Annotated in this window: 60 protein-coding genes and 1 pseudogene (2 of these 61 running past the window's edge); 43 read left to right on the forward strand and 18 right to left on the reverse strand. The window is 67.7% G+C overall.

Translation table 11 applies throughout. The annotated features are described in order from the left end of the window. The 10 genes from J3A72_RS19490 to J3A72_RS19535 all read left to right on the forward strand — a co-directional run. On the forward strand, positions 1-1,377 hold the 3' portion of the coding sequence (locus tag J3A72_RS19490) for a TonB-dependent receptor (protein WP_075077027.1). It extends 918 nt beyond the left edge of the window; the window shows 1,377 of its 2,295 coding nt (coding positions 919-2,295); its start codon lies beyond the left edge, outside the window; it ends in the stop codon at positions 1,375-1,377. Between the two features lie 68 nt (positions 1,378-1,445). Continuing rightward, positions 1,446-2,165, forward strand: a complete 720-nt coding sequence (locus tag J3A72_RS19495) for a tetratricopeptide repeat protein (protein ID WP_014646262.1) — start codon at positions 1,446-1,448, stop codon at positions 2,163-2,165. 10 nt (positions 2,166-2,175) lie between these two features. Then, positions 2,176-2,853 carry a Fe2+-dependent dioxygenase gene (locus tag J3A72_RS19500; RefSeq protein ID WP_075077026.1) on the forward strand — a complete coding sequence of 226 codons (678 nt, stop codon included), beginning with the start codon at positions 2,176-2,178 and terminating at the stop codon, positions 2,851-2,853. Positions 2,854-3,016: 163 nt separating this feature from the next. Further along, positions 3,017-3,418 (forward strand): hypothetical protein, encoded by a 402-nt coding sequence (locus J3A72_RS19505; protein ID WP_075077025.1) that lies wholly within the window; start codon positions 3,017-3,019, stop codon positions 3,416-3,418. Positions 3,419-3,563: 145 nt separating this feature from the next. After that, on the forward strand, positions 3,564-5,984 hold the full coding sequence (locus J3A72_RS19510) for a TonB-dependent receptor (protein ID WP_075077024.1): 2,421 nt from the start codon (positions 3,564-3,566) through the stop codon (positions 5,982-5,984). 191 nt (positions 5,985-6,175) lie between these two features. Further along, positions 6,176-6,814 carry a PepSY-associated TM helix domain-containing protein gene (locus J3A72_RS19515; RefSeq protein ID WP_014646258.1) on the forward strand — a complete coding sequence of 213 codons (639 nt, stop codon included), beginning with the start codon at positions 6,176-6,178 and terminating at the stop codon, positions 6,812-6,814. A 26-nt stretch (positions 6,815-6,840) separates the two neighbouring features. Beyond that, entirely contained in the window at positions 6,841-7,359 is a 519-nt protein-coding gene (locus J3A72_RS19520) for a DUF2271 domain-containing protein (protein WP_005408420.1), read from the forward strand. Positions 7,360-7,473: 114 nt separating this feature from the next. Continuing rightward, positions 7,474-8,277 carry a DUF4198 domain-containing protein gene (locus J3A72_RS19525; protein ID WP_049405594.1) on the forward strand — a complete coding sequence of 268 codons (804 nt, stop codon included), beginning with the start codon at positions 7,474-7,476 and terminating at the stop codon, positions 8,275-8,277. Positions 8,278-8,329: 52 nt separating this feature from the next. Next, a complete protein-coding gene (locus J3A72_RS19530; protein WP_046429359.1) occupies positions 8,330-9,301 on the forward strand; it encodes an FAD:protein FMN transferase in 972 nt (323 codons plus the stop codon). Continuing rightward, positions 9,298-10,902 (forward strand): sulfite reductase subunit alpha, encoded by a 1,605-nt coding sequence (locus J3A72_RS19535; protein ID WP_075077023.1) that lies wholly within the window; start codon positions 9,298-9,300, stop codon positions 10,900-10,902. Before J3A72_RS19530 ends, J3A72_RS19535 begins: the two co-directional genes overlap by 4 nt. 147 nt (positions 10,903-11,049) lie before the next feature. On the opposite strand, the gene J3A72_RS19540 is transcribed toward J3A72_RS19535, so the two are convergent. The 4 genes from J3A72_RS19540 to J3A72_RS19555 form a co-directional block, all read right to left on the reverse strand. Further along, positions 11,050-11,658 (reverse strand): HutD family protein, encoded by a 609-nt coding sequence (locus J3A72_RS19540; RefSeq protein WP_049441065.1) that lies wholly within the window; start codon positions 11,656-11,658, stop codon positions 11,050-11,052. Positions 11,659-11,692: 34 nt separating this feature from the next. Continuing rightward, entirely contained in the window at positions 11,693-12,418 is a 726-nt protein-coding gene (locus J3A72_RS19545) for a murein L,D-transpeptidase catalytic domain family protein (RefSeq protein ID WP_032957373.1), read from the reverse strand. A 17-nt stretch (positions 12,419-12,435) separates the two neighbouring features. Continuing rightward, the gene (locus J3A72_RS19550) at positions 12,436-13,518 is read right to left on the reverse strand and encodes a L,D-transpeptidase (protein ID WP_041863141.1); all 1,083 of its coding nucleotides are present in this window, start codon (positions 13,516-13,518) and stop codon (positions 12,436-12,438) included. Between the two features lie 351 nt (positions 13,519-13,869). Then, on the reverse strand, positions 13,870-14,196 hold the full coding sequence (locus J3A72_RS19555) for a helix-hairpin-helix domain-containing protein (protein ID WP_014036262.1): 327 nt from the start codon (positions 14,194-14,196) through the stop codon (positions 13,870-13,872). Between the two features lie 199 nt (positions 14,197-14,395). On the opposite strand from J3A72_RS19555, the gene J3A72_RS19560 reads away from it, so the two are divergent. From J3A72_RS19560 to murU, 4 genes are all read left to right on the forward strand, one after another. Next, complete coding sequence (locus J3A72_RS19560; RefSeq protein WP_075077022.1) at positions 14,396-15,889, forward strand: M20 family metallopeptidase; 1,494 nt, start codon at positions 14,396-14,398, stop codon at positions 15,887-15,889. Positions 15,890-15,958: 69 nt separating this feature from the next. Continuing rightward, complete coding sequence (locus J3A72_RS19565) at positions 15,959-16,228, forward strand: GlsB/YeaQ/YmgE family stress response membrane protein (RefSeq protein ID WP_075077021.1); 270 nt, start codon at positions 15,959-15,961, stop codon at positions 16,226-16,228. Positions 16,229-16,292: 64 nt separating this feature from the next. Continuing rightward, the gene (locus J3A72_RS19570; RefSeq protein ID WP_014646249.1) at positions 16,293-17,318 is read left to right on the forward strand and encodes a phosphotransferase; all 1,026 of its coding nucleotides are present in this window, start codon (positions 16,293-16,295) and stop codon (positions 17,316-17,318) included. Further along, positions 17,315-18,025, forward strand: coding sequence for an N-acetylmuramate alpha-1-phosphate uridylyltransferase MurU (murU, locus tag J3A72_RS19575; RefSeq protein WP_075077020.1), 711 nt, complete (start codon positions 17,315-17,317; stop codon positions 18,023-18,025). The genes J3A72_RS19570 and murU overlap by 4 nt, the downstream gene beginning before the upstream one ends. A 528-nt stretch (positions 18,026-18,553) precedes the next feature. On the opposite strand, the gene hda is transcribed toward murU, so the two are convergent. Genes hda through J3A72_RS19590 form a run of 3 tightly spaced genes read right to left on the reverse strand, consistent with a single transcriptional unit; the run spans position 18,554 to position 21,566 of the window. Continuing rightward, positions 18,554-19,261, reverse strand: a complete 708-nt coding sequence (gene hda, locus J3A72_RS19580; RefSeq protein ID WP_014646247.1) for a DnaA regulatory inactivator Hda — start codon at positions 19,259-19,261, stop codon at positions 18,554-18,556. Next, positions 19,261-20,430, reverse strand: coding sequence for an AI-2E family transporter (locus tag J3A72_RS19585; RefSeq protein ID WP_053496371.1), 1,170 nt, complete (start codon positions 20,428-20,430; stop codon positions 19,261-19,263). Before J3A72_RS19585 ends, hda begins: the two co-directional genes overlap by 1 nt. Further along, on the reverse strand, positions 20,427-21,566 hold the full coding sequence (locus J3A72_RS19590; RefSeq protein ID WP_075076689.1) for a DUF2066 domain-containing protein: 1,140 nt from the start codon (positions 21,564-21,566) through the stop codon (positions 20,427-20,429). The genes J3A72_RS19585 and J3A72_RS19590 overlap by 4 nt, the downstream gene beginning before the upstream one ends. Positions 21,567-21,665: 99 nt before the next feature. Between J3A72_RS19590 and purM the strand changes: the two genes are divergently transcribed. The 7 genes from purM to J3A72_RS19625 all read left to right on the forward strand — a co-directional run bounded on the left by purM (position 21,666) and on the right by J3A72_RS19625 (position 26,601). Then, positions 21,666-22,724: a phosphoribosylformylglycinamidine cyclo-ligase gene (gene purM, locus J3A72_RS19595; protein WP_014646244.1), complete on the forward strand. Its 1,059-nt coding sequence runs from the start codon at positions 21,666-21,668 to the stop codon at positions 22,722-22,724. A gap of 21 nt (positions 22,725-22,745) precedes the next feature. After that, positions 22,746-23,234, forward strand: a complete 489-nt coding sequence (locus J3A72_RS19600) for a hypothetical protein (RefSeq protein ID WP_032957615.1) — start codon at positions 22,746-22,748, stop codon at positions 23,232-23,234. Beyond that, the gene (locus tag J3A72_RS19605) at positions 23,231-23,653 is read left to right on the forward strand and encodes a hypothetical protein (RefSeq protein WP_075076688.1); all 423 of its coding nucleotides are present in this window, start codon (positions 23,231-23,233) and stop codon (positions 23,651-23,653) included. The genes J3A72_RS19600 and J3A72_RS19605 overlap by 4 nt, the downstream gene beginning before the upstream one ends. A 41-nt stretch (positions 23,654-23,694) precedes the next feature. Then, positions 23,695-24,357 (forward strand): DUF2238 domain-containing protein, encoded by a 663-nt coding sequence (locus tag J3A72_RS19610; protein ID WP_075076687.1) that lies wholly within the window; start codon positions 23,695-23,697, stop codon positions 24,355-24,357. Next, positions 24,354-25,013: a phosphoribosylglycinamide formyltransferase gene (purN, locus tag J3A72_RS19615; protein WP_075076686.1), complete on the forward strand. Its 660-nt coding sequence runs from the start codon at positions 24,354-24,356 to the stop codon at positions 25,011-25,013. The genes J3A72_RS19610 and purN overlap by 4 nt, the downstream gene beginning before the upstream one ends. 68 nt (positions 25,014-25,081) lie before the next feature. Beyond that, complete coding sequence (locus J3A72_RS19620) at positions 25,082-25,915, forward strand: DUF3108 domain-containing protein (protein ID WP_075076685.1); 834 nt, start codon at positions 25,082-25,084, stop codon at positions 25,913-25,915. Between the two features lie 2 nt (positions 25,916-25,917). Further along, complete coding sequence (locus tag J3A72_RS19625) at positions 25,918-26,601, forward strand: DUF3108 domain-containing protein (RefSeq protein WP_014036249.1); 684 nt, start codon at positions 25,918-25,920, stop codon at positions 26,599-26,601. Positions 26,602-26,740: 139 nt separating this feature from the next. Here the strand turns inward: J3A72_RS19625 and J3A72_RS19630 are convergent, their stop codons facing one another. Genes J3A72_RS19630 through J3A72_RS19640 form a run of 3 tightly spaced genes read right to left on the reverse strand, consistent with a single transcriptional unit; the run spans position 26,741 to position 28,578 of the window. Continuing rightward, a complete protein-coding gene (locus J3A72_RS19630) occupies positions 26,741-27,058 on the reverse strand; it encodes a hypothetical protein (RefSeq protein ID WP_032957609.1) in 318 nt (105 codons plus the stop codon). Further along, positions 27,055-28,326, reverse strand: a complete 1,272-nt coding sequence (gene murA, locus J3A72_RS19635; protein WP_014646237.1) for a UDP-N-acetylglucosamine 1-carboxyvinyltransferase — start codon at positions 28,324-28,326, stop codon at positions 27,055-27,057. The genes J3A72_RS19630 and murA overlap by 4 nt, the downstream gene beginning before the upstream one ends. A gap of 21 nt (positions 28,327-28,347) precedes the next feature. Then, positions 28,348-28,578, reverse strand: coding sequence for a BolA family protein (locus J3A72_RS19640; RefSeq protein ID WP_005408396.1), 231 nt, complete (start codon positions 28,576-28,578; stop codon positions 28,348-28,350). A 54-nt stretch (positions 28,579-28,632) separates the two neighbouring features. Here J3A72_RS19640 and J3A72_RS19645 point away from each other — a divergent pair, with 54 nt between their 5' ends. From J3A72_RS19645 to J3A72_RS19725, 17 genes are all read left to right on the forward strand, one after another. After that, positions 28,633-29,634 carry a KpsF/GutQ family sugar-phosphate isomerase gene (locus J3A72_RS19645; protein WP_014646236.1) on the forward strand — a complete coding sequence of 334 codons (1,002 nt, stop codon included), beginning with the start codon at positions 28,633-28,635 and terminating at the stop codon, positions 29,632-29,634. Between the two features lie 67 nt (positions 29,635-29,701). After that, positions 29,702-30,250: an HAD hydrolase family protein gene (locus J3A72_RS19650; protein WP_075076684.1), complete on the forward strand. Its 549-nt coding sequence runs from the start codon at positions 29,702-29,704 to the stop codon at positions 30,248-30,250. Beyond that, positions 30,247-30,822 carry an LPS export ABC transporter periplasmic protein LptC gene (lptC, locus tag J3A72_RS19655; protein WP_075076683.1) on the forward strand — a complete coding sequence of 192 codons (576 nt, stop codon included), beginning with the start codon at positions 30,247-30,249 and terminating at the stop codon, positions 30,820-30,822. The genes J3A72_RS19650 and lptC overlap by 4 nt, the downstream gene beginning before the upstream one ends. 101 nt (positions 30,823-30,923) lie before the next feature. Beyond that, positions 30,924-31,490: a lipopolysaccharide transport periplasmic protein LptA gene (lptA, locus tag J3A72_RS19660; RefSeq protein ID WP_032959333.1), complete on the forward strand. Its 567-nt coding sequence runs from the start codon at positions 30,924-30,926 to the stop codon at positions 31,488-31,490. Continuing rightward, positions 31,490-32,209, forward strand: a complete 720-nt coding sequence (lptB, locus tag J3A72_RS19665) for an LPS export ABC transporter ATP-binding protein (RefSeq protein WP_005415558.1) — start codon at positions 31,490-31,492, stop codon at positions 32,207-32,209. The genes lptA and lptB overlap by 1 nt, the downstream gene beginning before the upstream one ends. A 40-nt stretch (positions 32,210-32,249) precedes the next feature. Next, positions 32,250-33,671 carry an RNA polymerase factor sigma-54 gene (locus tag J3A72_RS19670; protein WP_014646233.1) on the forward strand — a complete coding sequence of 474 codons (1,422 nt, stop codon included), beginning with the start codon at positions 32,250-32,252 and terminating at the stop codon, positions 33,669-33,671. A 58-nt stretch (positions 33,672-33,729) separates the two neighbouring features. After that, a complete protein-coding gene (gene raiA / locus J3A72_RS19675; protein WP_005415556.1) occupies positions 33,730-34,047 on the forward strand; it encodes a ribosome-associated translation inhibitor RaiA in 318 nt (105 codons plus the stop codon). Between the two features lie 21 nt (positions 34,048-34,068). Further along, positions 34,069-34,521, forward strand: coding sequence for a PTS sugar transporter subunit IIA (locus J3A72_RS19680; protein ID WP_032130191.1), 453 nt, complete (start codon positions 34,069-34,071; stop codon positions 34,519-34,521). Beyond that, positions 34,518-35,468, forward strand: a complete 951-nt coding sequence (gene hprK / locus J3A72_RS19685) for an HPr(Ser) kinase/phosphatase (RefSeq protein WP_005408388.1) — start codon at positions 34,518-34,520, stop codon at positions 35,466-35,468. Before J3A72_RS19680 ends, hprK begins: the two co-directional genes overlap by 4 nt. Positions 35,469-35,495: 27 nt before the next feature. Next, on the forward strand, positions 35,496-36,380 hold the full coding sequence (gene rapZ / locus J3A72_RS19690; protein WP_014646231.1) for an RNase adapter RapZ: 885 nt from the start codon (positions 35,496-35,498) through the stop codon (positions 36,378-36,380). Positions 36,381-36,878: 498 nt separating this feature from the next. Further along, on the forward strand, positions 36,879-37,271 hold the full coding sequence (locus J3A72_RS19695) for a PTS fructose IIA component family protein (protein ID WP_032958481.1): 393 nt from the start codon (positions 36,879-36,881) through the stop codon (positions 37,269-37,271). After that, entirely contained in the window at positions 37,264-37,533 is a 270-nt protein-coding gene (locus tag J3A72_RS19700; protein ID WP_005408385.1) for an HPr family phosphocarrier protein, read from the forward strand. The genes J3A72_RS19695 and J3A72_RS19700 overlap by 8 nt, the downstream gene beginning before the upstream one ends. A gap of 2 nt (positions 37,534-37,535) precedes the next feature. Beyond that, positions 37,536-39,305 (forward strand): phosphoenolpyruvate--protein phosphotransferase, encoded by a 1,770-nt coding sequence (gene ptsP, locus J3A72_RS19705; RefSeq protein WP_032958484.1) that lies wholly within the window; start codon positions 37,536-37,538, stop codon positions 39,303-39,305. 228 nt (positions 39,306-39,533) lie between these two features. Then, positions 39,534-40,895, forward strand: coding sequence for a magnesium transporter (gene mgtE, locus J3A72_RS19710; RefSeq protein ID WP_008266103.1), 1,362 nt, complete (start codon positions 39,534-39,536; stop codon positions 40,893-40,895). A 105-nt stretch (positions 40,896-41,000) separates the two neighbouring features. Continuing rightward, positions 41,001-41,267: a hypothetical protein gene (locus J3A72_RS19715; RefSeq protein ID WP_049405333.1), complete on the forward strand. Its 267-nt coding sequence runs from the start codon at positions 41,001-41,003 to the stop codon at positions 41,265-41,267. 71 nt (positions 41,268-41,338) lie between these two features. After that, a complete protein-coding gene (locus J3A72_RS19720) occupies positions 41,339-42,139 on the forward strand; it encodes a prolyl oligopeptidase family serine peptidase (RefSeq protein WP_080469254.1) in 801 nt (266 codons plus the stop codon). Positions 42,140-42,310: 171 nt separating this feature from the next. Beyond that, positions 42,311-42,802 (forward strand): transposase, encoded by a 492-nt coding sequence (locus J3A72_RS19725; RefSeq protein WP_069117530.1) that lies wholly within the window; start codon positions 42,311-42,313, stop codon positions 42,800-42,802. A 92-nt stretch (positions 42,803-42,894) separates the two neighbouring features. Here J3A72_RS19725 and J3A72_RS19730 read toward each other — a convergent pair whose 3' ends face one another. Genes J3A72_RS19730 through J3A72_RS19740 form a run of 3 tightly spaced genes read right to left on the reverse strand, consistent with a single transcriptional unit; the run spans position 42,895 to position 44,914 of the window. Beyond that, the gene (locus tag J3A72_RS19730) at positions 42,895-43,845 is read right to left on the reverse strand and encodes an aspartate carbamoyltransferase catalytic subunit (protein ID WP_014646226.1); all 951 of its coding nucleotides are present in this window, start codon (positions 43,843-43,845) and stop codon (positions 42,895-42,897) included. A gap of 15 nt (positions 43,846-43,860) precedes the next feature. Continuing rightward, the gene (gene ruvX / locus J3A72_RS19735) at positions 43,861-44,355 is read right to left on the reverse strand and encodes a Holliday junction resolvase RuvX (RefSeq protein WP_075075575.1); all 495 of its coding nucleotides are present in this window, start codon (positions 44,353-44,355) and stop codon (positions 43,861-43,863) included. Beyond that, entirely contained in the window at positions 44,348-44,914 is a 567-nt protein-coding gene (locus tag J3A72_RS19740; protein ID WP_014646224.1) for a YqgE/AlgH family protein, read from the reverse strand. Before J3A72_RS19740 ends, ruvX begins: the two co-directional genes overlap by 8 nt. Before the next feature lie 91 nt (positions 44,915-45,005). On the opposite strand from J3A72_RS19740, the gene J3A72_RS19745 reads away from it, so the two are divergent. Further along, complete coding sequence (locus tag J3A72_RS19745; RefSeq protein WP_075075574.1) at positions 45,006-46,793, forward strand: DUF4153 domain-containing protein; 1,788 nt, start codon at positions 45,006-45,008, stop codon at positions 46,791-46,793. Beyond that, on the forward strand, positions 46,790-47,335 hold the full coding sequence (locus J3A72_RS19750) for a DNA-3-methyladenine glycosylase I (RefSeq protein WP_069117534.1): 546 nt from the start codon (positions 46,790-46,792) through the stop codon (positions 47,333-47,335). Before J3A72_RS19745 ends, J3A72_RS19750 begins: the two co-directional genes overlap by 4 nt. A gap of 60 nt (positions 47,336-47,395) precedes the next feature. Here the strand turns inward: J3A72_RS19750 and J3A72_RS19755 are convergent. Both J3A72_RS19755 and J3A72_RS19760 read right to left on the reverse strand, forming a co-directional pair. Next, positions 47,396-48,101 (reverse strand): annotated as a pseudogene (locus tag J3A72_RS19755) (YitT family protein). Positions 48,102-48,211: 110 nt separating this feature from the next. Next, the gene (locus J3A72_RS19760) at positions 48,212-48,424 is read right to left on the reverse strand and encodes a DUF4287 domain-containing protein (protein ID WP_075075573.1); all 213 of its coding nucleotides are present in this window, start codon (positions 48,422-48,424) and stop codon (positions 48,212-48,214) included. A 298-nt stretch (positions 48,425-48,722) separates the two neighbouring features. Here J3A72_RS19760 and J3A72_RS19765 point away from each other — a divergent pair, with 298 nt between their 5' ends. Beyond that, positions 48,723-49,619 carry a LysR family transcriptional regulator gene (locus tag J3A72_RS19765; protein WP_014646219.1) on the forward strand — a complete coding sequence of 299 codons (897 nt, stop codon included), beginning with the start codon at positions 48,723-48,725 and terminating at the stop codon, positions 49,617-49,619. 62 nt (positions 49,620-49,681) lie between these two features. On the opposite strand, the gene J3A72_RS19770 is transcribed toward J3A72_RS19765, so the two are convergent. The 3 genes from J3A72_RS19770 to J3A72_RS19780 all read right to left on the reverse strand — a co-directional run bounded on the left by J3A72_RS19770 (position 49,682) and on the right by J3A72_RS19780 (position 53,066). Beyond that, positions 49,682-50,665, reverse strand: a complete 984-nt coding sequence (locus tag J3A72_RS19770) for an aldo/keto reductase (RefSeq protein WP_049405029.1) — start codon at positions 50,663-50,665, stop codon at positions 49,682-49,684. Positions 50,666-50,786: 121 nt separating this feature from the next. After that, positions 50,787-51,929 (reverse strand): PilT/PilU family type 4a pilus ATPase, encoded by a 1,143-nt coding sequence (locus J3A72_RS19775; protein ID WP_014036222.1) that lies wholly within the window; start codon positions 51,927-51,929, stop codon positions 50,787-50,789. 99 nt (positions 51,930-52,028) lie between these two features. Beyond that, positions 52,029-53,066, reverse strand: coding sequence for a type IV pilus twitching motility protein PilT (locus tag J3A72_RS19780; protein WP_004147099.1), 1,038 nt, complete (start codon positions 53,064-53,066; stop codon positions 52,029-52,031). A gap of 87 nt (positions 53,067-53,153) precedes the next feature. Between J3A72_RS19780 and J3A72_RS19785 the strand changes: the two genes are divergently transcribed. Then, positions 53,154-53,831, forward strand: coding sequence for a YggS family pyridoxal phosphate-dependent enzyme (locus J3A72_RS19785; protein ID WP_032958502.1), 678 nt, complete (start codon positions 53,154-53,156; stop codon positions 53,829-53,831). An 18-nt stretch (positions 53,832-53,849) separates the two neighbouring features. Continuing rightward, positions 53,850-54,669, forward strand: partial view of a pyrroline-5-carboxylate reductase gene (gene proC, locus J3A72_RS19790; RefSeq protein ID WP_014646216.1) — the 5' portion only. It continues 2 nt past the right edge of the window; the window shows 820 of its 822 coding nt (coding positions 1-820); its start codon is at positions 53,850-53,852; only part of the stop codon is in view: it crosses the right edge, with 1 base visible at position 54,669.

A 54,669-nucleotide genomic window follows, 5' to 3' on the forward strand; every position in this document is an offset into this window, starting at 1 on the left:
AGCACCCTGGATGCCAGCTACGACTTCGGCGGCCACAAGCTGCGCAACATCGCGCGCCTGGGCAACACCAGCAACGACTACCTGTGGACCCAGCCGGACGACAGCCAGGGCAACCCGAACAACTACGGCACCCTGTGGCGCCGGACCAACAGCCGTGCCGTCGACGTCAAGAGCTTCGCCGACCAGCTGGGCCTGACCGGTGCCTTCCAGACCGGTGCGCTCAAGCACAGCTACAGCGCGGGCGTGGAATACAGCGACGAGAAGATGACCCGCGGCAGCTATCTGATGACCCCGGGCACCAGCAACCCGCTCACCGGCAGCAGCAAGTGCCCGACCACCGGCGCGGCCACCGGCTACAACTGCACCGATTTCGCCAATCCGAACCCGCGCGATCCGTGGGCGGCCACCCATTCGGTGTACCGCAGCGACAAGGCACTGGACGTAGAGCAGCGCACCAGGACCACCTCGGCCTACGTGTTCGACACCATCGAGCTCAATGAGCAGTGGATGATCAACCTCGGCCTGCGCTACGACGACTTCCGCACCACCCTGACCACCCCGGTGGCCGGCAAGGCACCGACCCGCGTGCGCAACAGCAACGACTTCCTGAACTACCAGGCCGGCGTGGTGTTCAAGCCGGCCGCCAACGGCAGCATCTACCTGTCGTGGGGCACCTCCTCGACTCCGCCGGGCATGGACGGTGGTGATGGTTCGGACGGCCTGAGCGCCGCCGTGGCCGACCTCAAGCCGCAGGATACGAAGAACCTCGAGCTGGGCACCAAGTGGGACCTGTTCGACCAGCGCCTGAACCTCACCGCGGCGATCTTCCACACGGTGATGAACAACGCGCGCGTGACGGTCGACAACGGCACCAGCCGGAATGCCGGCAAGAAGGAAATCAACGGCTTCGAGCTGGGCTTCACCGGCCAGCTGACCGACGCCTGGAGCCTGTACGGCGGCTACACCTACCTGGACTCGGAACTGAAGGACAACGGCTTCGTCTGTGGTGCACCGGTCGGCCGCACCTGCCCGTCCAACGTCTACGTGCCCTCGCCGTACAACGGCAACGTATTCCCGAACACCGCCAAGCACAGCGCCAACCTGTGGACCACCTACCGCTTCCCCATCGGCCTGACCGTCGGTGCCGGTGCGTTCTACTCGGACAAGCAGTACGGTGACGTCGCCAACACCAAGTGGATCGCCAGCTACACCCGCTTCGACGCGATGGCCAGCTACGCGATCCAGGACAACATCAGCCTGCAGCTCAACGTGCAGAACCTGACCGACAAGACCTACTTCACCAAGGCCTATGCCTCGCACTACGCGAGCATCGCCCCGGGTCGCTCGACCACCCTGGCACTGAACGTGAAGTTCTGATGTAGCTTCGCTCCACCACGGCGGCAGGCTCTCCTGCCGCCGTTTTTGTTTCCGGCGATACTCACCCCATGGCAACCCGTACCCCCATCGACAGCGACGCCCTGGCCGAACTGCTGCAGCACGATCCGCAGGCCGCGTTCGCACGCGTGCGCGACGCTGCGCAGGCTGGGCAGGTCGATGCACAACTGCTGCTCGCGCAGATGCACATGGAAGGCAAAGGCACCGCGCAGGACGCCTCGGCGGCGCTGCTCTGGTACGAAACCGCCGCCAACAACGGCGCGCCGATGGCGATGAACATGCTCGGCCGCTGCCATGAGCTGGGCCACGGCACGGCGGTCAACCTGGCGCTGGCGGCGGTGTGGTACCGGCGCGCGGCCGACACCGGCCTGGACTGGGGCCTGTACAACCTGGCCAACCTGCTGGCCACCGGCCGCGGCATTGCGCAGGACCGCGCGCAGGCACTGGCCCTGTACACCCGTGCCGCGCACCTGGGCCACGCCAAATCGATGAACCTGCTGGCCCGCCACCTCGAAGACGGGCTGGATACCGCACCCGATCCGCAGGCGGCGCTGGCCTGGTACCAGCGCGCGGCCGAGGCCGGTGATTTCCGCGGCCAGGCCAACTACGCCTCGATCCTGCTGCAGGCCGGCCAGGTCGAGCAGGCCGTGCACTGGCTGCGGCTCGCACTGGCGCACGGCAGCCCGGCATTCATGGCGCACATCGTGCCGGAGCTGGCCGCGTCACCGCATCCACAGGTGCGCGCCCTGGTCGCACCGCCGTCCCTCTGAGGAGTCCCGCATGCTGCTGCACATCCCCGACATTCTCAGCGCCGACCAGGTCGCCGACTTCCGCCGCCGCCTCGACGCCGCCGACTGGACCGATGGCCGCGAAACCGTGGGGCATCTGGGCGCACAGGCCAAGCACAACCAGCAGCTGCCCGAGGCTTCGCCGCTGCGCCGCGAACTGGGCGAGATCATCCTCGGCGCGCTGGCCCGGCACCCGCTGTTCTTCAGTGCCGCGCTGCCGCTGAAGTACCTGCCACCACGCTTCAACCGCTACAGCGGTGGCGGCACCTATGGCTACCACGTCGATGGCGCGGTGATGAACCTGGCCAATGGCGAACAGCTGCGTTCGGACATCTCCTGCACCCTGTTCCTGTCGGCGCCGGACGAATACGAAGGCGGCGAGCTGATCATCAGCGATACCTACGGCGAGCACGAAGTGAAGCTGCCGGCCGGCGACCTGGTCGTGTATCCGTCCAGCAGCCTGCACCAGGTGCGGCCGGTCACCCGCGGCGCGCGCGTGGCCTCGTTCTTCTGGGTGCAGAGCATGATCCGCGACGATGTGCAGCGCCGCCTGCTGTGGGAAATGGATGGCGCGATCGAGCGCCTGCGGCAGACCGGCGGCGACGCCGAGGCGGTCCTGCAGCTGACCGGCGTGTACCACAACCTGTTGCGGCGCTGGAGCGAAGTCTGAGCCTTGCCGGGCCGGCCTGCGACATTTTGGCAATCATTCTCATTTGCAACAGCTAACAGCTCTCATTACAATCACGCCCCGTTGATGCCGGCCGCTGCCGGCAGCCCCAGGGAACCCCCGCTTGCTGCGCCCGCTTCGCCCTCGCCCACTCATCCATCGCAAGATGGGCACCGCCATGCGCGGCCAGCGTCCTGCGCTGGCCAGCCTGCTGGCGTGGGTGGCAATGCTGGCGTTGCTGCTGGGCACCCTGCCGCTGCTGCCACAGGCCCAGGCCGGAATGGCCGTGCAGATGCCACTGGAAGAACGTGGCGGCGAAACACCCCTGCAGGAAGAGGCGCCGGCCAAGCTGCGCCGCTGCGCCTCCGCTCCGGTGAAGGCGGCCGAGAAGGCACGCCCGCCGTTGCTGCTGGCCAGCCACTGGCTGCGCACTGAGCTCGACCTCGTACCCGCCATGCCGGCCATGCCCGGCGTGCGCCCGGACTGGCCGCTGGCCGCTCCGGACACGCCCTGGGCCGATGCGCCCGGGCGCCGTCAGCAACGCGGCCAGGCGCCGCCGCTCGCCTGATCCACGGCCCGACGTGACCGCCTGCGCGGTCGCGCCTGCACGCCGCTGCCTGCTTCATCCCTGCCGCCCCTGGCCGGCCCTTCCGTGCCTGCCGCGCCCTTCGCGCACGGCACCGCGCCACCCTGCATCCTTCGAGGTAACTGCCATGGCCCAGCGCCATCGTGTCCGTTCGTCCCTGTCCCGTACCCTGCTGACCAGCGCCGTGCTGGCGGCTTTCGCCAGCCCCGCCTTCGCCCACGGTGACGCCGCAGGCGCGCCGCAGACGCTGGACAAGGTGGTGGTCACCGCCGCCGGCTTCGAGCAGAAGGTGATCGATGCCCCGGCCAGCATCAGCGTGGTCAGCCGCGAGGAACTGAGCAAGCGCCCGTACACCAGCCTGGTCGATGCGCTGCGCGACGTCGAAGGCATCGACGTCGGCCTGGAAGCGACCGACAAGAACGGCCGCGCCACCGTGTCGCTGCGCGGCCTGCCGTCCGAGTACACCCTGGTGCTGATCGACGGCCGCCGCCAGAGCAATGTCGGCCAGATCTATCCGAACAACTTCGGTGGCGGCCAGTTCGCCTACCTGCCCCCGCTGGACGCGATCGAACGCATCGAGGTCGTGCGCGGGCCGATGTCCACGCTGTACGGTTCGGACGCGATGGGCGGTGTCATCAACATCATCACCCGCCGCAACCAGGACAGCTGGCACGGTTCGGTCAGCCAGGGCTTCACCGTGCAGCAGGACGACCAGTTCGGCGATGCACGCACCACCGACCTCTACCTCAGCGGCCCTTTGCTGAAGGAGCGCCTCAGCCTGGCAGTACGCGGCAGCTACTACGACGCGAAGGCTTCCAACCCGGAATGGGATGCGTTGTCCCTGCCCGACGGCACCCTGTGGGAGCGCAGCATCGGCTTCGGCGGTGGTGGCAAGTCGGTGGCCAACACCAACTGGAACAGCGGCGTGCGGTTGGACGTCCGCATCAACGACGATCACGATCTGTGGCTGGACTACGACGTGTCGCGGCAGAAGTTCGACAACAGCGAAGGCCAGACCGGCACCCTCGACAGCCTGGCCAGCCTGTGGCGCGTCGGCAATGCCGTCATTCCCAACCCGAACGGCAGCGGTACCGTCACCCGTCGCGTGGTGCAGCCGCGCGTGGGCTACACCGCCTACCAGCGCTACGAACGCGACCAGTTGTCGCTGACCCATCAGGGCCGCTACAGCTTCGGTACCTGGCAGACCTCGCTGACCCACAGCAAGAGCAGCAACCTGGGCCGTTCGCTGCCGCTGACCCTGGAAGAGCGCGCCAACCTGCAGACGCTTTGGAATGACGTCTGCCGCCGCACCGGTGCTGCCAACAACTGTGCGGCCGGCCGCGGCAACGCCCTGGTTGCCCTCAACCCGAGCGAGATGGCGCGCCTGCAGGCGTTCCTGCCGCGCCCGCTGCGCACCATGGAACTGGAAGGCTACGTGCTCGACACGATGCTCGACCTGGACTTCGGCGCGCACACGCTGACCGTGGGCGGCCAGTACAACGACACTGACATGGTCGACGGTGTGTTCGGCATGGATGGCGCCGGCTACCGCAGCAACGTCAAGCAGACGCACCGCATGTGGGCGCTGTTCGCCGAGGACAACTGGGCGCTGACCGACACCCTCACCGCCACCTTCGGCCTGCGCTACGACGACCACAACGTATTCGGCAGCCATGTCAGTCCGCGTGGCTACCTGGTGTGGAATGCCAGCGATGCGTGGACCTTCAAGGGCGGCGTCAGCACCGGCTACAAGACCCCGCGTCCGGACCAGCTGTTCCCGGGCATCACCGGCTTCGGTGGCCAGGGCGTGCTGCCACTGGTCGGTTCGCCGAACCTCAAGCCGGAAACCAGCACCAACTACGAGCTGGCCGCTTACTACGAAGGCCAGCGCTGGGGCTTCAACGTCACCGGCTTCTTCAACACGTTCGAAGACAAGATCGCCAGCGGCGGCACCTTTGCGAACTGCGAAGTGGCCCGCGCCGGCAGCGGCTACTGCGTGGACATCGGCCCGGGCTGGGCGGCACTGGGCTACAGCACGTTCACCCAGAGCGTGAACATCGACAAGGCCGAGACCCGCGGTGCCGAACTGGCCGCGCATGTCGACCTGCTCGACACCCTGCAGCTGCGCGGCAACTACACCTGGACCAGGAGCGAGCAGACCAGCGGCGCGCAGAAGGGCCTGCCGATCAGCGGCACGATGCCGGCCAGGCACATGGCCAATGCAAGCCTCAACTGGCAGGTCAACGAAGCGATCAGCCTGTCGCTGATCGGCGAAGGCCGCTACGACCGCTACCGCGACACGTTGCTGGACGCCAACGGCGCCAGCCACACCCGCTACTACGAGGACTACACCATCTTCCATCTCGGTGGCAGCTGGAAGGCCACGCCATGGCTGACGGTGAACGCGCGGGTCAACAACCTGTTCGACAAGGACTTCGTTTCGCAGTCGTGCCTGCTGATCAGCCAGAGCGAGTTCAACTGCGTGGACGACTACGCGACCAAGGACCAGCGCCGCAGCTACTGGATCTCGTTGAACGCGAAGTTCTGATCGCCGCGCCCGGCCCCGGTGGGTGCCGACCTTGGTCGGCACCGCTTCATCCACGCGTGGCGTGGATCTACCGATCGGTAGTGCCGGCCGCTGGCCGGCAATCGCCCTCCAGCGATACAGAACGACACGCAATTGCGAGCTATTCTCATCAATGATGTAATGGGCAGTCCCCGTCCGCCTCGAACCGTGCCGTGAGCCGTCCTGCCTCTTCCACCGTGGCGCAGCAACAGAACCGTGGCTTCTGGCTGCGGACGCTGCACCAGTGGCACTGGATCAGCTCGGCGGTGTGCCTGATCGGCATGCTGCTGTTCGCGGTGACCGGCCTGACCCTCAACCACGCCGCGAAGATCGAAGCCAAACCCCAGGTGCAGAACCAGCATCTGGAACTGCCGGCCGATCTGCTCGGCCAGCTCGGCACGCGCGAAAACGGCAATGCACCGATCCCGCGCCCGGCCCGGCACTGGCTGGACACGCAGCTGGGCATCGCCATCGGCGGGCGCCCGGCAGAGTGGTCGGCCGAGGAGATCTACCTGTCGCTGCCGCGCCCCGGCGGCGACGCCTGGCTGAGCATCGATCGCGGGACCGGCGCGGTGGAGTACGAATCAACCTCGCGCGGCGCGGTGTCCTACCTCAACGACCTGCACAAGGGCCGCAACGCGGGCCCGGCGTGGGGCTGGTTCCTGGACCTGTTCGCCGTGGCCTGCCTGGTGTTCTGCATCACCGGCCTGTTCCTGCTGCACCTGCATGCACGCCAGCGGCGCATGACCTGGCCGCTGGTCGGCCTCGGCCTGATGATTCCGCTGCTGATCGCCCTGCTGCTGATCCACTGACTTTCCTTCGTTTCCGGAGCCGCCCCATGCGCGTCACCCTGACCATCGCCCTCAGCGGCCTGCTGGCCACCTCGCCGGCGTACGCCACCACCCTCGACATCAACGTCGAAGTGCCCAAGCTCAACGTGGCCGAGTACCACCGCCCGTACGTGGCGGTGTGGCTGGAAGGCGCCGACCAGAAGGTCGCGGCCAACCTGTCGGTCTGGTACCAGCAGACCAGCAACAGCGAAGGCCACGGCACCAAGTGGCTGCCCGACCTGCGCCAGTGGTGGCGCAAGAGCGGCCGCACCCTGCAGGTGCCGGTGGACGGCGTGACCGGCCCGACCCGCCCGGCCGGCAAGCACGCGCTGTCGTTCAACGACAGGCAGCCGGCACTGAAGCAACTGGCCCCGGGCAACTACACCCTGGTGGTGGAAGCGGTGCGCGAAGTCGGTGGCCGCGAACTGCTGAAGATCCCCTTCACCTGGCCGGCCACCGCCGCGCAGAACGGCAAGGCGCAGGGCGCCACCGAACTGGGCCAGGTCACCCTCGCCGTCAAACCCTGACCGCTCATCCGGGTCAGAGCCCTTCCTGCGGAAGGGATCCGACCCCGGGGTCGGATCCCTTTCCCGCGGAAAGGGCTCTGACCCCACCCATCCGCATCCACTGGAGTCTTCCGCATGAAGCGCACGCTCGTCCTCGCCGCCGCCCTGGCCGCTGCCCTTCCCTTCTCCGCCCTGGCCCACAAGGCCTGGCTGCTGCCCTCGCAGACCGTGATCGCCGGCAACGCGCCGTGGATCACCGTCGACGGTGCGGTCTCCAACGATCTGTTCTACTTCAACCACGTGCCGCTGCGCCTGGAATCGCTGGTGATCACCGCGCCGGACGGCAGCACCGTGCAGCCGCAGAACGCGTCGACCGGCAAGTACCGCAGCGTGTTCGACATCGAACTGAAGCAGTCGGGCACTTACCGCATCGCGTCGGTCAATGACGGCCTGTTCGCCACGTACGAGCAGAACGGCGAGCGCAAGCGCTGGCGCGGCAGCGTGGCTACCTTCGGTGAACTGCCGAAGGATGCGAAGAAGCTGGAAGTGAGCCAGTCGATCGGCCGCGTGGAGACCTTTGTCACCAACGGTGCGCCGAACGACACCGCGCTGAAGCCGACCAACCGTGGCATCGAGCTGGTCGCCGTCGGCCACCCGAATGACCTGTTCGCCGGCGAGGAAGCCACCTTCCGCGTGCTGGTCGATGGCAAGCCGACCGCCGGCCTGCAGTTCGAGATCGTGCGTGGCGCCACCCGCTACCGCAACGCGCAGGACGAGCTGAAGCTGACCAGCGATGCCAAGGGTGAGATCAAGGTGACCTGGCCGGAAGCCGGCATGTACTGGCTGGAGACCGGCACCGAGGACAACAAGACGTCGGTGAAGCAGGCCGCCAAGCGCCGCCTGAGCTACGTCGCCACGCTGGAAGTGCTGCCGCAGTAATGTGGACCGCGATGCCGGGCATTCCCCGGCATCGCCACCGCAACGCATCACCATGACCGATTCCCATCTCGACATCGCCCGCCTCGGTGGCACCACCATGGGCACCACCTGGAGCGTGTCGCTGGTCGCGTCGCGCCAGCGCGACCTGCACCCGCTGCACGCCGGCATCCAGGCGCGGTTGGACGACGTGGTCGCGCAGATGAGCACCTGGGAGCCCGGCTCGGATCTGAGCCGCTACAACCGCGCCGACGCTGGCCAATGGTGCGTGCTGCCGGCGGAGACCCGCCACGTTGTGACCTGCGCACAGGCCATCGCTGCCGCCAGTGACGGCGCCTTCGATCCCACCATCGGTCCGCTGGTTGCACTGTGGGGCTTCGGTGCACATGCCGGTGAACGCCGCCAGCCCGACGCCGCTACCCTGCAGGCCACCCGTGAGCGTTGCGGTTGGCAGCGCCTGCAGTGGCAGGATGATGCGCTGCTGCAACCGGGCCGGCTGGAACTGGATCTCTCTGCGATCGCCAAGGGCTTCGGCGTCGACCACGTCGCCGCCTGGCTGCGTAGGCAAGGGATTGCGGCGGCGCTGATCGAAGTGGGTGGCGAACTGGCCGGCTACGGCAGAAAACCGGACGGCCAACCGTGGCGCGTGCTGGTGGAATCCGCACCGGAAGAGGATGTGCACACCGAAACCCCGCCACGGGTGCTGGCGCTGGACGGCAAGGCGGTGGCCACTTCGGGCGATCGCTGGCACCAGTACCAGGCCGATGGCGAGGCCTACAGCCACAGCCTCGACCCGCGTACGGGCAGGCCGGTGCAGCAGGTCGCCGCAGCGGTCACCGTCGTGGCCGACGACGCCATGCACGCCGATGCCTGGGCTACCGCACTGACCGTGCTGGGTCGCGAACAGGGCATGGCGCTGGCCGAGCGCGAAGGACTGGCCGCGCGCTACCTGCAACGCACCGCAGACGCCCCGCAGGAATTTCTCAGCAGCGCCTTCCAGCGCCTGCTCGACGGGCAGGACGCATGAGCACTCGGCCATCGCGTGCGTGGCTCGGCAACACACTTGTACTGATCGTACTGGCGCTGATCGCCTGGGCGCTGCTGCGCCTGCACCTCGGCGACGCCTGGTGGCAGGGCGCACCGCCGGCACGGCAATCGCAGATCGCCATCATCGCCACCGCGCTGTACGCGCTGGCCTGCGCAGCCCTGTGGTGGCGCACTCGTCCGCGCGATGATGCGGCGTCCGCCGATACCGCGCCGCTCCTGCTGGTCTGGTCCAGCCAGACCGGCTTTGCCCGCGAACTGGCCGAACGCAGTGCCGAGGCCCTGCGTGGTGCCGGCGTGCCGGTGCGTGTGCGCGGATTGCACCAGGTGGATGCAGCGTTGCTGGCCGACAGCCAGCGCGCGCTGTTCATTGCCAGCACCACCGGCGAAGGCGATCCGCCCGACCACGCCCTGCCGTTCCTGCGCGGGGTGATGGCCACGCCGCCTCCGTTGCAGCATCTGCAGTACGGCGTGCTCGCGCTGGGCGACCGCAGCTATGGCCACTTCTGCGGATTCGGCCACCAGCTGGACCAGTGGCTGCGCCAGCATGGCGCGCACCCGCTGTTCGATGCGATCGAGGTCGACAATGCCGATCCGGCGGCGCTGCGACATTGGCAGCAGTTGCTGGGACAACTTGGCGGAGGCGCCACTGAACTGCCTGACTGGAGCCCGGCCGAGTATCAGCCGTGGACGTTGCTGCAACGCCAGCATCTGAATCCGGGCAGCCCCGGCGGCCCGGTGTACCGGGTGCGCCTGCAGCCACCGCCTGGCGTCGATGTGCAGTGGCAGGCCGGCGACATCGCCGAGATCGGCCCGCAGCACCCACGCCACAGCGCGCGCGCCTGGCTCGATGCACAGGGCTTCAATGCAGACACCATGCTGGATGACGGGCAGGCGTTGCTGGCCCGTATCGAGCGCTCACATCTGCCATCGCTGGTTCCCCCGGGTGATCTGCCCGCACTGCTGGCAACCCTGCAACCGCTGCCGCATCGCGAGTACTCGATCGCCTCGGTGATGGCCGACGGCGCGGTGGAGCTGCTGGTGCGCCGCCAACTGCGCGCCGACGGTACACCCGGCATCGGCAGCGGCTGGCTGTGCGACCACGCGCCCATCGGCGAACCGGTGCAACTGCGGCTGCGCCGCAACGACAATTTCCATGGCGTGCCCGCCGATGTACCGCTGCTGCTGATCGGCAACGGCACCGGCATCGCCGGCCTGCGCGCGCACCTGCACGAACGTGCCCAGCGTGGCGCGCGCCGCACCTGGCTGCTGTTCGGCGAGCGCACCGCCGCGCACGACTTCCATTTCGGCGAAGAACTGCAGGCGATGCTGGCCAGCGGCACGCTGGCACGGCTGGATGCAGTGTTCAGCCGCGACGGCGGCGCGCATCGCTATGTGCAGGACCGGCTGCAGGCCGAAGCGGCGACGCTGCGGCAGTGGGTCGATGAAGGCGCGACGATCCTGGTCTGCGGCAGCCTGCAGGGCATGGCCCCGGGCGTGGATGCAGTGATCGAGCGGGTGCTGGGTACCGCAGGCAAGGAAGCGATGCTGCTGGCCGGTCGTTACCGGCGCGATGTGTATTGAACGAACCGTCGGGGTCGGTTCCCTTTCCGCAGGAAAGGGCTCTGACCCCAACCACAGCCGCACCATGACGGCGTGCCCAGGCATGGTGGCAACCGCACGGCAGTAGATCCACGCCATGCGTGGATGGCGCCCACCGGCGCCCAGGAATCATGCTCCCGCCGCGCTCACCCGTATCGCCAACAACTCGCCACCACCGCTGAGCGCATGCCGTTGCCTCTCGCCCGCCGCCAACCACGCGGTGTCTCCCGCCTGCAGCGCCGGCAGGCCACTATCGGCACCGAACTGCGCCTGTCCGGCCAGCAGATGCAGCGCCCACGCAACGCCCGGTTCGCAGAAGAAGAACATCGATCCCACCAGCGGCCGGTGCAGCAGTTCGGCCTGCAGCAGCTCGCGCTTCCACATCAGGTTGAAGTCGTGGGTGGTGCCATCGACCAGTTCACCGTGCAGCGCTTCTTCACCGGCAAAGCGCACCCGCCCGTGCGGCGGCAGCACCTGGGCCACGCGGCCATCCTCGAAACGCAGGCGCACGCCATTGCCCTGCAGCAGCACCAGTTCTCGCTCCACGCCGGGGAAGGTGGAGAACGCAGCGTCCTGCTCGATCTCGGCCACCGACAGGCGCAGCGCCCAGTCATCACCCTGTGCGGGCAGGCGCAGGATCTCGCGGGTCCAGCCAAGTCCATTCCGCCAGCGTTCGCGACGATAGTCCAGGCTGGAAATGACCTGGCTCGGAGTGTGCAACAGGGAGTCGACGTTCATCGGCGCATTGCATCACGCCACGCGCCATCATGCATCACCGCGTAGCGAGCGTGCCCTGGCCACCGCATCCGCCGGCCAGCAGCTGCGAGTGCTTCAGCCAATCCTGGTCAGGGTAGTAAGCAAACACCATCGTGCCGCCACGCAACGCATCGATCAGCGGCTTGGCCACCGAAAGGCGCACCGCCGGGCAACCCAGGCTGCGACCCAAGCGCCCCTGTAGCTGCGCGGTGGCCGGGTTCACGTACGGCGCACCGTGGATGACGATCGCGCGTTCGCGCGCACGGTCGTTGAAGCCCGGCTCCAGCCCGGCCAGGCGCAGCGAATATCCATTACCGCCCATGTAGGTCTCCTGCGCGGTAAACGCGCCGAGGCTGGACATGAAACTCCCATCGCGGTTGGAGAAGTGCTGGGTGCGGTTCTCGCCGCTGTTGCGGCCATGCGCCACCCATTCCTCGAACAGCAGGCGCTGGTGGGCCAGGTCGAACACCCACAGGCGCGGCTCGGTGGACGGCCGCGAATAATCGATCACGCTGAGACGATCACCGTTGATGCCCAGCTCCGGCCGCTGCAACGCACAGCGCATGGCGTGCGCCGCCAGCTGCAACACGTGGCGGTCGGCCTTGGGCGCACTGCGCGACAGCAAGGCAGCCAGATCATCAGCGCTGGTGGCAAGGGCGGGCGTCTGTGCCAGCGCCGGGGCGCTGGCCGAGGTCGCCAGCAGGCCGAACGCGGCCAGCCGGCACAGGCGGGATGCAGTCATGGGCACAACGAGGGGACTCAGTTGCCCTTGAGGGTGGACCCTGGCGGCTCGGATTCCAAGACCGGCTGCATTCCGGATTCAGCCGGGCTTGGGCGGACCGCCGGCAACGAGGTCACCAGCAGGGTCGTGCCCGGCACCAGCACCTGGTACAGCTGGCGGGCAAAATCGGCCGGCAGCGCCATTGGCAACGAGGGCGTGGCCAGCAGGTCCGGGGTGGCCTGGGCACGATCCTGGCCCAGCAGCGGATAGGCCGTCCACTGGTGCAGGCGCTGGTTCACGTCCAGCGGGCTGGGCGTATCGCTGTAGCCCTGCCCCATCACGAACAGCGTGGTGCCCTGGAATGCGGGCAGGGCGTCGGCCTTCAGCGGCGACTCGCCGATCATCACGCCATCGCGCAGCACGTACAGGCGCTGGTCATGCAGGCTGACCAGGATGCCGACCTGCCCGGCCGGGGCTGCGCTGTCGTCCCACCAGGCCTGCGCCGGGGCCCCGCCCTCGGTTTCCGGCAAAGCCTGGCCGCGCGCGTTGACCGGGGCCAGCACCGAAGGATAGGCCAGGGTCATCGGCGAACTCTTGGCGTCGGCCACCACCACCGTATCGCCGCGCTGGGTTTCGCTGAACAGCTTCTGCGCGAACGCCTGCGGCAGGCGCACGCAGCCATGCGAGGCCGGATGCCCGGGCAGGCTGCCGCCATGCAGGGCGATGCCATCCCAGGTCAGCCGCTGCATGTAGGGCATCGGCGCGCTGTTGTAGAGGTTGGACCTGTGGTCCTTGTCCTTCTGCAGGATGGTGAATACGCCGGTCGGCGTCTCGTGCCCGGCCTTGCCCGAGCTGATCGTGGTCAGGCCGATGGCGATGCCGTTGCGGTAAACGTAGGCACGCTGCTCATCGAGGCTGACCACCAGCACGATCGGGCCGGTCGGCGAGATTTCCGGATGCCACAGGTACTCGCCCGGTTTCAGGTCGGTCGGCCCGCGCACGTCGGCGGTGCTGGCTTCGGCCGCAGGCTTGGCTGTCGGCGTCGGCGCAGCGGCATGGGCCAGCAGTGGCAGGGTCAGTGCCAGGGCGAGCATCAGGGTCGTGGGGCGGTGCACAAGCATCCAGCGGGGTCCTTTCCATGCGGAGCGGCCACCGTACACCATCGGCCCGTGGTGGCCGCGGCAAAACCAGGCGCCGGAAATGAAATTGCCCGGCGACACAGCCATGTGTCGTACCGGGCAATCGTTACGTCCTTGTCGGCCTGCTGCCGCCCCCTCGCATCCTGCGCTGTGGGGGTAGCGTTGCATCCTGCACGCGGCCGCGTCTGTCCTGTTTGTATCTCAGCCCCTTCCACAGGTCTGTGATGCCACCATCCTGGTGATTGGTGCCGCGTCCTGCGGCGGTCGGTGGTCACGGCCTTCCTGTCCGTGACCGGTGAACCAGCCTCCTGCCGGTTCCGACGATTCCTGCTGTCAGCGCCTGGGTACGGTCCGCACCGGTACCGATCCGGGTACCGGATCCGCCGGCAACAACCTGTTGCCTACGGTGATCCGCTGTCGATTCCGTTCGACGATCGCTTTCCCTATTCCCTTCACCTGCGTCAGGTCCTCGACGCGATGAAACGGGCCGTGTCTGCGCCGGTGCTCGACGATCGCCTCGGCCTTGGCGGCTCCGACCATCGTCAATCCCTGCTGCAGCGCCTGGGCATCGGCGCGGTTGATGTCGATCGGTTCGGCGGCATGCGCCCCAGCGATCCCCACTACCAGCACCAGCGCCCTCAACACGACAAACCAAGGCACGACGTGTATCTCCCTGTGATTCTGGCCGCCCCGACCGGCAATCCCGTCGGCAGGAACAGTGTCCGTCACCACATGTGCACAGCCTATCGGTTTCCCGGATTTCCGTAAGCCAGCCAAATACCCGACGTGATGTAGGAAAAACCCTACCCGCGGCACAGGCGTAGAATGGCCGGATCAGCCCATGCAACCGGAGTTTCAGATGGACAGCGCCAAGCTCGGCCAATTCGTCAATGACAAGTGGGACAGCGAAATCGTCCCGCAGTTGGTCGACTACATCCGCATTCCCAACAAGTCGCCGATGTTCGACGCCAATTGGGTGCAGAACGGCTACATGGAACAGGCGGTCACCCTGATGGAGAACTGGGCCAAGGCCCAGCAGCTGCCCGGCCTGAAGGTTGAAGTGGTGCGCCTGGAAGGCCGTACCCCGCTGATCTTCCTGGAAATTCCGGCTACCGGCGCCGAAACCGGCGACGACACCATCCTGCTCTATGGCCACCTGGACAAGCAGCCGGAAATGACCGGCTGGGACGACGACCTCGGCCCGTGGACCCCGGTCCTGCGCGGCGACAAGCTGTATGGCCGCGGCGGTGCGGACGACGGCTACGCGATCTTCGGCTCGCTGGCTGCGGTACTGGCACTGCAGGCCCAGGGCCTGCCGCACGCCCGCTGCGTGGTGCTGATCGAAGCGTGTGAAGAGTCCGGCAGCTATGACCTGCCGGCCTACGTCGACCACCTGGCCGACCGCATCGGCAAGCCGTCGCTGGTGGTCTGCCTGGATTCGGGCTGCGCCAACTACGACCAGCTGTGGTGCACCACCTCGCTGCGCGGCCTGACCGGCGGCAATTTCACCGTGAAGGTGCTCAACGAAGGCGTGCATTCCGGCGATGCCTCCGGCGTGATCCCGTCCAGCTTCCGCCTGCTGCGCCAGATCCTTTCGCGCATCGAGGACCAGGACACCGGCCGCATCCTGATCGACGGCATGAACGTGGAGATCCCGGCCGAGCGCCTGGAACAGGCCAAGCGTGCCGCCGAAGTGGTGGATACCGAGATCTTCGAGAAGTTCCCGATGGTCGACGGCCTGCGCCCCATGAACGAGGACCTGGCCGAGCTGGTGCTCAACCGCACCTGGCGCCCGGCGCTGTCGGTCACCGGCGTCGGTGGCATGCCGCCGCTGGAATCGGCCGGCAACGTGCTGCGTCCGCAGACCTCGGTGAAGCTGTCGCTGCGCCTGCCGCCGACCGCCGATGGCAAGACCTGCGGCGAGCTGCTGAAGGAAGCACTGCTGCGCGACCCGCCGAACGGCGCGCAGGTCACCCTGGACCTGGAAAAGGCCTCCACCGGCTGGAATGCCCCGGCGATGGCGCCGTGGCTGACCCAGGCCATCGACGACGCCAGCCAGGCCTTCTTCGGCAAGCCGGCGATGTACATGGGCGAGGGCGGCTCGATCCCGTTCATGGGCATGCTGGGCGAGAAGTTCCCGGGCGCGCAGTTCATGATCACCGGCGTGCTCGGCCCGCACTCCAATGCGCATGGCCCGAACGAGTTCCTGCACATCCCGATGGGCAAGAAGGTCACCGCCTGCGTGTCCAAGGTGATCAGCGAGCACTACGCCGCCAGCCTGCGCGGCGAGACCAGCGGCTCGCCGGTGGCTGCCGACAGCGGCACCCGCCACGGCGACCACGGCTGCTGCTGATCCGGCACTCGTGACGGACGCAGCCTGGCCTTGCTAGGCTGCGTCCACACTCAAGCGGAATCCGCGCGCATGAATGGTCTGTTCGGCAGCAGCAGCTGGCTGTACATCCTGCTGGTCGGCTTCTTCGTCGGCCTGCTCGGGCGTTTCTTCATGCCCGGCAACAACCGCATGGGCTGCCTGCTGACCATCGTGCTGGGCATCCTTGGTGCCCTGCTGGCCGGTTGGTTCGGCCAGTACATGGGCTGGTACGCCCCCGGCGAACCGGCCGGTTTCCTCGGCGCGGCGGTGGGCGCGGTGGCCGTGCTGGCCGTCCTGCGCCTGTTCAGCGGTCGCCGCTGACGCCGCTCCCCCTTCCCTTCCTGTTGCCGACGTTGGCGCGCCCGGCGCGCCCGGATATGCCCGCATGACCGAACCCGCCTCCGATCCCCAGCGCAGCGCGCAGCGCCTGCAGTGGGCCCGTACCCAGCTCGATGATGCCAATGCGGTGGTCGAACGCGCTTCGGTTGACGCCGGCATGCGCAGCTACTGGCGCACCACCAGCACGCGCGGCAGCCACATCGTGATGGACGCCCCGCCGGGGCTGGAAGATCCGCGGCCGTGGCTGCGCATGCGCGGCCTGCTGCACGACAACGGTCTGCGCGTGCCCATGCTGCTCGCGCAGGACCTGGATGCCGGCTTCCTGCTGCTGGAAGATCTCGGCGGCCCGACCCTGGCCAGGATCCTCGACGAGCGCAACGCTGACGAATGGTTCGGTCGTTCGATCGAGCAGCTGCTGCGCCTGCAGGCGATCCCGGTGCCGGCCGACTTCGGCCAGTTCGGCGAAGCACTGCTGCAGCGCGATGCCGGCCTGTTCGACGAATGGTTCCTGCAGCGCCACCTGAACCTTGAACTGGACTGCGGCGAGATCGAAGGCCTGCAGCTGGTGCATCGCCGCCTGATGGACAACGCGCTGGGCCAGGCCCAGCTGATGACCCACCGCGACTACATGCCGCGCAACCTGATGCCGGTCGACGACGGCCCCGCGGTCCTGGATTTCCAGGACCTGGTGCGCGGCCCGATCGCCTACGATGCGGTGAGCCTGTTCAAGGACGCCTTCCTGAGCTGGCCACTGCAACGCGTGGACGAATGGCTGGCGCAGTATCACGAGCGCGCCCGCGACACCGGCCTGCCGGTGCCCGACCGCGCCACCTTCCTGCGCGATGCCGACTGGATGGGCATCCAGCGCCACGTGAAGATCCTGGGCCTGTTCTGCCGGCTGCGTTACCGCGACAACAAGGGCCATTACCTCGACGACGCACCGCGCTTCATCACCTATCTGGATGAAGTGCTGCCGCGCTACCGCGAGCTGGCACCGCTGCAGCAGCTGCTGGACGACCGCATCAAGCCGGCGCTGGCCGAGCTGGGCGCGCCGATGCGCGTGGCCCGATGAAGGCGCTGGTCTTTGCCGCCGGCCTCGGCGAGCGCATGCGCCCGCTGACCCTGCACACGCCCAAGCCGCTGCTGGAAGTGGCTGGCAAGCCGTTGATCGTCTGGCACCTGGAACGCCTGGCCGCACTCGGCGTGCGCGAGGTGGTGGTCAACACCGCATGGCTGGCCGAACAGTTCCCGGCGACGCTTGGCGATGGCAGCCAGTGGGGCCTGCGCCTGCATTTCCTGTACGAAGGGCAGACCCCGCTGGAAACCGGCGGCGGCATCCTCAACGCCCTGCCGGTGCTGGGCGATGCCCCGTTCCTGGTAGTGAACGGCGACATCTGGACCGATTTCGATTTCGCCACGCTGCCGCGCGAGCCGCAGGGCCAGGCGCACCTGGTGCTGGTCGACAATCCGGTTCAGCACCCGAATGGTGACTACCGCCTGGATGCACAGGGGTTCCTGCACCACGACCGCGAAGGACCATGCCTGACCTATGCCGGCATCGGCGTGTACCGTCCTTCGATCGTGGCCGACTGGCGCGCGGTGATCGGCGATGCGCCGGGCAGCGAGCGGCTGCCACCGAAGTTCTCGGTGGTGCCGCTGCAGAAGCACTTCATGGCGCAGGGGTTGATGACCGGGCAGCACCATCGCGGACGCTGGACCGACGTCGGCACCGTGGATCGCCTGCGCGCGCTGGATGCGGAGTTGGCGGCGAACGACTGAGCCCCTCGTGGTTGGTCGCGTAGAGTCGACTGTTAGTCGACTGGCATTGTGAGCTGGCCGGGCGGGGTGGATTCGCGGGGGACGCCGTGAACCCGTCCCTGGGGGCTTGGCCGCGGCATCCATGCCGCGGACACCCCCGCGAATCCACCCCGCCCGGCCCCTGACAGTTTCCGTGCGCGTCCAGCCACGGAAGAAAGAAAGAAAATCAAAAGCGGATCGCTTCGCTGCGCTCGCTCTGGTGACGACCAACGGTCGTCACCCACCATAAGCAAGACACGTATCGACCAAGGTCGACACCCACCAACAGCAGTGCAGTACAGAGACCAGGCAGATCGCGGGAACCTGTCGAAGGCGGGGCGCTGTGGGCTTGCGGGGTGTGAGCCGCATGGATGCGGCGACCAAGCCCCCAGGGACGGGTTTACGGCGGCCCCGCAAGCCCACAGCGCCCCGCCTCCCCTCAGGAAGCCAGCTTTTGACGTTGACGTTGCTTCTGCGGGTGCAGGGCGCAGCCCTGCCGAACAACATCGCTCAGTAACGAGGCCGGCCTTCTTCCAGCACCTGGCGCAGGAACGGCACGGTGATCCGCCGCTTCGCCGCCAGCGATTCGCGGTCCAGCCAGTCCAGCAGGGTGATCAATCCACCCAGCTCACGGCCGGTGTGCGACAGCAGCCACTCGATGGCCGCTTCGTCGATGGCCAGGCCGCGTCGCAGTGCACGCTCGCGCAGCACGGCCGCCCGCCCTTCCTCATCCAGCGGCTGCAGCAGCACGCGTACGCACTGGCCCAGCCGCGAGCGCAGGTCCGGCAGCACCAGGCCCAGTTCGCCCGGCGCCTTCTGTGCCGTGTACAGCACGGTCACGCCCGCAGCGCGCGCACGGTTGTGGAAATCGAACAGCGCGATCTCATCCTCGCGGTTGCCGGCAACCTCGTCCAGGCCGTCCAGCGCCACCAGTTCGCGCGCTTCCAGCCCATCAAGCGCCGCACGGACACGGCCGGCGGCGCTGGCCAGCGGCACGTACGTCGGCAACCGTCCGGCCTGCTCGGCGCTGGAGCACATCGCCAGCGCCTGGTGGGTCTTGCCGGTTCCCGCCGCACCTTCCAGGTAGACCCAGTCGTGGCTGGCGCCAACCGCGATCGCGCGCAGCTGCGCCAGCGCGCCATCCGGCGCGCCGATGAAGGTCTCCAGGCGCTGGTCCCGCGGGTAATGCAGGGCCAGCGGCAGTTGCGGCACACCCATCACTTCAGGTCGGGGCCCTTGTCGTCCGGAACGATGATATGGGGCGCGTCGACCACGCCATCAAGCACGATCGCCGGCTTCTCGCCCACGTACAGTTCGCTCTGCCGATAGCGCTGGTGGGCATAGCGCAGCAGCACGTTGGTCACCGCCGCTACCGGCAGCGCCAGCAGCATGCCGAGGAAGCCGAACAGCTGGCCGCCGGCCATCACCGCGAAGATCACCGCCACCGGGTGCAGGCCGATCTTGTCGCCGACGATGCGCGGGGTCAGCACGTAGCTTTCCAGCAGCTGACCCACGGTGAACACCACGCCGACCAGGATCAGCAGCTTCAGGTCGAAGCCCTGCGCCTGCACCAGCGCGGCGATCACCGCCATCAGCACGCCGGTGGTCGCGCCCAGGTACGGGATGAAGCTGATCAGGCCGGCAATCAGGCCGATCAGCAGGCCCAGCTTGAGGCCGACCAGCGACAGGCCACCGGCGTAGATCACGCCCAATGCCAGCATCACCAGGAACTGGCCGCGGATGAACGCCCCCAGCACTTCGTTGGACTCACGCGCCAGCGCGCTGATGGTGCCGATGTGGTTGCGCGGGATCACCGAGGCCACCCGCTCAACCAGCTTGTCCCAGTCGCGCAGGAAGTAGAACGCCAGGATCGGCAGCAGCAGGATGTTGACCACCCAGGTCACCATCGCAAAGCCCGAACGCGACACGTAGCCCATGAACGTGGTGGCGAAACCGCCGGCCTGCTGCCAATGGCTGCGCACCCATTCGATCAGGCGGTCCGGATCCAGCCACTGCATCACTTCCAGGCCGGTCTTGTGCTCGAACCAGGGGATGCCGGTCTGCATCAGCCACGCCTGCGCCTGCGGCGCGGCCGCGATCAGGGTGGTGATCTGGCGCTCGATCATCGGCACCAGCACCAGCAGCAGTGCCACGATCACCAGCACCATCGCTGCGAACACCAGCACCACGCCGGTCATGCGCGAGCGGCCGGTGGCCTCGATGCGGTCCACCAGCGGGTCACCCAGCCAGGCCAGCGCCAGTGCCAGCACGAACGGGGTCAGGATCGGCGCCAGCAGCCACACCACCCAGCCGATCAGGCCGGCGAACAGGATGTACTTCAGCCGGCGCAGGAACTGCGCGATTTCAGCTTCCGGGCTCAGGATCATCGCAGGCGGTACTCGTTGCTGACCGGCGCGGCCACCGGGGCACCGGTGGTGTCATCGATCGGGGTCGGCAGGGCCGGCAGCGGCGCGCTTGGCACCAGCACGCCGTTGTCGCCAAGCATGCGGTTGAAGCCGGCCAGGCCGGTGGTCATCTCCACGCTCAGCTCCAGTTGGCCGGCCGAGGCGTGCAGCGGGGTGACGTTGCGCACCACCGGCACCTCGCGCAGGCCAGCGGCCAGCCGCAGGTAGTCATCGGCGCTGTTGATGCCGGTGACCACCACGCGGTAGGTGCCGGCCTGGCCGACGGCCACGCCGGCCTTGGCATAGCGCTTGACCAGCGCATCGGCGGCACCGTCGGCACCGGCGGCCATCGCGCGCATGGCGTTGGCGTCCTTGCTGGTCCACTTGTTCAGTTCGCGGCCGTTGTCGACGAACACCCAGTCCGCCTGCCAGCCACCGTTGGCGCGGTAAAGCTTGCCGATCAGCTGCATCGGCGGCGAGTAGCGCGAGGAGGCACGGGCCACGGCGGCGCTGTCCTGGCGCCAGATGGCACCGGCCAGGGCCTGTTCGGCAGCACCGCCGCTGGGCAGGCCCAGCTTGTAACCCCGCTCGATGGCGCGGTTCAGCAGCGGGCGGGCGGCATTGGCCTGCTGCACGCTGACCAGGCGCGGGCCACTGCCGTCGTCGACGGCCAGCCACAGCACCGGCTTCGGTCGCGGCTGCGGCCACAGCGGCAGGCCCAGCGCCGAGACCAGCGAATCGACGTCATCCTCGCGGAAGCGGGCCACCAGCAGGGTCCGGAAGCTCGGTGCGCCGCTGGCACCCACGCTCTGGTCCTGCTTGTAGTCGTAGCTGGCCACGTAGTCCTTGGCATTGCGCAGCGCCTGCACCACGCCGGGGCGTGACATCACGTTGCGGTCGCCGGACAGCTTGCCCAGCACCACGCTCAGGGCACGGGCCAGGGCACCGTTGCGATCGGCCTCGGCCTGGCTGTTGACGGGCACTTCGGCCTCGTAGGCCCCCGAAGCGGTGGCGACATCTCCCTCGGTGCGCAGGCCGCTCTGGGCCATCGTGGCCACCGGCAGGCTCAGTGCAAGGAGCAGGGTCAGAATCAGGCTGCGGCGCATCAGGACATCCATTGGCTCGACGAATCCGGGGGAATTGTTGCCCGAATACGGCCTTTGCGCCAATGCGGCCTGTTAAAATCGCTCATTCAACCCCTGCCAGCGCCGACGCCCGTGACCAACACCCCGTCTTCCGCCCCTTCCCCCCTCACCTACCGTGACGCGGGTGTCGACATCGACGCCGGCAACGCGCTGGTCGAGCGGATCAAGCCCCTGGTCAAGCGCAGCTTCCGCCCGGAAGTGATGGGCGGCCTGGGCGGCTTCGGCGCCCTGTTCGACCTGTCCAACAAGTACCGCGAGCCGGTGCTGGTGTCGGGTACCGATGGCGTGGGCACCAAGCTGAAGCTGGCCCACCAGCTGAACCGCCACGATACGATCGGCATCGACCTGGTCGCCATGTGCGTGAACGACGTGCTGGTGCAGGGTGCCGAGCCGCTGTTCTTCCTGGACTACTTCGCCACCGGCAAGCTGGACATCGACACCGCCGCAGCGGTCGTGGGCGGCATCGCCAACGGCTGCACCGAGGCCGGCTGCGCGCTGATCGGCGGCGAAACCGCTGAAATGCCCGACATGTATGCCCCGGGCGAGTACGACCTGGCCGGCTTCACGGTCGCCGCAGTCGAGAAGAGCGAGCTGAAGGACGGCGCCAGCGTGGCCGCCGGCGACGTGCTGATCGGCATCGCCTCGTCCGGTCCGCACTCCAACGGCTACTCGCTGGTGCGCCGCATCTACGACCGCGCCGGCCGCCCGGCCGACCTGGAGCTGGAGGGCGGCGTGAAGCTGGTCGACGCGCTGATGGCACCGACCCGCCTGTACGTGAAGCCGATCCTGGCACTGCTGAAGTCGCACGGCGAGGCCATCCACGGCATGGCCCACATCACCGGTGGCGGCCTGACCGAGAACATCATCCGCGTGGTGCCCGACGGCCTCGGCCTGGACATCCAGGCATCGTCCTGGACCCTGCCGCCGGTGTTCCAGTGGCTGCAGAAGGAAGGCGCCGTGGCCGACAGCGAGATGTGGCGCACCTTCAACTGCGGCATCGGCTTCGTGCTGATCGTGGCAGCCGACCAGGTCGCCGCCGTGTCCGAGGCGGTCAAGGCGCAGGGCCTGGACCACTGGACCATCGGCCAGGTGGTCACTGCTGAAGGCGCCGAGCGCGTCCACATCGGCTGAACCCGGCCCCGAGGAGCCCGCATGGACGCAATGCCCCCGCTGCCCCCTACCCCCGTGCCGCCGCCAACGACGGCGGTACCGGCGTTCAGCCCCCAGGACGCCGACCACCTGCGCATGCTGTCAATCGCGCACTACGTGGTCGGCGGCCTGATCGCGCTGTTCTCGCTGATCTTCATCGTCCACATCGTGCTCGGCGTCACCGCGCTCACCGGCAACCTGCCGATGAACTCCGGCGGCCAGCCCTCGTCGCCGGCCGAACAGCGCGTGTTCGGCTGGATGTTCGTCGTGATCGGCTGTGTCATCGTGTTCGGTGGCGTCACCCTGGGCGCGTTCGTGGCCTACGCCGGCCGTTGCCTGGCCCGCCGCCGCCGCTACCTGCTGTGCCTGATCGTGGCCGGGCTGGCCTGTCTGTTCACGCCGATCGGTACCGTGCTGGGAGTACTCAGCCTGATCACGCTGCTGCGTCCGCAGGTCAAGGCCGCGTTCGACACAGCGGGCACGGCGGCATGACGAGCCCGGGCGCACCTCCGCCGCTGCCGCAGCAGACCCTGGCGCACCTTCAGCTGGGCAGCCACCTGCAGACGCTGAAGGTGCTGTTCTACGCGCTGGCGGGTTTCCACTGGGTGGCCGCGCTGGCCTTCCTCGGCTTCATCGGCCTGGTTGCCAGCTCGCGCGGGCTGGACGATGGCGCGGTACTTGCCACCGTGTACGGCGCCGTTTCAGTGCTGGCTGCGGTGCTGGGCTTCGTGCAGCTGCACACCGCGCGCCTGCTGTCGCGTCGCACCGGGCTGGCCTGGTGCCAGCGCGCGGCCTGGCTGGCGGTGCTGGCCGGCCCGCTGGGCATGGCCCTGACCGCCTATGCCTGGGTGTTCCTGACCAAGCCTGACATGGCCGCACTGTTCGACCGTGGCGACCATCTCCGCGTCTGAGCTTGCCGGCAGACGCCCCGCCCTTTCCTGATCGACTCCCCATGTCCGCGCCTGCCCTCCCCACGACCGCTTCGCCCACCGCCTTCCGTTTCTCGCGCCCCAAGAAGCTGGCCTTCGCTGCCGTGCTGGCGGTATTCGCAATCAGCTGGATACACCCGCTGTGGCCCACCGAACAGGCCCTGCACAGCACCCTGACCGTGATCGGGCTGGCTGCCCTGCTGTGGGTCGACCGCCGGGGCGGCTGGCTGGGCAACGGCGCCTTCATCGCGATCTGCGGCTTCATCGCGCTGCACTGCGTGGCCGCCCGCTGGCTGTACTCCAACGTTCCCTACGACGCATGGGCGCAGGCGCTGACCGGCTGGTCGCCGAATGCGGCGTTCGGCTGGCAGCGCAATCATTTCGACCGCCTCATCCACTTCCTGTTCGGCGTCTGTTTCACGCCGGCACTGCTGCAGCTGGCGCGCCATGCGTGGCCGGCGCTGCGCCGCGGCCAGGCCTTCAGCCTGGCGGTGATGACGGTGATGTGCGCCAGCCTGGTGTACGAGTGGTTCGAATGGGCCATCGCGCTCGCCCTGTCGCCGGACGCCGCCGAGGCCTACAACGGGCAGCAGGGCGACATGTGGGACGCGCATGCCGACATGCTGATGGCCACCGTGGGCAGCCTGCTGACCTGGCCGCTGATCCGCCGGAGTACCCCGCAATGACCGCGCCTACCCGCATTGCCGTGCTTGCCTCCGGCCGCGGCAGCAATCTGCAGGCCATCCTCGATGCCATCGCCGCGGGCCGCCTGCGCGCCGAGGTCGTCGGCGTGTTTTCCGACCGCCCGGCCGCGGTCGCGCTGCAACGGGTCGGCGCCAACCTGCGCTGGGCGCATGCACCGAAGGAATTCGACGACCGCGCGGCCTACGAGCAGGCGCTGGGCGACGCGCTGGCCGCAGTTGCACCGGACTGGATCATCTGCGCCGGTTACATGCGCATCCTCGGCGCAGACTTCGTGCAGCGCTTCGATGGCCGCCTGGTCAACATCCACCCGTCGCTGCTGCCCTTGCACAAGGGGCTGGACACGCATGCGCGGGCACTGGATGCAGGCGATGCCGAGCACGGTGCCAGCGTGCACCTGGTCGTACCCGAGCTGGACGCCGGCGCCGTGCTGGCCCAGGTGCGGGTACCGGTGCTGCGCGGCGATGACGCCGACACGCTGGCCGCGCGTGTGCTGGCGGTGGAGCATCCCCTGCTGATCGCCACGCTGCAGCTGCTGTGCGCCGGCCGCCTGACTGAACGGGAGGGCCAGCCGCAACTGGACGGTCACCCCCTGTTTAGCCCGCTGGCCCTAGATTCCGCCGGGAACCTGAACCGGTAACGCCCACGCACACGCCCCGCTGACTGCGGGGCTGGCATCCTGCCCACCTCCTGCGGCTCCTCTCTTCCATGAAGACCACGACCCTGCTGTCCACTTCACTGCTGCTGTCGCTTGTCGTGCTTCCCGGCGTGGGTTGGGGCCAGGCGCAGGCGCCTGCCGCCTCGCCGGCTCCGGCTCCGGCGCCTGTACCAGCGGTGCAACCGCCGGCCGAAGCGGCGGCCCCCGCCCTGCCGGCCTTGGCGTGGGAACCGCCGCCGCTGCAGCCGTTCAGCGCCACCTACCAGGCCTTCTACAAAGGCAAGGAGGCCGGCGACGCCAGCATGCAGGTCACCCATACCGGCGGCAACCAGTGGCGGGTCGACATGCAGGTGGTCGGCCGCCGCGGCTTTGCCAGCGTGCTGGGCCTGAACATCGAGCAGAGCACGGTGTTCGAGGAGCGCGCCGGCACCTATGCACCGCTGAGCCAGAGCACGGTGCGCAAGGGCCTGTTCCTGGGCAAGAAGGCGGTCGGCACGTACAACTGGCAGGCCGGTACCGCGCAGTGGACCGGCGACGTCGAGAAGAAGCGTGCGCAGCCGATTCCGCTGCAGCCGGGCGACCAGAGCGCCCTGCTGATCAACCTGGCGATCATGCGGGATGCCCGTCCGGGTGCCACCATGCACTACCGCTACGTGGACATGGGCAAGGTCCGCCAGCACGACTACCAGGCCGCGCCGCAGACCGAGAACGTCGAGGTCGGCGACCTGTCCTACAACGCGCTGCGGGTCTACCGGACCAACGGCGGCAACAACGAAACCATCCTCTGGATCGCCAACGGTGTCCCCACCCCGGTGCGCATCCTGCAACGCGAAGACGGCGAAGACCGCGTCGATCTGCGCCTGATCGAATACCAAGGAGTCTGAGCATGAGCACCCTGACCCGCCCCCTCACCTGGATCGCTGCAGCCGCGCTGTCGGTGGCCAGCCTGCCGGCCATGGCCCTGCAGCCGTTCAAGGCCGATTACCTGGCCAGCTACATGGGCATGCAGGCCAATGGCAGCATGACGCTGAGCAGCGAGGGTGCCAACAAGTGGCGCTACACGCTGCAGGTGAAGAACCAGCTGGCCGACCTGAGCCAGAGCACCGTGTTCGAAGAAGTGCGCGGCCAGCTGCGCCCGCTCAGCAGCCAGGACCGTTCGGCGCTGCTGGTGAAGAAGCGCAACGTGCAGGCCAACTACAACTGGACCAGCAACCAGGCCACCTGGACCGGCGACATCAAGCCGGACCGCGCTGGACCTATCGCACTGAAATCCGGTGACATGGACGCGCTGCTGATCAACCTGGCGATCGCCCGTGACCTCGCCGCCGGCAAGCCGCTGACCTATCGCATGGTCGACGAAGGCCGCATCAAGAACATGACCTACCGCGTGATCGGCAAGGAGTCGATCACCGTGGGCGGCAAGAGCTACGAAGCGACCAAGGTCTCGCGTGCCGACGGCAACAAGGAGCTGATCGCCTGGATCGTGCCGGAGTTCCCGGTGCCGGCGCGCATGCTGCAGCGGGAGAACGACCGCGATGCGCTGGACCTGACCATCAAGGCGATGAACTGAGTGCCGGGGTCGGATCCCATCCCCTCGGGGATGGGCTCTGACCCCGGTTGTGTGGCTGGGGCCGGAGCCCTTTCCGATGGAAAGGGCTCCGACCCCAGGCCCCGCGAAAAGAAAACGCCCGCTTTCGCGGGCGTTTTTCTTACTTCTTTTCTTCGGCCGCCGCCGGCTTGAACTCGGTACGGCAGTCCACGCGGATCTGCTCGCCGGTGCTGCGCCAGACGAAGGTGCGGCAATGGCGGTTGCCGTCCTGGCTGTCATTCACCGCAACCGCATAGAACGACTCGATGATCTCGTCGCGCGAGACCGTGCCATCGCCATTCCAGTCCATGTCCTTCTGCTCGATGCCCTGGGTGATGGCGATGTTGGCGTACCAGGCGTAGCCCAGCCACGCCAGCACGATCAGCACCAGCGCCAGCAGCGCCTTGCGACGCGGGCTGAACTTGCCGCGCAGGATCATGGCACGCGCCGGATGGTGGCACCGAGCGAAGACAGCTTCTCTTCGATGTTCTCGTAGCCACGGTCAAGGTGGTAGATGCGGTCGATGGTGGTCTCGCCGCTGGCCATCAGGCCGGCCAGGATCAGCGAGGCCGAGGCACGCAGGTCGGTGGCCATCACCGGTGCGCCACTCAGGTGCTCGCTGCCCCGCACGATGGCGGTGTGGCCTTCGACCTGGATGTCCGCGCCCAGGCGCAGCAACTCGTTGACGTGCATGAAACGGTTTTCGAAGATCGTTTCGTTGATCACGCCGACGCCGTCGGCCACGCAGTTGAGCGCCATGAACTGCGCCTGCATGTCGGTCGGGAACGCCGGGTACGGCGCAGTGGTCAGGTTGACCGCCTTCGGCCGCTTGCCCTGCATGTCCAGGGTGATGGTGTCGTCGGTGGTCTCGATCTTCGCACCGGCTTCGACCAGCTTGGACAGCACCGCGTCCATGGTGTTCGGGCGCGCACGGTTGACCGTGACCTTGCCGCCGGTCATCGCCGCAGCCACCAGGAAGGTGCCGGTCTCGATGCGGTCGGGCAGCACTTCATGGCGGCCGCCGGACAGGCGCTCGACGCCTTCGATGACCAGGCGGGCAGTGCCCAGGCCTTCGATCTTCGCGCCCAGCGCGATCAGGCAATGCGCCAGATCGGTCACTTCCGGTTCCATCGCACAGTTGTCGAGGATGGTGGTGCCTTCGGCCAGTACCGCGCCCATCAGCACGTTCTCGGTGCCGGTAACGCTGACCATGTCGAAGGTGAAATGGCCGCCCTTCAGGCGCTTGGCCGTGGCCTTGATGAAGCCGTTCTCGACCACGATCTCGGCGCCCAGCGCCTGCAGGCCCTTGATGTGCTGGTCGACCGGACGCGAGCCGATCGCGCAGCCGCCGGGCAGCGACACTTCCGCCGCGCCGAAGCGGGCCAGCAGCGGGCCCAGCACCAGGATCGAGGCGCGCATGGTCTTGACCAGCTCGTACGGGGCGACATGCTGGTTGACCGGACGCGGGTCGACCACGATCGCACTGCCGCGCGACAGCGTGCCCTGGTCGATGGTGACCTTGGCACCCAGTTCACCCAGCAGCTTCACCGTGGTGACCACATCGTGCAGGTGCGGCACGTTGGTGATCTCCACCGGCGCATCGGCCAGCAGGGTCGCGCAGAGAATGGGGAGGACGGCGTTCTTGGCGCCGGAGATGCTCACTTCACCGTGCAGCGCAGCGCCGCCGGTCACAACGATCTTGGCCATGTATTCGGGATCTTCTGCGGTTCAGCCGGCTTCGGCCGGGGTCACGGTTTTCAGCGCCAGCGCGTGGATCGCGCCGCCCATCAGGTCGCCCAGGGTGGCATAGACCATCCGGTGGCGGGCCAGCGGCATCTTGCCGGCAAAGGCCTCGCAGACCACGGTCGCTTCGAAATGCACGCCATCGTCGCCCTGCACGTCGGCGCGGGCGCCGGGCAGGCCGGTTTCGATCAGGTTGCGGATGGTGTCGGCGTCCAACGGGCTTTCCTAATAAAATGTGCCTCCATTCTACTTCCGCTGCGTGGCGTCCGCATGGCCGAATCCCTGTTGCCCCCCCGTTCCGTCGACCCTGCCGGCCTGGTCGCCAGCGGCCGCCGCGTCTTCGAGATCGAGCGGCAGGCGCTGGATGCCGTGGCCGACCGCCTCGGCGAGGCCTTCCAGCAGGCTTGCCAGGCGATCCTGGCCAGCCGCGGCCGGGTGGTCGCCACCGGCATGGGCAAGTCCGGGCACATCGCCCGCAAGATCGCCGCTACGCTGGCCTCCACCGGCACTCCCGCGTTCTACGTGCATCCGGGCGAAGCCGGCCATGGTGACCTGGGCATGATCACCGAGGCCGACGTGGTGCTGGCCCTGTCCTATTCGGGCGAATCGGACGAAGTGTTGATGCTGCTGCCGGTGCTCAAGCGCCAGGGCAACGTGCTGATTTCCATGACCGGCCGCCCGCAGTCCAGCCTGGCCACCGCCGCCGATATCCACCTGGACGTCAGCGTGCCGGCCGAGGCCTGCCCGCTGGCGCTGGCGCCGACCTCCAGCACCACCGCCTCGCTGGCGATGGGCGATGCGCTGGCCGTGGCCCTGCTCGACGCACGCGGCTTCACCGCCGACGATTTCGCCCGCTCGCACCCGGCCGGCAGCCTCGGCCGCCGCCTGCTGCTGCATATCACCGACGTCATGCACACCGGGGAGGACCTGCCCAGCGTGGGGGCCGACGCCAGCCTCAGCGAGGCGCTGGTCGAAATGAGCCGCAAGCGGCTGGGCATGACCGCCGTGGTCGATGCCGACGGTGTGCTGATCGGCCTGTTCACCGACGGTGACCTGCGCCGGGCGCTGGACAGCGCGCTGGACGTGCGTACCGCGAAGATCGCCGATGTGATGACCCGCAACCCACGTACCATCGGCGCCGACCAGCTGGCGGTGGAGGCTGCCCGGCTGATGGAGACCCACAAGATCACGGGCCTGATCGTGGTCGACGACCAGGGCCGGGCGGTCGGTGCCCTGAACATTCATGACCTGTTGCGGGCCCGGGTGGTTTAACCGACAGTCCGTAGACCCCATTCAGTCTGTACCGTCCCAACCCGAATCCACCGAGCCTGCCACCCTGATGCCCTGGTCCCCCCTGCCCGCCTTCCCCGCCCACCTGCATGCCGCCGCGGCCCGCGTCCGCTTGGCCTGCTTCGACGTGGACGGCACCCTCACCGACGGTCGGCTGTACTACGACAAGGACGGCAACGAGAGCAAGGCGTACTTCGTGCAGGATGGCCTGGGCCTGAAACTGCTGCAGCAGCACGGCATCCACCCCGTGCTGATCACCGCGCGCAACAGCCAGTCCGCGCTCAGGCGCGGCGCCGACCTCGGCATCGATACCCAGATCGCCGTGGGCGACAAGCTGGCCAGCGTGCAGGCGCTGTGTGCGCAGCACGGCATCGGCCTGGAGCAGGTGGCCTTCATGGGCGACGACCTGCCTGACCTGGCACCGCTGGCCGCGGTCGGCCTGGCGGTGGCGCCGGCCAACGCCCACCCGTGGATCGCCGAGCGCGTGCATTGGCAGACCCGCGCCGATGGCGGACGTGGTGCAGCCCGTGAGCTGTGTGACATCCTGCTGGCCGCGCAGGGACATGTGGACGCGGTCCTGGCGAGGTTCGGCGCATGAACCTGCCGAGCCTGAACTGGCGCACCCTGCTCGGCATCGGCCTGCTGCTGGCGGCCCTGCTCAGCAGCTGGGCGGCCCTGCGCAACCGCGACAAGGGTCCGGCCACTGCCGGCCAGGATGTCGGCGTGGACTACGTCCTGCACGACTTCCAGGTTGTCGCCCTGGATCAGCACGGCAAGGAATCGACCACCCTGCGCGCACCGTTGCTGGAGCGCCAGCGTGGCGACCAGACCATCAACATCGCCACGCCGCTGTTCGAGATGCCGGACAAGGATGGCAAGCACTGGACCCTGCGTGCCGAGACGGGCTGGCTCAGCGCCAAGGGCGACCAGATGAAGCTGCGCGGCAATGTCGCCGGCGACAGCCCGGCCGATCCGGGCGTGGTGCCGACCACCTTCCGCACCGACCACCTGGACGTGTTCCCGAAGGAGAACCGTGCCCGCACCGATGCGCTGGTCACCATGACCCGCCCCGGCATGGAACAGTCCGGCGTTGGCTTCGAGGTGGATTCGAAGAACAACACGTATCATTTCCTCAGCCAGTCCAAGGGCCGTTACACGCCCCGACGCTGATTCCGCCGCCCTCCTGCGACGTCCCCGGACAGGCGCAAGGCAGGCAGCCCACCCATCCGCCCCCGGTTTCCCGGGCGGCCCCACCGGTAGAACGGACCCCGATGAAGATTCCCTTTGCAGCCGTACTCGCGCTCGGTCTCCTTGTTCCCAGCGCTGCCTTTGCCAAGTCCACCGACCGCAACGAGAACATGAACATCGACTCCGGCGCGCAGTCGGGCGTGCTCACCGGCGATGGCAAGACCGTGCTCTCGCAGGGCGTGACCGTCACCCAGGGCTCGCTGGACATCCGCTCGTCCGAAGCCGAGATCTACCTGAAGGACGGCGAGGCCGTGCGTGCGGTGTTCACCGGCAAGCAGGCCACGATGAAGCAGCAGCTCGACGATGGCACCTGGATGGACGCGGTGGCTGATCGCATCGACTACGACATCAAGACCGAGATCATCACCCTGACCGGCAACTACAAGGTCACCAGCGCGCGCGGCACCAATGCCGGCCAGCGCATGGTCTACAACACCCGTAGCGGCGAAATGAATTCCGGTGGCGATGGCAGCCGCGTGCGCACCGTCATTCCGCCGAAGAACAAGAACGCGGCGGCACAGCCGGCGGCCACGCCCAAGGCGGCGGCGCCGGCCAGCACGTCGGCCAAGCCGGCCGGGAGCAAGAAGTAATGCTCGTCGCCAAGGGCCTGCGCAAGCGCTACAAGCAGCGCGAAGTCGTCAAGGACTTCGGGCTGACCCTCGACGCCGGTGAAGTGGTGGGCCTGCTCGGCCCCAACGGTGCCGGCAAGACCACCTGCTTCTACATGATCGTCGGCCTGGTCGCCGCCGATGCCGGCAGCATCGTGCTCGACGGCAAGGACATCACCAGCGATCCGATGTACACCCGTGCCAAGCAGGGCGTGGGCTACCTGCCGCAGGAGCCGTCGGTGTTCCGCAAGCTGACCGTGGCCGACAACCTCCGCCTGGTACTGGAGCTTCGCGAAGACCTGGATTCGGCCGGCCGCGAACGCGAATTGAACAGCCTGCTCGACGAATTGCAGCTGGGCCATGTGGCCGACCAGCTCGGCGCCAGCCTGTCCGGTGGCGAACGTCGTCGCTGCGAGATCGCCCGCGCACTGGCCGCGCAGCCGCGCCTGATCCTGCTCGACGAACCGTTTGCCGGTGTCGACCCGATCTCGGTGGGTGAAATCCAGCGCATCGTCACCCATCTCAAGCAGCGTGGCATCGGCGTGCTGATCACCGACCACAACGTGCGCGAGACCTTGGGAATCTGCGACCGCGCGTATATCCTCGCCGAGGGCACCGTGCTGGCCCAGGGCTCGCCGGAGGCGATCCTGGACAACGCCGACGTACGTCGCGTCTACCTTGGGGATTCCTTCAAGCTGTGACCGCAGGCGCCGGGTCCCTTTCCTTCCGTTCGGCACAGGCATGAAGACTCGGCTGCAGACATCGTTGGGACAACAGCTGGTGCTCACGCCCCAGCTGCAGCAGGCGATCAAGCTGCTGCAGATGTCCACGACCGAGCTGGAGCTTGAAATCGCCCAGGCCGTGGAGAGCAATCCGCTGCTGGACTGGGCCGACAGCAACGACAGCAGTGCCGCCAATGAGGCCAGCGACAGCACCGATGCCGACGCGCCCGCCGAACGCACCGACAACGGCGACGACTGGGCGCCGGCCGAACTCGACTGGAGTGCCGCCGGCAGTGGTGGCAGCTTCGACGATGACGATGACACCGGCAGTGCCGCCGAGCGCGTGGCGGAAACCGAGACGCTGGCCGACCACCTGCTGTGGCAGCTGCACCTGTCGCATCTTTCCACGCATGACCGCAGCATCGGCGCTGCACTGATCGATGCGCTGGACGACGATGGTTACCTGCGCGAACCGCTGGCCACCATCGCCGAAACCCTGCTGCCGGCGGTCCATGCCGGTGAGGATGAAATCCTCGCGGTGCTGCATCGCATCCAGCGTTTCGACCCGGTCGGCGTTGCCGCGCGCACGCTCGGCGAGTGCCTGCAGCTGCAGCTGGACGTGTTGCCTGCCGACACGCCGGGGCTGGCGCTGGCGCGACAGATTGCCGCAGGCCCGCTGGAACGGCTGCCGCGCAGTGGCGTCTCCGGGCTGGCGCATGAACTGAAACAGCCGCTGGACGAGGTCGAGACGGCGGTCGCGCTGCTGCGCTCGCTGGACCCGCGTCCGGGCACGCAGATCGCGCCGCTGTCGCAGGACACCTATGTGGTGCCCGACGTGGTGGTGTGGCGGCAGAACGGCATCTGGCGCGCAGCGCTGGCGGCCCATGCCGGGCCGAAGGTGGTGATCCACCGTGGCTACGAACAGCTGATCCGCCGCTGTGGCGAGGCCGACGCCGGCTACCTGCGCGGCCAGCTGCAGGAGGCGCGCTGGCTGCTGAAGGGCCTGCAGCAGCGCGGCGAAACCCTGCTGCGGGTGGTGCGCAGCCTGATCCTGCAACAGGCCGGCTTCCTCGAATTCGGCGAGCAGGCGCTGCGCCCGCTGACCCTGCGCGAGATCGCCGCCGAGCTGGGCCTGCACGAATCCACGGTGTCGCGCGCGATCGCCCGCAAGCACGTGCGCACGCCGCGCGGCACCCTGCCGCTGCGCGCCTTCTTCGCCTCGGGCATCGATACCGAAGGCGGTGGCGAGGCGTCCAGCACGGCCATCCAGGCGATGATCCGCCGCCTGATCGACGACGAGAACCCGCGCAAGCCGCTTTCTGACGCCAAGCTGGCTGACCTGCTCAAATCGTCGGGAATTCCAGTAGCGCGACGCACCGTGGCGAAGTATCGTGAAGCCATGAACATTTCCGCCTCGCACGAAAGGGTCAGAATCGCTTGACGCGCCGCCGCGCCCGGCGGAGAGGTTCATTGGCACATCCGAACACAGGAGAAACCCGATGCGCATCGAAACGTTTGGCAAAGACGTCGAAGTCACCCCGGCCCTGCAGTCCTATGTAGAGGAGAAGCTGGCCCGGATCGGAAAACACTTCGACCAGCACTGCGAAGCGCGGGTGACCCTCAAGCTGCAGAAGACCGAACACCACGTCGACGCCAGCCTCAACATTCCGGGGCAGACCCTGCACGCCGAGGCCGGCGGCCAGACCATGTATGCCGCGATCGACCTGCTTGCGGACAAGCTTGACCGCCTGGTCATCAAGCACAAGGAGAAAAAACAGCAGCACGCACCGCTGCCGGTGGGCGACAATGGTGGCTGATCGCCACCGTTCCCCGCAGACATGCCCCTGACTGACCTCCTGGCGGCCGTGCAGACCCAGCTCTGCACGGCCACCGACCGTGACAGCGTCCTGCAGGCCGCCGCCGGGTTGCTGGCCTGCCGCCAGGCCAACGCCGAACAGATCTATCTGAACCTGTGCCAGCGCGAAGCCCTGGGCAGCACCGCGATCGGCCACGGCATCGCCATTCCCCACGGCCGCGCGCCGACCCTGGACCGCCCCCGTGGCGCCCTGCTGCGACTGGCGACCCCGGTCGATTTCGGCGGCGACGAACCGGTGGACCTGGTGTTCGCGATGGCCGTCCCCGCCCACTACACCCACCAGCACCTGATGCTGCTGTCCGAGCTGGCCGAGCTGTTTTCCGCACCGGACATCCGCCAGGCCCTGCGCGAAGCCGGCGATGCCCGGGCGCTGCGCGAGGCGCTGGACATGACCCCACCTGCGAGTGCCGCATGAATACCAGCATCACCGCCCGTGAACTGTTCGAACAGCAGCGCGAGCGGCTGGGGCTGCGCTGGGCCGCTGGCAAATCCGGTGAGAAACGCGAGCTGGAGGCCGGCAACACGGTCTCGCGGCGTCCGTCGCTGGCCGGCTACCTCAATGCGATCTATCCCAACAAGGTGCAGATCCTGGGCACCGAGGAACTGTCCTGGCTGGACGCGCTGGAACCCCGCCAGCGTTGGGAGACCATCGAGAAGATCATGCAGTCGCATCCGCTGGCGCTGGTGCTGACCCGCAACCAGGCGTGCCCGGAAGACCTGCGCGCGGCCGCCGATGAATCCGGTACACCACTGTGGCTGTCGCCCAAGCGCGGCCACGAACTGCTCAACCACCTGTCCTACCACCTGGCGCGCACGCTGGCGCCGCGGGTGATCCTGCATGGCGTGTTCATGGAGATCTATTCCATCGGCGTGCTGATCACCGGTGAGGCCGGGTCGGGCAAGAGCGAGCTGGCGCTGGAGCTGCTAAGCCGCGGCCATCGCCTGGTGGCCGACGATGCGCCCGAATTCACCCAGATCGCCCCGGACGTGCTCGACGGTACCTGCCCCGAACTGCTGCAGGACCTGCTGGAAGTGCGCGGCCTGGGCGTGCTGAATGTGCGCGAGATGTTCGGCGACACGGCTGTAAAGAAGAACAAGTACCTTCGGCTGATCGTCCACCTGACCAAGCCGATGACCGAACCCACCCCGCATGGCTACGAGCGCCTGACCGGCGACTCGGGCACCCGCCATGTGCTGGACCTCGACGTTCCGCTGATCACCCTGCCGGTGATGCCCGGCCGCAACCTGGCCGTGCTGACCGAAGCCGCCACCCGCCTGCACATCCTGCGCACCAAGGGCATTGATCCGGCAGCGATGTTCATCGCCCGCCACAGCAATCTGCTGGAACGGCGAACACCCTGATTCCCCTGCCCCTCGAAGAGCCTGTCCATGAGCACCGCCACCCCCTCCGCCCCGACCCTGATCATCGTCAGCGGCCTGTCCGGCTCGGGTAAATCCGTCGCCCTGAAGACCTTCGAGGATCAGGACTACTACTGCTCGGACAACCTGCCGATCCACCTGCTGCCGGACTTCGTGCGCAGCCTGCTGGCCAACCACGATGGCAGCGCGCCGCGCCGGCTGGCGGTGGGCATCGACGTGCGCGGCCAGGCCGACCTGAGCCAGCTGGGCGACTGGCGGCAGCTGGCCACCGACGCCGGCGTGGAAGTGAAGGTGCTGTTCTTCGAGGCCAGCGACGAAACGGTGCTCAAGCGCTATGCCGACACCCGCCGCCGCCATCCGCTGAGCCAGCTGGGCCTGTCATTGCCCGAGGCGATCGCCCGCGAGCGCGAGCTGACCGCGCCATTGCGCCGCGAGGCCGATGCGGTGATCGATACCAGCAACCTCAACGTGCACCAACTGCGGCGGCGGATCATCACCGAGTTCGCGATGGACCATGCCACCGGCCTGTCGCTGCTGTTCGAATCATTCGCCTACAAGCGCGGTGTACCCGCCGAAGCGGACTTCGTGTTCGATGCGCGGGTGCTGCCCAATCCACACTGGGACCCGGACCTGCGTGCGCTCAGCGGCCGCGAACCGGGTGTACGCGACTACCTGGAAGCGCAACCGGACGTGCAGCGCTACCTGGCCCAGCTGATGGATTTCCTCGATACCTGGCTGCCGAAACTGGGTGATGGCACCCGCAGCTACGTGACCGTGGCGTTCGGCTGCACCGGCGGCAAGCACCGCTCGGTGTTCCTGGCCGAGCGCATGGCCCGGCATGCCCGCGAGATGGGCTGGCAGGACGTGGCGACGTACCACCGCGAACAGGATTGAGGGGGGCCGGCCGGGCTGCGCCCGGCACCCGTCGGTAGTGCCGGCCGCTGGCCGGCAACAGCAACAGCAACAGCAAAAGCGGCATTCCGTGGGATGGCGGGGCGGTGTGGGTAGGCAGGACACGCCGTGAACCCCCCTCCGGGGTCCGGCCCAGCCGCTGGCGGCTGGGCGTTCGGGCGCTTGCGAAGCAGTGCTTCGCAAGCAAAGCGCCCTCACCCATGGGGGCTCGATGGCGCCATCCATGGCGCCAACGGTCCTGCCTACCCACACCGCCCCGCCTCTGACAGATTCCGTGCGCTGCTGGTAGGTGTCGACCTTGGTCGACACGATGGATCCACACCATGCGTGGATGAATCGCTGCCAGGCATCGAAAAACGCATGGGGTCGGATCCCTTTTCCAGGGGAAAAGGGCTCTGACCCCGATAACGCTGAATACGGGACACAGTGCCCCTCATCTGCTGCTATCGCCGATTCACCTTGACCTGTTAACGTGCAGTAATGACCTGTGGCATTCTCCTCGTAACACATCCCGGGGTCGGGACCGCCCTGCTTGACGTGGCGACCCGGCTCCTGCGGCAATTGCCGCTGAAAACCGAAGCTTTCGAAGTACCGTTCGACGCAGACATGGACGCCCTGCTCCCGCTCGCCTCGGCCGCCCTGCGGCGGGTCGACAGTGGTGAGGGCGTGCTGATCCTGACCGACCTGTACGGCGCCAGCCCCGCCAACCTTGCAGGGCAGCTGGCCCGGCTGGGGACCCCGGTTCGCCGGGTGTCGGCACTGAGCCTGCCGATGTTGCTGCGGGTGATGAATTATCCGGAACAGGGACTGGATCAACTGCCCGCCACAGCCGCGGCGGGTACCCGTAATGGAGCGATAGTCGACGATGCTTGAACGAGAACTCACCGTCAGCAACCGCCTGGGCCTGCATGCCCGGGCCACCGCCAAGCTGGTGCAGACCCTGGCGCCGTTCCGCTGCAACGTGACCATGGCCGCCAAGGGCCGTGAGATCAACGCCAAGAGCATCATGGGCGTGATGCTGCTGGCCGCCGGCCAGGGCACTCCGGTCACTGTGCGCATCAACGGCGAAGATGAAGCCGCCGCGATGGAGGCGGTGGTCGGCCTGTTCGAACGCCGCTTCGACGAGGACAGCTGAGCGTGCCACGCGCACGCGCCGGCCAGCTCCCTTCCGGCCAACGGCCGGTACAGCTGTTGGCCGGCCATGGCGCGGCGCGCGGAACGGCGATGGGCCGGGCGCGCGTGCGACTGCCGCATGCACTGGAAGTGGCCGAGCAACGCGTGGCCGCCCACCAGGTCGAGGCCGAACTGGCCCGCCTGCACCGTGCGCTGGATGCCGCGCGTACGGAAATGCACGAACTGCGTCAGCGCCTGCATGGCGCACTGAACCAGGAAGTGGGCGAGTTCCTCGACCTGCACGCGTTGCTGCTGGACGACCCCGAGCTGCTGTATGGCCTGGACGAACTGATCCGCAGCGGCCCGTACAGTGCCGGCTACGCGCTGCGCCTGCAGCGTGACCGCCTGGCCAAGGTCTTCGATGGCATGGACGATGCCTACCTGAAGAGCCGCATGGACGATCTCGACCATGTGATCGGCCGCATCCACGCCTTCCTGCAACCCGAACGCCCGCCGGTGATGAAGGGCCTGGCCGGCGAGATCCTGGTCTGCGACAACATCGCCCCATCCGAACTGGCGCAGCTGCAGGCGCAGGGCGTGGTCGGCATCGTCACCGCCGCCGGCAGCGCGCTGTCGCACAGCGCGATCCTGGCGCGCAGCCTGCACCTGCCCCTGATCGTCAATGTGCCGCAACTGCTCAGCCGCGTCGCCGACGGCGACGTGCTGATCATCGACGGTGCCGACGGCAGCATCACCGTCAACCCGCTGGCCGACAACCTGCGTGACTACCGCGCACGCCTGAAGGAACACGCGCGCGAGCAGCGCGAGCTTGGCCGCCTGCGCAGCAAGCCCAGCCGTACCCGCGACCAGGTCGACATTGCCCTGCTGGCCAATGCCGAATCGCTGGAGGACGTCACCCAGGCGCATGCGCTGGGCGCGCAGGGGCTGGGCCTGTACCGCACCGAATTCCTGTTCCTGCAGCGCAACGAGCTGCCGGACGAAGAAGAACAGTTCCAGACCTACCGTGATGCCGCACTGGGCATGAGCGGCCGGCCGGTGACCATCCGCACGCTCGACCTGGGTGCGGACAAGGCCGATCGTACCGGCCTGACCCTGAGCAACGAAGAGAACCCGGCACTGGGCCTGCGCGGCGTGCGCCTGTCGCTGGCACGGCCCAAGGTGGCCGACACCCAGCTGCGCGCGATCCTGCGCGCCTCGGCCTACGGCAAGCTGCGCGTGCTGGTGCCGATGGTCAGCACCCGCGAGGAACTGCTGGCGGTGCGCCGGCGCATGCTCAAGCTGAGCGAACAGCTGCGCAGCGAAGGCCATATGGTGTCCGAGCACGTGCCGCTGGGCGCGATGATCGAAGTCCCGGCGGCGGCATTGGCGCTGGAGAGTTTCATCGATCTGGTCGATTTCCTGTCGATCGGCACCAACGACCTGGTGCAGTACCTGCTGGCCGCCGACCGCAACAACGAGGCGCTGGGTGAGTTGTATTCACCGTTGCACCCGGCGGTGCTGCGGCTGTTGCAGATGGTGATCGAGACCGGCGCACGCCACCGCATTCCGGTGGCGGTCTGCGGCGAGATGGCCGGTGATGCGCGGATGACCCCGTTGCTGCTGGCGCTGGGCCTGAGCGAGTTCAGCCTGCATCCCGGTACGTTGCTGGAGGTGCGCCGCGCCATCCGCGAAGCCGATCTGGGTGCGCTGCGCGCCCGTGCCCCGAAGCTGCTGGCCGCGCGCGACCGCCGCGCCATCGAACGCTGGCTGGCGCTGGTGGCCGATACGCCCTGACACCACCCGCTCGCCGGGCATGCACGCCTGGGGTCAGATCCCTTTCCCGCGGGAAAAGGGATCTGGCCCCGTCTCGTTGAAGGCCAAGAGGTTGCCGGCCAGCGGCCGGCACTACCGCCACCCGGCGACTATGCGCTGAAACATCCCCTTGCGATAATGACGCGCTGAACACCCCTGTTGCCGCATCCTTGCCGGGATCGCGGCTTTTCTTATCCCGCGGGAGCTGCGATGGCTGAAGCTGTACGCCACGACAAGACTGCGCGCCAACTGCGGATGTTGTCTGATGCACTGGACAGCGGCCGGCTGGGCCCGGTACGTCGGCTGGTCAACACCCTGGCCCCGGCCGAGATCGGCAACCTGCTTGAATCGCTGCCGCCGGGCAAGCGCGAGGTGGTGTGGGGCCTGGTTGATCCGGAAGATGACGGCGAGGTGCTGGTCCACGTCGGCGAAGACGTGCGCGAGAGCCTGCTCGCGGACATGGACCCGGACGAGATCATCGCCGCGGTCGAAGACCTGGACATCGACGACCTGGCCGACCTGGTCGAAGACCTGCCCGATACGGTCATCGACGAGGTCCTCAAGTCGATGGACCGCGAGAACCGCGAGCGCCTGGAGCAGGTGCTGTCCTATCCCGAGGACAGCGCCGGCCGCCTGATGAACCCGGACGTGGTGACCGTGCGCGCCGACGTCAATGTCGACGTGGTGCTGCGCTACCTGCGCCTGCGCGGCGAACTGCCGGACCATACCGATCACCTGTTCGTGGTCAGCCGGCGCCATCAGTACCTCGGCCGGGTGTCGCTGGCGGCACTGGTGACCCACGAGGACACCACCCCGATCAACCGCCTGATCGACGACGAGCAGCCGGCCATTGACGTCGGCGAGAGCGACCAGGAGGTCGCCCGCCAGTTCTCCGACCATGACTGGATCTCCGCGCCGGTGGTGGACGACAACAACATCCTGATCGGCCGCATCACCATCGATGACGTGGTCGACATCATCCGTGGCCAGGCCGAGCACCAGGCACTGGGCGCCGCCGGCCTGGACGAGGACGAAGACCTGTTCAGCCCGGTCTGGCGCGCCATGCGCCGGCGCTTGATGTGGCTGTCGGTGAACCTGTGCACCGCCTTCCTGGCCTCCAGCGTGGTCGGCCACTTCGAAGGCACCATCGACAAGCTGGTGGCGCTGGCCGTGCTGATGCCGATCGTGGCGGGCCTGGGCGGCAATGCCGGTACCCAGGTGCTGGCGCTGATGGTGCGCGGCCTGGCACTGGGCCAGGTAGGCGCGTCCAACGCGCGCACGCTGCTGTGGAAGGAGGTGCGGGTCGCCTTGTTGAACGGCGTGATGCTGGGTTCCGTGCTGGGGCTGATCGTGCTGGCCTGGTTCCACTCGCCCGGGCTGTCGGCGGTGATCGCCATCGCGCTGACCTGCAACCTGCTGTTCGCCGCACTGGCCGGCGTGCTGGTGCCACTGACCCTGAAACGCTTCGGCTTCGACCCGGCGCTGGCCAGCGGCATCTTCCTGACCGCCGTGACCGACTCGATGGGCTTCTTCACCTTCCTCGGCCTGGCCACGCTGGTGCTGCTGCACTGAACCCTGCAGGGTCCGATCCCCGCCGCGCGGAGTTCCGACCCACGCCAAAACCCAGGGTCGGATCTCCGCTGCGCGGGGCTCTGACCCGTTTCCAACTGGACACCCATGGCCACCACGATCGAAAACTACTTCCAGCCCGGCTGGCGCGACCAGCAGCACACCTGCCCGGCCTGCGAATGGAAGGGCAGCTCGCGTGCCATGGAGATGGAGCTGGACGAGGACGCCACCGAGTACGCCTGCCCGGTCTGCGAGAACCCGCTGCTGGTGGTGCTGCATCCGGACATCGCGCAGGTGCAGGCGGCCGCCGCCGACGGCAATGCCGAAGCGCAGGAGCAGCTGGACATCATTGCCAGTTTCCCGCGACCGGAGTGACGCGCCGCACGATGCCGCGTTGACCTGCGGCGGGCTAGGATGCAGCTGACCCTGCCGCCCCGGGAAATCCCATGGTCCGATCGATGTCGCGCTGGCTGCCGCTGCTGGCCTTTCTGATGATGAGCGGTTGCACTTCGCTGCCGGACAGCGCGCGCGGCCGCTTCGAGGGCCGCGCAGTGAAGGTGGACGGCGAGACCGCCTACTACCAGGTGTTCATTCCGGCCGGCGTTCAGGCCACCGCTCCCACCAGACTCCCGGTCATCCTGTTCCTGCACGGCTCCGGCGAGCGTGGCGGCGACGGTGTCAAGCAGACCCATGCGGGGCTGGGGCCGCACCTGCGCAGGCACGCGGCCGACTTCCCCGCATTGGCCGTATTCCCCCAGGTGCCGGGCCACCAGGAATGGAGCGGGCGCAACAACCGCGTTGCGCTGGCCGCCCTGGACGCCACCATCGCCGAGTTCGGTGCCGATCGCTCACGGCAGTACCTGACCGGGATGTCGATGGGCGGCTATGGGAGCTGGAACATCGCGCTGGATGACCCCGGGCGCTTCGCCGCGATCGTGCCCGTGTGCGGCGCGGTGCTAGCGCCACGCGCGGTGCGCCCGACCCTGTTCGTCGAGCAGGTCGCCCAGGAAACCGATCCGTATGCGGCCATCGCCCAGCGCCTGAGAGGCACGCCGATCTGGATCTTCCACGGTGCGCTGGATGATGTAGTGCCACCGGACGACGATCGCAGACTGCACGCCGCATTCCGGAGCGCCGCTGCACGCGACGTGCGCTACACCGAGTACCCGGAAGGCAACCACAATGCCTGGGACGCCACCTACGCCGACCCGGCGATGTGGGCATGGCTGTTCGCGCAGAAGCGCTGAGCCGCAGCTTCAGTAGTTGCCAACCTTGGTTGGCATTGACTGCCCTGGTAGTTGCCAACCTTGGTTGGCACTGACTGCTCTGGCAGTTGCCAACCTTGGTTGGCACTGGCCTACCTGAAACCAACCCATTCCCCGATGTTCACTGGAAGCAGGCCCGTCCATGCTTGCTCCATGCAGAACACACGTCTCCTGCTCGGTCGTCGCTCCAGCATCGGCCTCAGCTATATCCTCACCACCGTCGTCCATGACCGCGCGCCGCTCTTCACCAACGCCGCAGCGGCCGCCTTGGCAGTCCGCGAATTCCAGCGACTGGATCAGGAAGGCTTCACCCGCTCGATTGCGTACGTGGTCATGCCCGACCACATCCACTGGCTGGTCGAACTGCGTGCGGGAACGCTGGAAACCGTCATGAAGCGTTTCAAGTCGCGCACAGCCCAGCAGGCAAACCGGTTGCTGGGGCGAGTCGGGCGCTTCTGGCAGGCCTGCTATCACGATCATGCGATCCGCTCTGACGAATCGTTGCACCGGCATGCGATGTACCTGATGGGAAATCCGATCAGGGCCGGACTGGCGACGCGGCTTGGGCAATATCCCCATGCATGGTGCGAATGGGAGCTTGGGGCTTCGTGTGATCCGCTCGACAACTTGGGCGCGGATGGATAGTGCCAACCAAGGTTGGCATCTACCAGAGCGGTGCGCGGACAAGCCGCGCGGCAAGTGTGTCAACCAAGGTTGACACCTACCAGAGCGGGTGGTCAGCCCAGCAGGGTTTCCAGCACGGCCATGCGCACGGCGACGCCGTTGGCGACCTGGCGCAGCACCCACGACTGCGGGCCGTCGGCCACGTCGTCGGTCACTTCCACGCCGCGGTTGATCGGGCCCGGGTGCAGCACCGCAGCATCCTTGCCGGCGCGCGCCAGGCGCTCGCGGGTCAGGCCGTACTGGGCGTGGTACTGCTCCAGCGACGGCACCAGGCCTTCTTCCATGCGCTCGCGCTGCAGGCGCAGCATCATCAGCGCGTCGACGCCTTCCAGCATCGCGTCGAAATCATCGCCGACCACGCAGCCCTTCAGGGTCTCATCGTCCGGCAGCAGCGACTGCGGGCCGCACACGCGGATCTCACCCACGCCCAGCGTGCGCAGCGCATGCAGGTCGGTGCGGGCCACGCGCGAGTGCTTCACGTCGCCGACGATCACCACTTTCATCTTCGAGAAATCCGGACCCTTGGCCTGGCGCAGGGTCAGCATGTCCAGCAGGCCCTGGGTCGGGTGCGCGCTGCGACCGTCACCGGCGTTGATCAGTGCGGTGCCCTCGCCCGCCGCTTCTGCCAGTGCGGCTACCGCGCCATCCTCCGGGTGGCGCACCACGAAGCCGCGCACGCCCATCGCTTCCAGGTTGCGCAGCGTATCGCAGGCGGTTTCGCCCTTGCGGGTGGACGAGGTCGAGGCATCGAAGTTAAGCACATCGGCGCCCAGGCGCTGCGCGGCCAGCTGGAACGAGCTGCGGGTGCGCGTGGACGGCTCGAAGAACAGCGTGCACACCGCCGAACCGGCCAGCACGTGGCGCTTGTTGCCGACGCGGCCGACTGCGGCATCGCGGATCTGACCTGCCCGGTCAAGCAGCTGCAGCAGGGTCCCGCGCGGCAGGCCCTCCAGGGTCAGCAGGTGGCGCAGGCGTCCGGAGGCATCGATTTGCTGGGCGGTCATGGCGGTGTCGGGCAGTCAGGGAATGGGGATGGCGTCGTCGGGGGACGACAGCCAGCGGTCGATGATCACCGCCGCGGCCACGGCATCGAGGGCGGCCGCATCACGGCGGCGCTTGCGCCCTTCGGCGCGCTCGACGGCGAAGCGGCGGGCGGCCTCGACCGAGCTGGAACGCTCGTCGATCATCACCACCGGCAGCTTGAAACGTTCCCGCAGCTGGCGGGCGAAGCCCTGCGCGCGCTTGCGGTTGGGTTGGTCCTGGCCGTCCAGGGTCAGCGGGTCGCCGACCACCAGGCCGTCGGGCTTCCATTCCTTGAGCAGGCGTTCGATCGCGGTCCAGTCCGGGCCATTGCCGTGCACATCGACCACCGCCACCGCGCGCGCATGCGCAGCGAAGGCACTGCCGATGGCCACGCCGATCCGCCGCGAGCCGACGTCGAAACCCAGAACGGTGCCGTCACGGCGGATCGCCGGGACAGCAGGAGCCGGTACGGGCGTGGCCGGCTCAGACATGGCCGCTGTAGTCGGTCAGCCGGAACAGGTCCACGCCGATGCGCGAGGCCGCACCCTGCCAGCGCTGCTCCAGTGGCAGCTGGAACACCAGCTCGGCATCGGCCGGCACGGTCAGCCAGCTGTTCTCGGACAGCTCGCTTTCCAGCTGCCCTGCGCCCCAACCGGCACAGCCGAGGGTGACCACGGCATTGGCCGGGCCTTCGCCACGCGCCATCGCTTCAAGGATGTCACGCGAAGTGGTCAGGTACAGGCCGTCACCCACGATCAGGCTGGAATCCCACGCCCGCGCGTCGTCATGGATGACGAAGCCGCGCTCGGGATGCACCGGGCCGCCGTTGAGCACCATGCGCGCCTGCAGGTCGCCGTCACCGGTGGTGATGTCCATCTGGGCAAGCACTTCACCCAGCGTGTACTCGGAAGGCTGGTTGACCAGCACGCCCATCGCCCCGTTCTCGTCGTGCTGGCAGATCAGCGCGACGCTGCGGGCAAAGGTCGCGTCGAGCAGCGACGGCAGCGCGACGAGGAGGTGATCGGCGAGGGAGGTCGGCGTTACAGGCATGGTCCCATTCTACCTGCTGGGGGCGGGATGGTCGCGCAATGGCGGCGAACCGCGATGGGCTAGGATGGTGCTTTGCCATGGAAGGTCATCGATGCAGTCTTCATCGCCCCTGACCCTGCCGGCACGCAGCGCCATCGTCCTGATTGCCCTGCTGCAGGGTCTGATGCTGTATGCCGCGCAGGAACTGTCCGATGCGTGGCCGTTCCGCGATATCGGCTGGCGCTACTGCTGGTACGCCTGGGTGCTGGCCATTCCCAGCGCGGTGGCGCTGAGCCTGGTCGAGCTGGGCCAGCGCCGCCTGTGGCTGCAGGCCGTGCTCGGCTCGGCGGTGGTGCTGGCGCTGGCCGCCTGGATCGGCTGGAACCTCACTGGCGAGACCGCGCTGGAGTCGAGCGCGCTGCAGTTTCCACTGACCCTGGGCATGGCCGTGGCGGTGTTCGTGGTGCTGCCCTGGTGGCAGTTCCAGCTGCAGCACGGGCACTGGCGCGCCAGCTACCCCGAGCTGTTCGAGCGCGCCTGGCAGAACGGTTTGACCCTCGCCCTGGCGGCACTGTTCACCGGGCTCACCTGGCTGCTGCTGTGGCTGTGGGCGGCGCTGTTCCAGCTGCTGGAGGTCACCGTCTTCCGCGACCTGTTCCGCCACGATGCCTTCATTGCGCTGGCTACCGGCAGCCTGGCCGGGTTCGGCGTGCTGATCGGGCGCACCCAGCACCGCGCGATCCAGATCACCCGCCAGGTGCTGTTCGCGATCTGCCGCGGACTGCTGCCGCTGCTCTCGTTCATCGCCGTATTGTTCGTGCTGAGCCTGCCGCTTACCGGGCTGGAACCGCTGTGGAAGACCCGCTCGGCCGCCAGCCTGCTGCTGGTGCTGTCGCTGTTGCTGGTGACGTTCACCAATGCGGTCTACCAGCAGGGGGACGACACCGCGCCCTACCCCGTCGTGCTGCGCCGTCTGGTTGAAGCCAGCCTGCTGGCGCTGCCGGTCTACGCCGCACTGGCGCTGTACGCACTGGGGCTGCGCGTGGTGCAGTACGGCTGGACCGTGGACCGGTTCTGGGCGGTACTCGTCGCAGTGGCCGTGGCCGGCTATGCCGTGGGCTACGCGCTGGCGGTGCTGCGCCGGCAGCGCCGCTGGTTGCAGATGCTGGAGCCGGTCAACCGCTGGATGTGCTGGGCGGTGCTGGCACTGGCATTGCTGGGCAACTCGCCGCTGCTGGACCCGGTGCGGCTGACCCTGTCCAGCCAGCTGGCGCGCCTGCGTGCCGACCCGCCCGCGATCACCAGCAGTGACGTCAACGTGCTGCGCTTCGATCTTGGCCACCGCGGCGTGCGGGCGCTGCGCGAGCTGCAGCGTGATCCAGCCATCACCGCCGATGCCAACGCGCCACAGGTGATCGCTGCCGCGCTGGCACGTACCTCGCGCTGGGATGACGGCCAGCGCCTCGACAAGGGGCCGCAGGACGTCGTCGCCCTGCAGCGCGCGTTGAAGCTGGCCACGGGATCCAGCTCGCCACCGGACGACTGGTGGCAGGCACTGGCCACGCGCGCGATCGATGGCGAATCCTGCGCCCAGAGCGAGCGCGACTGCCTGATCGTGCATCGCGACCTCGACGGCGATGGTACCGGCGAAGTGCTGCTGTGCGAGCTGTACACCATCCGTGGGCCGGACTGCGTGCTGTACGCACGTGGCAGGGACACCCACTGGCGCCGGGCCGGTTCGCTGTTCGGCACCGCCAGCGGCCAGGCCGAGGCGATCAACCAGGCGCTGCGTGATGGCAAACTCACTCTTGAACCGCCGCGCTGGCCGATGCTGTCCATTGGTGGGCGCCCCGCAGTGGCCATCGATCCCGAACCCGAATCCAGCGAGTCTTCCCCATGAGCGGCTACTGCCTCATCGCCCCGGGCCATCCGGTGCACGACTACTACCACGCCAACGAGTACGGCTTCCCGCAGCGTGACGAGGGCGAACTGTTCGAGCGGCTGGTGCTGGAAATCAACCAGGCCGGGCTGAGCTGGGAGACGATCCTGAAAAAGCGCGAGGGCTTCCGCGCGGCCTATGACGGCTTCGATGTCGACCGCGTGGCGGCCTATGCCGAGCAGGACATCGAGCGCCTGCTATCGGACGCGGGCATCATCCGCAACCGGCTGAAGGTACTGGCCGCCATCCACAACGCGCAGGTGATCCAGCAGCTGCGGGCCAGTCATGGCAGCTTCGCGGCGTGGCTGGATGCGCATCACCCGCGCAGCAAGGCCGACTGGGTGAAGCTGTTCAAGAAGACCTTCCGCTTCACCGGTGGCGAGATCACCGGCGAGTTCCTGATGAGCCTGGGCTACCTGCCCGGCGCGCACGCCGAGGATTGCCCGGTGCATGCGCGGCTGCTGAAGCTGTCGCCGCCGTGGTTGCAGGCCGCCGCCCGCTGAGGGATCTCCGCGCGTGGATGCCGGTAGTGCCGGCCGCTGGCCGGCAACCCCGTTGAACGGTCACACGCCCATGTAACGGCCGGGGCGGTGGTTGAACATCAGCACCAGGCTGAGCACCACCGCGCCGATGGCCGAGTACAGCACCTTCGATGGCGACAGCACGAAGAACGCGGCTACCATCAGGCAGGCGTCGTAGGACATCTGCACCTTGCCGGCGCTCCAGCCTCGGGTGCGCTGCAGGTATACCGCCAGGATGCCGATGCCGCCCAGGCTGGCGCGGTGGCGGATGAAGAACAGGATGCCGAGGCCGGACAGGGCACCACCGACGATCGCCGAATACAGCGGGTTGATGTGCGAGAAGTCGATCCAGCGCGGCAGCAGGTCGGTCAGCACGCCAGGCGGTGACCGCAGCGAAGGTCTTCAGGGTGAATTCCCAGCCCATGCGCCGCAGCGCCACCCAATAGAACGGCAGGTTGACCAGCACGAACACCAGGCCGAAGGTCCAGCCCATCGCGTAGTGCAGCAGGAAGGCCATGCCCGCCATGCCGCCGATCATCAGCCCGCCCTTGGCGAAGATGGCCAGGCCCAGCGAGGCCACCATCGTGGCCAGCACCATGCCCTGCACGTCCTCGGCGATCGAGTGACGCAGCGCTTTTTCGTCGGCGGTGGTGCCAGCACTGTCGGGCGGCGGGGTCAGCGGACCGGCGGTGACCAGGTGGCCGTCAGCGTCGTCGCACGGCGCGGGGCCATGGGAAGGAAGGGACATGCGGTGGGGGAACAGCAGGTGGGGAGCGGTATTAGACACGATCTGCATGACAGTTGCAGATGAAATCGTTCAGCTGAATGCGCCTCGCACTGCCCCGGGCTCGGCGCTGCTCAGCCCTTGCCGGCCAGATGGTGAGCCACCAGTGCGTTGGCATGGCCATGGCCCAAGCCATGTTCACTCTTCAGGAAGCTGACCAGTTCCATGTGTTTCAGGCCCTTCTTCCCGCCCAGCAACCCGAACCAGTGCGCCACCGGCTGCCCGTAGGTCTTCTCGATGGAGGGGAAATACGAGGCCGGGCCTTTCGGCTTGGTGTCAGTGCTCATGTGCAGCTCCCGTTGAAGTCATTCATTCGACGAACCACAGACGCAGAAATCGACACACCCAAACGTCCGACCCCGCCTCGCCCGACAGGCCGCAGCCAACTGTCGAAGGCGGGGTGGGTCCGGTTGAGGGGGTGTAAGCGGCATGGATGCCGCGACCAAGCCCCCATGGATGGGTTTACGGCGTCCCCCTCAACCGGGCCCACCCCGCCATCTCACGGATAGCCAGTTTTTGAAGTTGACGTGGCCGTTGACGTTGCTTCGGCAGGTGCCGGGCGCAGCCCGGCCGTATCATTCCAGCATGCCCCGCGAAAACCTCAACGACCTGCAGGCCTTCGTCCACGTTGCCCGCGAGGGCAGCTTCACCCGGGCCGCCGCCCAGCTGGGCGTGTCCCAGTCCGCGCTCAGCCATGCCATGCGCGGCCTGGAACAGCGCCTGGGCGTGCGCCTGCTGACCCGTACCACCCGCAGCGTATCGACCACCGAAGCCGGTGCCCGCCTGCTCGACACCCTGGGCCCACGCCTGGCCGAGATCGAGGACGGGCTGGCCGCACTGGCCGAGTACCGCGAACGCCCGGCCGGCACCATCCGCATCAACGCCACCGGCCATGCCGCCGAGTACATCGCTTGGCCGCGGCTGGCGCCGTTGTTGCAGCGTTATCCGGACCTGAAGGTGGAACTGACCACCGACTATGGCCTGGCCGACATCGTCGCCGAGCGCTACGACATCGGCATCCGCCTCGGCGAGCGCCTGGCGCGCGACATGGTCGCGGTGCCGATCAGCCCGCCGCTGCGCATGCGCGTGGTCGGTGCACCCAGCTACTTCCGCCAGCACGTGGTGCCGCAGCATCCGGACGACCTGGCCAAGCACAACTGCGTGACCCTGCGCCTGCCTACGCATGGGGGACTGATGCCGTGGGATTTCGGCCAGGATGGCAACGAACTGAGTGTGCGCGTTGGCGGGCAATGGACGTTCAACACCATGGGCATGACCCGCGCCGCTGCGCTGGCCGGCAGCGGACTGGCCTGGCTGCCGGAAGACCAGGTGCAGCCGATGCTGGACGATGGCCGCCTGCAGTCGGTGCTGGACGACTGGTGCCCGCACTTCGATGGCTACTACGCGTACTACCCGTCGCGCCGCCACGTCACCGTGGCGATGCGCACGGTGCTTGATGCGCTGCGCGGGCCGCTGGGGTGAGGGGCAAGGCGTGCGGACCAACGGTCCGCACCCACCACCAACGGTCCGCACCCAGCTGGTGATCAGCCCTTGGCCTGGGCGGCACGCTGCGCGTTGTAGCGCTCGCCGACGATCGACACTTCGTCCAGCGCCTGTGCGATGCGTTGCAGCTCCTCCGGTGCCAGCTGCAGGTCGGCCGCGCCCAGGTTTTCTTCCAGGCGATGGATCTTGGTGGTGCCTGGGATCGGCACGATCCACGGCGCCTGTGCCAGCAGCCAGGCCAGCGCCACCTGCGCCGGCGTCGCGCCCCGTGCTGCGGCAATCGTACTGATGCGATCCACCAGCGCCTGGTTGGCGCGGCGCGCCTCCACTTCGAAACGCGGAACGCTGTTGCGGAAATCGTTGGCATCGAAGGTGGTGTCGGCATTGATCGTGCCGGTGAGGAAGCCGCGGCCAAGCGGGCTGAATGGCACGAAGCCGATGCCCAGCTCCTGCAGCGTCGGCAACAACTCGCGCTCCGGTTCGCGCCACCATAGCGAGTACTCACTCTGCACGGCGGCAACCGGCTGCACCGCATGCGCGCGGCGCACGGTGGCAGCGCTCGCCTCGGACAGCCCGAAGTGGCCGACCTTGCCTTCGGCGATCAGGTCGCGCACGGTGCCAGCCACATCCTCGATCGGCACGTTCGGGTCGACGCGGTGCTGGTAGAACAGGTCGATATGGTCGGTGCGCAGGCGCTTGAGGCTGGCTTCGGCGACGGCACGGATATTCTCGGGGCGGCTGTCCAGGCCGTCATCGGTGCGCGCGCCCTTGAATCCGAACTTGGTGGCAATCACCAGCCTGTCGCGGTAGGGCGCCAGCGCCCGGCCGAGCAGGTCTTCGTTGGTGTACGGACCATACACCTCGGCGGTGTCGAAGAAGGTCACGCCGCGCTCGACGGCGGCCTGCAGCAGGGCGATGCCCTGGCCCTGCTCCACCGGCTGACCGTAGGCATGGGTCAGGCCCATGCAGCCCAGGCCGAGGGCGGAAACCTTCAGGCCACTGCGGCCCAGTTCGCGTGTCTGCATCGTCGTGCTCCAGAGGGGGAGTGATGACGATACGCCTGTCGTGGCGCTGGATTGAGCCAGCCCGGCCGCAGTCGGTCATGACCGGAATTCATCAATCCAGCCACGACCGATACCGGCCAGGTCAACGGATCTCCGAGATCTCCACGCCGTCCAGCCCCTGCGACAGGGTACGTGCGTCGCCGCCCTGGCTGAGCTTGATGCGCAGGCGCACCTCGTTCTGCGAATCGGCGTAGCGCAGCGCGTCCTCGTAGCTGATCTCGCCGGCCTGGTACAGCTCGAACAGGCTCTGGTCGAAGGTCTTCATGCCCAGCTGGACCGAGTCCTTCATCACTTCCTTCAGCTTGTGGATCTCGCCGTCGCGGATGTAGTCCTGCACCAGCGGCGTGCCCAGCAGGATCTCCATCGCCACCTTGCGCGAGCGGCCATCGGGCGATGGCACCAGCTGTTGCGCGACCACGCCCTTGAGATTCAGCGACAGGTCCATCAGCAGCTGGTTGCGGCGGTCTTCCGGGAAGAAGTTGACGATGCGGTCCATCGCCTGGTTGGCGTTGTTCGCATGCAGGGTGCACAGCACCAGGTGGCCGGTTTCGGCGAACGCGATGGCGTGATCCATGCCTTCGCGGGTACGCACCTCACCGATCATGATCACGTCCGGCGCCTGGCGCAGGGTGTTCTTCAGCGCGGCTTCCCAGCTGTCGGTATCGATGCCGACTTCGCGCTGGGTGATGATGCAGCCCTCGTGCTTGTGCACGAACTCGATCGGGTCTTCGATGGTGATGATGTGGCCGGTCGAGTTCTGGTTGCGGTAACCGATCATCGCTGCCAGCGAGGTCGATTTACCGGTACCGGTGGCGCCGACGAACAGGATGATGCCGCGCTTGGTCATTGCCAGCGTCTTGATGATCGGCGGCAGGCTCAGTTCTTCCACGGTCGGAATGCGCGTCTCGATGCGACGCAGCACCATGCCGACCTGGTTGCGCTGGTAGAAGCAGCTGACGCGGAAGCGGCCGACGCCGGACAGGCCGATGGCGAAGTTGCATTCGTGCGTCTTCTCGAATTCCTCGCGCTGCGCCGGGGTCATCACGTTGAGGACCAGGTCGCGGCTCTGCTGCGGCGTGAGCGGGGTCTGGGTGATCGGCGAGATCTTGCCGTTGACCTTCATCGCCGGCGGCATGCCGGCCGTGATGAACAGGTCCGAGGCGCGCTGGTGCGCCATCAGCTTGAGGAACGAAGTGAAATCGATGGTGGTCGCGGTGCTGTTCACGGCGGGCTCCCAAGAGGGCATGTACCAGGAAACGGTCGGTGGAGGAAACGGCACGGAGACGGCGCCGCACTGGTGCACGCCGCCCGTGGTTGTCCCGCCTTACTCGAACAGGCGCTTGTCCTTGGCGTACTCGCGGGCCTGGTTGCGGGTGATCAGGCTGCGCTTGACCAGGTCCTGCAGGTGCTGGTCCAGGGTCATCATGCCGTACTGCTGGCCGGTCTGGATGGCCGAGTACATCTGCGCCACCTTGTCTTCGCGGATCAGGTTGCGGATGGCCGGGGTGCCGACCATGATTTCCCACGCTGCGGTACGACCGCCGCCAACCTTCTTCAGCAGCGCCTGCGAGATTACCGCACGCAGCGACTCGGACAGCATCGAACGCACCATCGGCTTTTCGCCGGCCGGGAACACGTCGATGATGCGGTCGATGGTCTTGGCCGCCGAGCTGGTGTGCAGGGTTCCGAACACCAGGTGGCCGGTTTCCGCGGCGGTCAGTGCCAGGCGGATGGTTTCCAGGTCGCGAAGTTCGCCCACCAGGATGATGTCCGGGTCCTCACGCAGTGCCGAGCGCAGCGCTTCGTTGAAGCCATGCGTATCGCGGTGCACTTCGCGCTGGTTGATCAGGCACTTCTGCGAGGTGTGCACGAATTCGATCGGATCCTCGACGGTGAGGATGTGGCCGTATTCGTTCTTGTTGATGTAGTCGATCATCGCCGCCAGCGTGGTCGACTTGCCCGAACCGGTGGGACCGGTCACCAGGATCAGGCCCTGCGGTTGCTGGATCACCTCGCGGAACAGCGGCGGGCAGGCCAGGTCCTCGAGGGTGAGCACCTCGGACGGAATGGTACGGAACACCGCACCGGCGCCACGGTTCTGGTTGAACGCGTTCACACGGAAGCGCGCCAGCGACGGGATCTCGAAGGAGAAGTCCACTTCGAGGAATTCCTCGTAATCGCGCCGCTGCTTGTCGGACATGATGTCGTACACCAGCGCATGGACCTGCTTGTGGTCCAGGGCCGGGATGTTGATCCGGCGAACGTCGCCGTCCACGCGGATCATTGGCGGCAGGCCTGCGGACAGGTGCAGGTCGGACGCTTTGTTCTTTACGGAAAACGCCAGCAGTTCGGCGATATCCATGAGCGGCTACTCCCCAATAACGGCTTCGACTGGAAGGATCTTTCCCCGGGCGGCAGTATAGCCTCCTGATTCAACGGAACGCGTTACGTGGCCACTCCCCTGCCCCAGATCCTGAGCAACCTGCATGCCGCCGCCGAGGCGGCCGGCCGGCCCGATCCGCGCCTGCTGGCCGTTTCCAAGACCCAACCGGCCGAGGCCGTGGCTGCGCTGGCCGCGCAGGGCCAGCAGGCCTTCGGCGAGAACTATGTGCAGGAAGCGCTGGCCAAGATGCAGGCGCTGCAGCACCTGGCGCTGGAGTGGCACCTGATCGGCCACCTGCAGTCGAACAAGGCCGAGGCCGTGGCCACCCACTTCGATTGGGTGCAGAGCGTGGACCGGCCCAAGCTGGTGACGGCGCTGGCGCGCCATCGCCCGGCAGCGCGTGGTCCGCTGAATGTGCTGATCCAGGTCAACATCGACGATGAATCCAGCAAGCACGGCTGTGCGCCGGAGGATGTCGAGGTGCTGGCCGCTGCGATTGCCGCCGAGCCCACCCTGCGCCTGCGTGGCCTGATGGCGATTCCCGCGCCATGGCCCGAGGCGGAACGCCGTCGGGATGCGTTCGTGCGCATGCGCACACTTTTCCAGTCGCTGGCCGCCCAGCACGCGCAGGTCGACACGCTGTCGATGGGCATGAGCAGCGACTACGCCGACGCCATCGCCGAGGGCGCCACTTTGGTGCGCATCGGCACCGCCCTGTTCGGCGCGCGTCCTCGCCCGGCCTGATCTTGCAAGGAGAGTTTCATGACAGCTGATTCCATCACCTTCATCGGCGGCGGCAACATGGCGCGCAGCCTGATCGCCGGCCTGATCCGCCAGGGCGTGCCCGCCGCACACATCCACGTGGCCGAACCGGTTGCAGCACTGCGCGAGTCGCTGGCCACCGATTTCGGCGTGCAGGTGCACGACAATGCCGCCGATGCCGCCGCACAGGGCCGCACCTGGCTGCTGGCGGTGAAGCCACAGGTGCTGCGCGAGGTCTGCCAGTCGCTGCAGGCACTGGCCCAGGCAAGCCGGCCACTGGTGGTGTCGATCGCCGCCGGCATCACCAGCGCGCAGCTGGAACGCTGGCTGGGTGGCAACCTGCCGGTGGTGCGTGCAATGCCCAACACGCCGGCCCTGCTCGGCGCCGGCGTGACCGGCCTGTATGCCACGCCGTCGGTGGATGCACAGCAGCGCTCGCAGGCCGAACAGGTATTGGCCAGTGCCGGCCGTACCGTGTGGATCGAGCGCGAGGCGCTGATGGATTCGGTCACTGCCGTGTCCGGCAGCGGGCCGGCCTACGTGTTCCTGCTGGCCGAAGCGATGGAAGCGGCGGGCATTGCCCAGGGCCTGCCGGCCGACGCCGCGCGCACGCTGGTGGTGCAGACCCTGCTGGGCGCCTCGCGCATGCTCGATGAAGCCGGCGAAAGCCCGGCCGAGCTTCGCCGCCGTGTGACCTCGCCGAACGGCACCACCCAGGCCGCGATCGAGAGCTTCCAGGCCGGAGGTTTCGAAGTGCTGGTGGACAACGCGCTGCGTGCTGCGCAGGTGCGCGGGCAGGAATTGTCTGCGGCGAATGATT

It is taken from the genome of Stenotrophomonas sp. PvP093, assembly GCF_017876915.1.
Classification (GTDB): domain Bacteria; phylum Pseudomonadota; class Gammaproteobacteria; order Xanthomonadales; family Xanthomonadaceae; genus Stenotrophomonas; species Stenotrophomonas muris.

Coding starts and splice junctions, on each gene's coding strand:
- J3A72_RS19495 (WP_014646262.1), top strand. CDS start 1,446: ATGGCAACCCGTACCCCCATCGACAGCGACGCCCTGGCCGAACTGCTG.
- J3A72_RS19500 (WP_075077026.1), top strand. CDS start 2,176: ATGCTGCTGCACATCCCCGACATTCTCAGCGCCGACCAGGTCGCCGAC.
- J3A72_RS19505 (WP_075077025.1), top strand. CDS start 3,017: ATGGGCACCGCCATGCGCGGCCAGCGTCCTGCGCTGGCCAGCCTGCTG.
- J3A72_RS19510 (WP_075077024.1), top strand. CDS start 3,564: ATGGCCCAGCGCCATCGTGTCCGTTCGTCCCTGTCCCGTACCCTGCTG.
- J3A72_RS19520 (WP_005408420.1), top strand. CDS start 6,841: ATGCGCGTCACCCTGACCATCGCCCTCAGCGGCCTGCTGGCCACCTCG.
- J3A72_RS19525 (WP_049405594.1), top strand. CDS start 7,474: ATGAAGCGCACGCTCGTCCTCGCCGCCGCCCTGGCCGCTGCCCTTCCC.
- J3A72_RS19530 (WP_046429359.1), top strand. CDS start 8,330: ATGACCGATTCCCATCTCGACATCGCCCGCCTCGGTGGCACCACCATG.
- J3A72_RS19535 (WP_075077023.1), top strand. CDS start 9,298: ATGAGCACTCGGCCATCGCGTGCGTGGCTCGGCAACACACTTGTACTG.
- J3A72_RS19540 (WP_049441065.1), bottom strand. CDS start 11,658: ATGAACGTCGACTCCCTGTTGCACACTCCGAGCCAGGTCATTTCCAGC.
- J3A72_RS19545 (WP_032957373.1), bottom strand. CDS start 12,418: ATGACTGCATCCCGCCTGTGCCGGCTGGCCGCGTTCGGCCTGCTGGCG.
- J3A72_RS19550 (WP_041863141.1), bottom strand. CDS start 13,518: ATGCTTGTGCACCGCCCCACGACCCTGATGCTCGCCCTGGCACTGACC.
- J3A72_RS19560 (WP_075077022.1), top strand. CDS start 14,396: ATGGACAGCGCCAAGCTCGGCCAATTCGTCAATGACAAGTGGGACAGC.
- J3A72_RS19565 (WP_075077021.1), top strand. CDS start 15,959: ATGAATGGTCTGTTCGGCAGCAGCAGCTGGCTGTACATCCTGCTGGTC.
- J3A72_RS19570 (WP_014646249.1), top strand. CDS start 16,293: ATGACCGAACCCGCCTCCGATCCCCAGCGCAGCGCGCAGCGCCTGCAG.
- murU (WP_075077020.1), top strand. CDS start 17,315: ATGAAGGCGCTGGTCTTTGCCGCCGGCCTCGGCGAGCGCATGCGCCCG.
- hda (WP_014646247.1), bottom strand. CDS start 19,261: ATGGGTGTGCCGCAACTGCCGCTGGCCCTGCATTACCCGCGGGACCAG.
- J3A72_RS19585 (WP_053496371.1), bottom strand. CDS start 20,430: ATGATCCTGAGCCCGGAAGCTGAAATCGCGCAGTTCCTGCGCCGGCTG.
- J3A72_RS19590 (WP_075076689.1), bottom strand. CDS start 21,566: ATGGATGTCCTGATGCGCCGCAGCCTGATTCTGACCCTGCTCCTTGCA.
- J3A72_RS19600 (WP_032957615.1), top strand. CDS start 22,746: ATGGACGCAATGCCCCCGCTGCCCCCTACCCCCGTGCCGCCGCCAACG.
- J3A72_RS19605 (WP_075076688.1), top strand. CDS start 23,231: ATGACGAGCCCGGGCGCACCTCCGCCGCTGCCGCAGCAGACCCTGGCG.
- J3A72_RS19610 (WP_075076687.1), top strand. CDS start 23,695: ATGTCCGCGCCTGCCCTCCCCACGACCGCTTCGCCCACCGCCTTCCGT.
- purN (WP_075076686.1), top strand. CDS start 24,354: ATGACCGCGCCTACCCGCATTGCCGTGCTTGCCTCCGGCCGCGGCAGC.
- J3A72_RS19620 (WP_075076685.1), top strand. CDS start 25,082: ATGAAGACCACGACCCTGCTGTCCACTTCACTGCTGCTGTCGCTTGTC.
- J3A72_RS19625 (WP_014036249.1), top strand. CDS start 25,918: ATGAGCACCCTGACCCGCCCCCTCACCTGGATCGCTGCAGCCGCGCTG.
- J3A72_RS19630 (WP_032957609.1), bottom strand. CDS start 27,058: ATGATCCTGCGCGGCAAGTTCAGCCCGCGTCGCAAGGCGCTGCTGGCG.
- murA (WP_014646237.1), bottom strand. CDS start 28,326: ATGGCCAAGATCGTTGTGACCGGCGGCGCTGCGCTGCACGGTGAAGTG.
- J3A72_RS19645 (WP_014646236.1), top strand. CDS start 28,633: ATGGCCGAATCCCTGTTGCCCCCCCGTTCCGTCGACCCTGCCGGCCTG.
- J3A72_RS19650 (WP_075076684.1), top strand. CDS start 29,702: ATGCCCTGGTCCCCCCTGCCCGCCTTCCCCGCCCACCTGCATGCCGCC.
- lptC (WP_075076683.1), top strand. CDS start 30,247: ATGAACCTGCCGAGCCTGAACTGGCGCACCCTGCTCGGCATCGGCCTG.
- lptA (WP_032959333.1), top strand. CDS start 30,924: ATGAAGATTCCCTTTGCAGCCGTACTCGCGCTCGGTCTCCTTGTTCCC.
- lptB (WP_005415558.1), top strand. CDS start 31,490: ATGCTCGTCGCCAAGGGCCTGCGCAAGCGCTACAAGCAGCGCGAAGTC.
- J3A72_RS19670 (WP_014646233.1), top strand. CDS start 32,250: ATGAAGACTCGGCTGCAGACATCGTTGGGACAACAGCTGGTGCTCACG.
- raiA (WP_005415556.1), top strand. CDS start 33,730: ATGCGCATCGAAACGTTTGGCAAAGACGTCGAAGTCACCCCGGCCCTG.
- J3A72_RS19680 (WP_032130191.1), top strand. CDS start 34,069: ATGCCCCTGACTGACCTCCTGGCGGCCGTGCAGACCCAGCTCTGCACG.
- hprK (WP_005408388.1), top strand. CDS start 34,518: ATGAATACCAGCATCACCGCCCGTGAACTGTTCGAACAGCAGCGCGAG.
- rapZ (WP_014646231.1), top strand. CDS start 35,496: ATGAGCACCGCCACCCCCTCCGCCCCGACCCTGATCATCGTCAGCGGC.
- J3A72_RS19695 (WP_032958481.1), top strand. CDS start 36,879: ATGACCTGTGGCATTCTCCTCGTAACACATCCCGGGGTCGGGACCGCC.
- J3A72_RS19700 (WP_005408385.1), top strand. CDS start 37,264: ATGCTTGAACGAGAACTCACCGTCAGCAACCGCCTGGGCCTGCATGCC.
- mgtE (WP_008266103.1), top strand. CDS start 39,534: ATGGCTGAAGCTGTACGCCACGACAAGACTGCGCGCCAACTGCGGATG.
- J3A72_RS19715 (WP_049405333.1), top strand. CDS start 41,001: ATGGCCACCACGATCGAAAACTACTTCCAGCCCGGCTGGCGCGACCAG.
- J3A72_RS19720 (WP_080469254.1), top strand. CDS start 41,339: ATGGTCCGATCGATGTCGCGCTGGCTGCCGCTGCTGGCCTTTCTGATG.
- J3A72_RS19725 (WP_069117530.1), top strand. CDS start 42,311: ATGCAGAACACACGTCTCCTGCTCGGTCGTCGCTCCAGCATCGGCCTC.
- J3A72_RS19730 (WP_014646226.1), bottom strand. CDS start 43,845: ATGACCGCCCAGCAAATCGATGCCTCCGGACGCCTGCGCCACCTGCTG.
- ruvX (WP_075075575.1), bottom strand. CDS start 44,355: ATGTCTGAGCCGGCCACGCCCGTACCGGCTCCTGCTGTCCCGGCGATC.
- J3A72_RS19740 (WP_014646224.1), bottom strand. CDS start 44,914: ATGCCTGTAACGCCGACCTCCCTCGCCGATCACCTCCTCGTCGCGCTG.
- J3A72_RS19745 (WP_075075574.1), top strand. CDS start 45,006: ATGCAGTCTTCATCGCCCCTGACCCTGCCGGCACGCAGCGCCATCGTC.
- J3A72_RS19750 (WP_069117534.1), top strand. CDS start 46,790: ATGAGCGGCTACTGCCTCATCGCCCCGGGCCATCCGGTGCACGACTAC.
- J3A72_RS19760 (WP_075075573.1), bottom strand. CDS start 48,424: ATGAGCACTGACACCAAGCCGAAAGGCCCGGCCTCGTATTTCCCCTCC.
- J3A72_RS19765 (WP_014646219.1), top strand. CDS start 48,723: ATGCCCCGCGAAAACCTCAACGACCTGCAGGCCTTCGTCCACGTTGCC.
- J3A72_RS19770 (WP_049405029.1), bottom strand. CDS start 50,665: ATGCAGACACGCGAACTGGGCCGCAGTGGCCTGAAGGTTTCCGCCCTC.
- J3A72_RS19780 (WP_004147099.1), bottom strand. CDS start 53,066: ATGGATATCGCCGAACTGCTGGCGTTTTCCGTAAAGAACAAAGCGTCC.